We start from the raw sequence: 56,725 nt of genomic DNA, 5'->3' as shown, positions 1-56,725 counted from the left end.
CGGTCCAGAGGACGACCTCGCGCGCCCCGGCGGCGTCGGCGACCGTGGCGGTCAGGCCGTCGAGCAGGCCGCCGGCCGGGGCGGTGAGATGGGCCGACAGGCGGGCCAGGGCCTCGTACGGGGTGGCCCGCCGGCCGTACACGATCCGGTCGGCCAGCCGTTGCACGCGGCGGCGCAGCGGCTCGAAGGCGACCGCGACGATGCCGGTGGCCACCAGCGACAGCACCGTGCCGTGACCGTCGACGAGCCGGCCGACGGCGACCACCAGCACGGCGTACCCGAGGGTCACGACCGCGGCCATCGCGCCGAACACCAGCGACTTGTTGATCACCGGGTCGATGTCGTAGAGCCGGTACTTGAGGATCGCCGCCCCGGCCGCCACGGCCACCAGCGGCATGGCCAGCGTGCCCGGAACCGGCGAACCCCCGATCGCCAGCCCGGCCACCATCACCACGGCCGACAGCGCCACGGCGGCGACGAACCAGCGGAGCTGGCGAGCCTCGTCACCGCGGGCCCGCCGGATGCGCACCACGACGCAGGCCGCCCAGGTCAGCTGGAAAAGCAGGTAAGCCACCGGGCGGGCGGCCCGGTAGAAGGCGTCGGCCGCCGCGAAGCCCGGCAGATCGAGCGGGTGGGCGGCGACCAGGCCGATGCGGGCGTATTCGACCGGCCACAGGGCCGAGACCGCGGACAGCGCCAGGCCGGCGACGGCCAGCGCGACGACGACCGGCCGCCACCCGGGCGACGGCAGCCGGCCGGACGGGAAGCTCATCACCGCGACACCCACGAGCACGAGGGCGAGCGGCAGCGGCCAGACGCCGAGCCAGCCGATCCACGAGGCGCCCGGCAGCGGCCCGGGGTGCAGGCCGTACTGCCGCCCGGCGAACATCACCGCGTGGACGACGCCCACCGCGACGAACAGCCGGGCCTCGCGATTGCCGGGCCGCCGGCGCACCACATACAGGCCGACGGTCGTGAACGTGATCGCGATGAGGCCGTTGTGCAGGTTGCCGACGTGCGGGCCGAGCGCGAGGCCACCGGCGACCGAGGCGACGGTCACCGCGCCCGCCGCCCCGCCCAGCGTCCCGGCACGGCTCACGCCTGTATCGTGCCAGCGCGGACGCCGGATGTGACCAGGGATAACCCTGCGATGTGGCCAGGGCCGGCCCGGATGTGCGCGGCGGTGCCCGGGACGACTGTGGCGGCATGACTCGTACGCCTCTGGACCGGGTGCTCGACACCTCACTGATCGTCGCGCCGGTGATCTATCTGATCGCCGACGTCCTCTATGCCACCCGCGGCTGGGACGACCCGGCCGCCGCCGTCTGCCACGTTCTCGGAGCGATCGGGTACACGGTCGTTCTGCTGCGGCTCGTGACCCTGGGCAGCGGTTATCTTGCCGCCGTCCTGCTCGTGGCCGGCGCCGTGGGCGCGGCGGGCAATGTGGCGTACGGCTTCAACACGATCCACGTGTCCCTCGGCGACACCGATCTGGTCGACGCCACCGGCGTGGCGTCGCTGATCAAGCCACTCGGCCTGTTCTTCCCGCTCACCCTGCTGCTGGGCGCCGTCGTGCTGCGCGGGATCGGACCGTCCTGGGTCGCGCCGGTGGTGGCCGTCGCGGGGCTCGTCTGGCCGGTCGCCCACATCGCGAACCTGGGCTGGCTCGCCGTGGTGGTCAACGTGGCCCTCGTGGCCGGGTTCGGCGCCGTGGCCGTCGCCCGGCAACCAGTGACGACCGGCACCGGGTGGCTGCTGACGGGCCGCCCTCGGCGAGGGCGACCCGTGCCCGGCGGGAGGTGAACCTAGCGCTCGGGCTGGTCTTCCGGGGCCGCGTGGCGGCCGGAGGCCTGACGCTCGAGCGCCTCGTCCTTCTCCAGGTACTTCTTGATGTTGACAGTGGAGCGGGCGCCCAGATCGTCCTGCTTGGCCGCGTGACGGCCGGCTGGCTGGTCGGTGTCGGTCATGGCCGGAAACTGTACCTGCTTCGGGTTTCCGTGCGAATAGGACACGCGACGGTTCCGGAACCGTCGCGGCTGTTCGGCTCGCCACCTGGGAGAACGTCTGAGAAAGCGCTTCCCGGCCCTCTACCAGGCATTGACAGGGGTTGGAGCGCCGGTTAACAGTGTCGTCACAAAGAGCGCTTTCACACGCCGTTCCCCAGGCCGAAATCGCTCGGACACATCCCCATCCCCAGGAGTGCTCCATGACATCCCCGGTCCTGGACGGTTTCGGGACACCTCGCAGGAGGCTGTCCCCGGCCCGGTTCCTCACTCTCGGCGCGGCCGTCTTCGGCCTTCTCGCCGCCTATTTCGTCGCCACCACCGATGCCGCGAGCGCGGCCGAGGCCGTCGTCTCGCAGGGCAGGACCGCCACCGCCTCGTCGACCGAGGCGGCCGGCGGCTATCAGCCCGGCGAGGCGGTCGACGGCAACAACGGCACCCGGTGGGCCAGCGCCTTCTCGGCCGCCCAGTGGTGGCAGGTCGACCTCGGCTCGCCGACCGCGGTCAGCCGGATCGCGATCAACTGGGAGGGCGCCTACGCCAAGGCGTTCACCATCCAGTTCTCGGCCAACGGCAGCACCTACACCCAGGCGTACGCCACCACGACCGGCGCCGGTGGCCAGCAGAGCATCGCCGTCAGCGGCACCGCGCGCTACGTGCGGATCAACCTGACCCAGCGGGCGCTCGAGACCTACGGCTACTCGTTCTGGGAGTTCCAGGTCTTCTCAGGCGGCACCACCCCGACCGACCCGCCGCCCACGACGACCCCGCCGACGACCCCGCCGCCGACGACCACCCCGCCGCCGTCCGGCAGCGCCCGGCTGCTGTCGTACAACAAGCCGGCTCAGGCCTCGACCTCGCAGAACGACGTCAACTGCAACCCGTGCACCCCGGACAAGGCCTTCGACAACGACCCGGCCAGCCGTTGGGCCACGAGCTCGACGAACGGCTGGGTGGACCCGGGCTGGGTCTCGGTCGACCTGGGCGCCACAGCGACCATCAGCCAGGTCGTGCTGCAGTGGGACCCGGCGTACGCCCGGGCGTATCAGATCCAGGTGTCCAACGACAACGCCAACTGGACGTCGATCTACTCGACGACCGCCGGTGACGGCCTCAAGGACGTCATCAACGCGACCGGCACCGGCCGCTACGTGCGGATGTACGGCACCGCGCGCAGCAGCGCCTACGGCTACTCGCTGTGGGAGTTCAGCGTCTACGGCACCGGCGGCGCGCCGGTGACCCCGCCGAACACGCCGGCCGACCCGTCCTTCCCGGCCACCCGCCTGGTCTTCGAGGACAACTTCAACGAGGGCGCCGGCACCAAGCCGAGCACGGCGAAGTGGACGTACGACCCGGGCGTCCCGCAGAACGGCGAGATCCAGTACTACACGCCGAACAGCGAGAACGCGCAGACCGACGGTCAGGGCAACCTGATCATGGAGGCCCGCCGGCAGGACTACCAGGGCCGGCAGTACACCTCGGCCCGGATGAACACCGGCGGCAAGTTCAGCGCCCAGTACGGCCGGTTCGAGGCCCGCATCAAGGTGCCGAAGGGCAACGGCTTGTGGCCCGCCTTCTGGATGATGGGCGAGGACTTCCTCAGCGGACGCCCGTGGCCGTACAACGGCGAGATCGACATCATGGAGGTCCTCGGCCGCAACACCAACGAGATGTACACGACGCTGCACGCCCCGGCCTACAACGGCGCCGGCGGCTACGGCCAGAAGAACGCGGCCGGCGTGGACCTGTCGCAGGACTTCCACGTGTACGCGGCCGAGTGGGACAGCAAGGGCATCCGGTTCTTCCTGGACGGCCGGCTGGTCTACGACGCCAAGAAGGACACCGTGGAGAACACCCGCGGCCCGTGGATCTTCGACCACAAGTTCTACCTGATCCTCAACCTGGCCGTCGGTGGCGACTTCCCCGGTCCGATCGACGCCACCACCCCGTTCCCGGCCCGCATGCTCGTCGACTACGTGCGCGTCTACCAGTGATCGTCCGGCCGGGGGCGCGAGCCCCCGGCCTTTCCCCGAGGACGGCATCCCCATGAGAAAACGTCCCCTGCTGGCCGTGGCCGCCGCGGCCCTGCTCGCCACCTATCTAGTAGTCAACGCCTCGACCGCGAGCGCCGCCGACGCCCTGATCTCCCAGGGCAGGACGGCCACCGCGAGCTCCACCGAGTCGGCCGCGTTCCCCGCCTCCAACGCCGTCGACGGCAACCTCGGCACCCGCTGGTCCAGCGCGTTCAGCGACCCGCAGTGGCTGCAGGTCGACCTGGGCGCGAGCGCCACCATCTCGTCGGTGGTGATCAACTGGGAATCCGCGTACGCCCGCGCCTTCAGCGTGAAGGTCTCGGCCAACGGGTCGTCGTGGAGCACGCTGCACAGCACCACGAACGGCACGGGCGGCCGCCAGACGATCACCGCCACCGGCACCGGCCGCTACGTCCGGCTCGAGACCACCGCCCGCGCGACGCAGTGGGGTGTCTCGCTGACCGAGTTCCAGGTGTACGGCAGCGGTGGCGGCACGACCACGCCGACCATCCCGCCGGGCGCCGTCCGGGTCTCCGAGTTCCTGGCCGACTGCCCGTTCAGCCACCGGCTGCCGGACGACCCGATCATCTTCCCCGGCCTGCCCGGCGCCTCGCACATGCACAGCTTCTTCGGCAGCGAGGTGACCAACGCGTTCTCCACCACGCAGGACCTGCTCAACGCGAACAGCAACTGCAACCCGTCGATTGACAAGTCGTCGTACTGGATCCCGACCCTGTACAACGGCAACACCCCGGTCGAGCCGACCACCGGCATCTTCTATTACCTGGGTGAGGGCGTGCGCGACGACCTGATCGCGCAGACCCAGCCGTTCCCGCTCGGCCTGCGGATCGTGGCCGGCAACGCCCGGGCCACGGGGCCGAACGACAACACCCTGTCGCGCTGGTCGTGCCTGCACGCCGGTCAGGTGGGCTCGTCGCACGACTTCGTGAACTGCCCGGCGGGCACGATGCTCGAGTCCTACCTGGACTTCCCGCACTGCTGGGATGGGGTGAACCTGGACTCGCCGGATCACAAGAGCCACATGGCGTACCCGGTCAACAACGCCTGCCCGCCCGCCCACCCGGTCGTGGTGCCCAAGCTGCGTCAGGTCATGCGGTACCCGGTCAACGGCAACCCGGCGAACTTCCGGCTGGCCTCGGGCCCGGGCTACACGATGCACGGCGACTTCTTCAACGCCTGGCCGGTGGAGGAGCTGGCCCGGCGGGTCAACGACTGCATCCGCCCGATCGTCAAGTGCGGCACCGACGGGCGTCCCTGATGACCACGGGTGTCGCCGGCGGAGGAACTGACGGCGGCGGCACCCGTCCCCACCCCCGGGGCCGAGAGAGCGCACTTTCCCGCATTTCACCCGGTGCTATAACGGACCGCATGACAACCCGGCCCGCGCGCGGTGGGCAGCATCCGACGATGGACCAGGTGGCCGAGGCGGCCGGGGTGTCCCGTGCGACCGTCTCCCGGGTGATCAACGGCGCCCCGAGCGTGGACGCCAAGATCCGCGAGATGGTGCAGCGGGCGATCGCCGACACCGGCTACGTGCCCAACGTGGCGGCCCGGAGCCTGGTCACCCGGCGCTCCAACTCGGTCGCCCTGGTGATCAGCGAGCCCGACCGGCCCGACAACCACTCCTTCCTGAACCGGATCTTCACCGACCCCTACTTCGGCCGGATCACGGCGGGCGCCACCGGGGCCCTGCGGCCGCACGACATCCACCTGGTGATCATCCCGACCGACTCCACCGACCATCACCAGGTCATCCGCTACCTGCGCCAGGGGCACGTCGACGGCGTCCTGCTGATCAGCAGCCACGAACAGGACACGCTGCCCCGTCAGGTGCACGAGCTGGGCATCCCCGCGGTGGTGTCGGCCCGGCCGACCTCGCCCATCGCGGTCAGCTTCGTCGACGTCGACCAGCGGCTGGGGGCCCGGCTGGCGGCCGAGCGCCTGCTGATGCGCGGCTGCCGCCGGCTGGCCACGATCAGCGGGCCGCTCGACATCCCGTCCGGTTTCGACCGCCTTGACGGCTTCCGGTCGTTCCTGGCCAACCGGGGCTTCGCCGGCGTCCCGGCGGTCGAGGGCGACTTCACCCGGGCGGGCGGTGAGGCCGCGGCCCGGCGGCTGCTGGCCGAGCATCCCGACCTCGACGGGCTCTTCGTGGCCAGCGACCTGATGGCCGAGGGTGCGCTGCAAGCCGTGCAGGATCTGGGCCGGCGGGTGCCCGACGACCTGGCCGTGGTCGGTTTCGACGACAGCAGTGCCGCGCTCGACTGCCGTCCGCTGCTGACCACCGTCCGCCAGCCGGTCGAGGAGATGGCGGCCGAGATGGCCGCCGTGCTGATGGCCCACATCGCGACCCCGGGGCGGTTGCCCCGGTCGGTGACCTTCCAGCCCACGCTGGTCGTGCGCGACTCGGCATAGGTTGGCGGTATGGACATTCTCGTTGCCGGCGGCCACGGCCAGATCGCCCTCCGCCTGCTCAAGCTCCTCGCCGACTCCGGGCACACCGCCCGTGGACTGATCCGCAAGCCCGATCAGGCTGCCGACCTGCAGGCCGTGGGCGCGGTCCCGGTGATCGGCGACCTCGAGAACGACGAGTCGCTCGCCCCGTACGTCAAGGGCGCCGACGCGGTCGTCTTCGCGGCGGGCGCCGGACCGGGCAGCGGACCAGCGCGCAAGCGCACCGTGGACCTCGGCGGCGCCGTCAAGCTCGCCGACGCCGCGGTCGGCCAGGGCGTCCGCCGCTACGTCATGATCTCGTCGATCGGCGCCCACGACCCCGCGGCCGGCGGGGACGCCATGCGCGGCTATCTGGAGGCGAAGGGCGAGGCCGACGCGTACGTGACCGGGCGCGGCGACCTCGACTGGACGATCGTGCGACCGGGCCATCTCGTCGACGACCCCGGCACCGGCCTGGTCACCATCACCCGTGAGATGGGGGGCAGCGGCGCGATCCCGCGCGACGACGTGGCCGCCGTGGTGGCCGCCTGCCTCACCACGCCGTCGACCGCCGGGGTGACGTTCGAGCTCTTCGGCGGGTCGACGCCCATCGATGAAGCTCTGGGACGCATCGGAGGGTGATGAGGCGCTAACGTAGCGTCCATGGAGACCGCGGCGACTCTGCTGGCGGCGGGCACGGAGGCCATGCTCGAGGCAGCGTTCCGCACGGGCGACTTCCTGCCCGCCTGGCAGATGATCGAGGGCGCCCGCCGGCTGGCCTGCGACGTCGGCCAGCCGGTCGAGGAGGCGGCTGCCCTGACCAGACTGGGCCTGCTGGCGCACTTCGCCGCGATCGGCGGCGACCTGACCCGGGCCGACTGGGCCACCGAGGAGCAGTTGTTCACCGCGGCCCTGCGCATCCAGCGCGAGGTCGGCGACGCGTCGGGCGCCGCCGAGTCGTTGTTCGGCCTGGGATTGGTGCACCAGGTGCTGCGCGGCGACTGGGCGACCGCGATGCCGTTCTACACCGAGGCGCTGGCGCTGGCCGAGAGCTACGCCGACGAGATGGTGCGCTCCGAGGTTCACCGGCACATCGGCTTCTTCCATGTCTTCGTGGCCGGCGACGCCGAGCGCGGGCTGCGCCACCTGCGCCGGTCGCAGGTGCTGCGCGAGCGCCACGGCGACCCGCGGCGGATAGCCACCGGCACGCTGGCGCTGGGCGAGGCCGAGCTGGCCACCGGGAACGTGCCCGAGGCCCGGCGCCTGCTCCGCGAGGCGGTGCACCAGGCCCGTCAGGCCGGCCTGACCCCGCAGCGGATCGGCTGGGCCGAGCACGCGCTGGCCGACGCCGAACGCGCCGCCGCGTGACCCGTCCGGGGCTTCGTCCCAGGGATCATGCATAGCTGCTCAAAATCGGGGGATGCCGCGGCGGTGATCCGCTTACGATGCCTCACTGCGGCGTTCCTCGTGTGGGCAGTCGCGGGATGTTCCTCGGTCGGCGACCGGGAGGCCGCCGCTTCCGAAGTTGCCACCCGGCTGCACGCCGCGGTCGACGCCGGCGACGGTGCGGCGGCCTGTGCGATCCTCGCGCCCGGCACGGTCGAGTCCGTCGCCGAGGACGAGCCGTGTCCCGAGGCGATCCTCGACAAGGACCTGCCCCGGCCCGGCACCGTGGTCGAGACGTCGGTCTACGGGCAATGGGCGCAGGTGAAGCTGAGCGACGACACCGTCTTCCTGGGCGCCTTCCCGGGTGGCTGGCGGGTAGTGGCGGCCGGCTGCACGCCGCAGGCGAGCCGGCCGTACGACTGCACGGTCCAGGGGGAGTGAGATGCGCGCGCTGTTCGTCCTGCTGCTGATCGTCGTCGCCGCCGGCCTGGTGTACTTCACGGCGCTGGGGGTGCTGCACCGGTGAAGCGCTTCGTGCGGGACAACGCCATCGGGCTGGTCTTCGGTCTGCTCTTCCTGATCGTGCTGATCGGGCAGGCGTTCGCCGGTCTGGCCGTGTTCAACGAGATGCAGCGGGGCACCGGGCTGCCCGACGTCTCCTTCTGGCGCTACGTCACCTCGGCCAGTTTCGGCGCCGACGTGGCCGAGAACTGGCAATCGGAGTACCTGCAGTTCTTCCTCTTCATCATGCTGACCGTGTGGCTGCTGCAGAAGGGGTCGCCGGAGTCCAAGGCGCTCGACAAACCGGGCCGGGAGACCGACGAGGAGCAGAAGATCGGCCGGTTCGCCGACGACGACTCGCCGAAGTGGGCCCGGACCGGTGGCTGGCGCACCCGGATCTTCTCCAGCTCGCTGGGCCTGGTGATGGGTCTGATCTTCCTGGGCTCCTGGTTCGCGCAGTCGGTCGCCGGGGTGGCCGCCTTCAACGAGGAACAGCTCAGCGAGTTGCAGGACCCCGTCTCGTGGGGGCAGTACCTGCTCGCGGCCGACTTCTGGGACCGCACCCTGCAGAACTGGCAGTCCGAGTTGCTGGCGGTCGCCTCGATGGCGATCCTGGCGATCTATCTGAGACAGCGCGGGTCGTCGCAGTCCAAGCCGGTCGGCGCGCCGCACGACGCGACCGGCGTCGAGGGTTGAGGGACCTGTCCAGCGTCAGTCGGATGTCCGACGGATCGATCGCGCTCGTTTCGGCCGGGTCGTTGCCGTGACGCTCAGCACCCGGAACTGCTGGTCACAGGGGGTGGGCTTGACCGAGCTTCCCGACGCGTACTCCTCTTTCCATCGTGTGGTCGGGATCGACCTCGGCACCAGCTCGTGCGCGATCTCGGTGTGGGACGGCGCCAAGTTGCAGGTCGTCCGGTGCCCGACCGGCGCGCCCACCATGCCGGCTTCGGTGGGCCAGGACAGGTCCGGTCACGTGGTCGCCGGGGTGCCGCCGGCCGGCGACCCGGAAAATGTGATCGCCGGCATCAAGCGCCGGCTGGGCAGCGGCGACCGGGTCCGGTTCCGCGGCCGCACCTATCTGCCCCGCGACCTCTGCGCCTTTCTCCTGATCGAGCTCAAACGGCAGGCCGAGGCCTTCGTCGGCGAGCTGATCCACGACGCCGTGATCACTGTCTCGGCCGCGGCCGGCGAGGCGCAGCGGCGGGCGCTGCGCGAGGCGGCCGGGCTGGCCCAGCTCAACGTGCGCCGGCTGGTGGAGGATCCGGTGGCCGCCGCGATGGTGCTCGGCGTGGACGCCCCGCCCGGCACCTACGCGATCTACGACCTCGGCGGCGGCACCTTCGACGCCTCCGTCGTGCGGGTCGCCGACGGCACGGTCGAGGTCCTCGGCACCGCCGGCGACCAGCTGCTCGGCGGCGACGACTTCGACGAGCTGATCGTCGGCCACGTGCTGCGCCAGATCCGCGAGCGGCACCACGTCGACCTCAGCCAGGACAGGGCCATCCGGCAGCGGGTGCGGTGGGAGGCCGAGATCCGCAAACGTGAGCTGTCGACGGCCGACACCACGACCCTCGAGCTGCCCGTGCTGACCGCCACGGTCAGCGCCAGTGTGCCGCTGAGCCGGCGGGCCTTCGAGGCGATGATCGAGCCGGACGTGCAGCGCTCGCTCGACCTGCTCAGCGAGGCGATCGCGGCCGCGCGCGCGGCGCACGGCGTGGGCTGGGGCGACATCGACCAGGTCGTGCTGGCCGGCGGGTCGACCCGGATCCCGGCGATCCGTGAGCGGCTGGCCGCCTACCTGGGCTGGGGCGCGGCCCGCATCCGCACCGACCTCGACCCGGATGAGATGGTCGCGCGCGGCGCCGGGCTGGTGGCCCGTGACTACGAACCGGCGTCGCTGTTCGAGGGCTCACCGGTCGGTCTGTTCAGCGCCAGCCTGCGGTTGCGGGCCGAGATGGCGGTGCCCGAGACCGGTCCCGCGGCCGACGAGCCGGCCGAGACCCCGGACCAGCCCGGCCCGGCCGGCCCACCCGCCGAGACCCCGGCCGACTTCCGCCGCGTCGCCGAGGCGGCCTACATGCTGCTGTTGCAGGACGGGGAGCTGACCGAGCTCGAGGCGGCGTACGACGTCTTCATCGCGGCCGTCCAGGCGGCGGCGCCGGACTCCCGCCTGGCCGAACTCGGCCGGGCACTGAGCGCCGAGTACGACCGCGTCGCCCGTTAGCCTGGCCTGATGCTGATCAGTTGCGGGGCTCCGGTGGCGGGGGCGTGGGCCGATCCGGAGTCGTTGAGCCGGTTCGCCGAACGGGCCGAGCGGCTCGGTTATCACGGACTGTGGTCGTTCCAGCGCCTCCTGGTGGGGGCCGAGCAGCGCCTGGCCCCGGTCTATCAGAGCGTGCTCGATCCGCTGATCGCGCTGACCTGGGCGGCCGCCCGCACCAGCACCATCCGGCTCGGCGTCGCCGTCATCAACATCCCGTACGTCTCCCCGGCTTACCTGGCCAAGCAGGCCGCCACCCTCGACCGCCTCTCCGGCGGCCGCCTCGATCTCGGGCTGGGCACCGGCTGGTCCGAGCCCGAGTTCACCGCCACCGGCTCCGCCCCCAGCCCGCGGGGCCGGCGCATGAGCGAGTACCTCGAGGTGCTGCGCACGTTGTGGAACGACCCGGTGGCGTCGTTCGAGGGCGAGCTCTATCGCGTCCCACCGAGCACGATGGCGCCGCCGCCGGCGCAGCCGGGCGGTCCGCCGGTGCTGCTCGGGGGCACGGCCGACGTCGCGCTGCGCCGGGCCGGCCGCCTGGCCGCGGGCTGGGTGAGCAGCAGCCGGCTGACGTTCGAGGAGATCGGCCGCGGCACTCAGATCGTGCGGCGGGCCGCCGAAGAAGCCGGGCGTGATCCCGATTCCGTCCGGATCGTCGTGCGCGCCGTCGTGCGGGCCGGCCGGCGTGACGACGCCGTGCCGCTGTCCGGCGACTGGGCCCAGATCCGGGGCGGCGCCGAGCTGTACGCCGAGGCCGGCGTCACGGAGCTGTTCTACGACCTCAACTGGGACCCGCTGATCGGGGCGCCGGACGCCGACCCGGGCGTGGCCCGCGAGCGGGCCGAGGAGATCCTCACCGCGCTGGCTCCGGCCGGCTAAGACGGGCTTCGAAGTGTGCAATGGGCCCGAATGGAGACCCGATTCGTTATCGGAATGGCCGCTGTCGTCGTATGGCGGCCTTTCCCGGCCCTACGCCGCGTAGTCCGGGGGACACATCCGAGCGCGGGAGATCACCGTCGAAGCGCGCTCTGCCGGGCGGGATCGCCGTCGATACGGCCCCGTAATCGCGTATGTGCCGAAGATCTTGCGTCGCCGGGCGATCCCCGCCGTAGAAACCGACGGTGCCGTCAGCCAAGATCGACACCCTCGGGAAACGGGGACGAAACAGCGGGCGGCCGGGCGGTGGGGCCGACTTTGATAACTTTGCGCAACAGTACGATTGCCCACGGGTATTTCATTCCGGACATTGGAGGCGAAGGTGATCGTCGTTATGGGCGATTCACGGGTTAAACTCCCGCTTCGCACCCGGCGGGGGAGGGGCCGGCTGTGACATCAGCCATCCACGACTTTCAGCGGGCTGTTATTCATTCGATGCGTCAACTCATTTCCTACGCCCGAGATCCGGGCTACCTTTCCCAGCGCAGCATCCGAATACCTCTCACGCACGGCGTATGCGAGGTGTGTCGTCCGATGGAGGTGACCGACGCTTGGAACCGCTGATCGAAGAGGCCGAGCTCGCCCGCAAGGGTGCGCCGACCGACGCGATTGCAGCGCCGACCGGCGAGGCTGTGAAGGTGGAGACCCGCCGGAAGTCGCCGACCCAGATCGCCCTGGCGCGCCTGCGCAAGGACAAGGTCGCGGTCATCTGCGCGTGCATCTTCGTCTTCTTCGTCCTGATCGCCATCTTCGCGCCGCTGCTCGCGAAGCTCGAGGGTCAGGACCCGACGACGCTCAACCAGGACCTGATCGACCAGTACGGCTACCCGACCATCGCGCCCAACGGCGAGCACTGGTTCGGTGTCGAGCCGCGCCTGGGCCGCGACCTGTTCGCGCGCTGGGTCTACGGCGCCCGCCCGTCGCTGATCGTCGCCGGCTCGGTCACCGTGGTCACCACGATCGTCGGGGTGACCGTCGGCCTGGTCGCCGGTTTCCTCGGCGGCTGGATCGACCGGATCCTGTCCTGGGTCATCGACTTCGTCCTGAGCCTGCCCTACCTGCTCTTCGCGATCGCTGTCCCGGCCGCGCTGCTGGCGGTGTTCGTCGGCAACAGCGAGGCCGCCGGCAACGACGAGGTCGCCAATGTGCGCTTCTACTCGCTCATCCTCGTGCTGTCCTTCTTCGGCTGGGCCAGCCTGGCGCGCCTGATCCGCGGCGAGGTGCTCACCCTGCGTGAGCGGGAGTTCATCTCCGCGGCCAAGGTGCTGGGCGTGCCGACCCGCAAGGTGCTCTTCAAGGAACTGCTGCCCAACCTGGTCGCGCCGATCGTCATCTCGGTCTCGATGGCCCTGCCGACCTACATCGTGACCGAGGCCGGTCTGACCTACCTCGGCGTCGGGCTCACCGAGCCGACGCCGTCCTGGGGCCTGACCATCTACGCCGCCCAGAACTGGTACCGGGCCGATCCGCTCTACCTGTGGATCCCGGTGGCCGCCATCACGATCCTGGTGCTCGCGCTGAGCCTGCTCGGCGACTCGATCCGTGACGCATTCGATCCCCGCACCCGACGGTGACGTGGTGACGTCCAGTATGAGAAGAGGAGAAATGGCAAGGCGATTCAACGTTGCCATTGCGGCCACCGCCGCTGTGGCGCTAGGTGTGGCCGGCTGCAGCAGCCCGTCGTCGAACAGCGACTCGCAGGGCGGCGGCGACAATAACAAGATCACGGCGCAGGTCAACGCGACCGACCCCAACGCCAAGGGGCCGGCCAAGGAGATCGAGGGAGCCCGCAAGGGCGGTGTCCTCAACGTCGTGGCTCAGACGACGCCGAACACCTTCGACCCGACGGACATCTACTACGTCGACTCGAACGAGATCGGCAAGACGATGTTCCGTACGCCGACCCAGTTCGACATCCGTGACGGCAAGGCTGTCCTCGTCCCGGACCTCACCGACCTGGGCACCCCGTCGGCCGACAAGCTGACGTGGACCTTCAAGATGCAGCCGAACATCAAGTACGAGGACGGCACCCCCGTCAAGGTCGAAGACCTCGCGTACTCGATCAAGCGGTCGTTCGCCCACGACATCTACGTCAACGGCCCGACCTACCAGCTGCAGTACTTCAAGGACGGCGACAAGTACAAGGGTCCCTACAAGGACGGCGACAACTACTCGGGCGTGGAGACCCAGGGCACCGACACCCTGATCATCCACTTGGCCCGTCAGTTCTCCGACCTGCCGTTCTACCTGACCTTCCCGGCGTTCACGCCGATCCCGAAGGCCAAGGACACCCGCCAGGACTACAAGAACAAGCCGCTGGCGACCGGCCCGTACAAGTTCAAGAGCTACCAGGCCGGCACCTCGCTGGTGCTGGAGAAGAACACCAACTGGGACCCCAACACCGACCCGGTGCGGCACCAGTACCTGGACGGTTACAACTTCCAGTGGGGCGCCGACGCGATCAAGTCGCAGCAGGCGGTGCTCAACAGCAACGGCCAGGACGCCAACTCGATCAACTACGACGAGCTGGACGCCTCGCTGATCCCGCAGCTGACCGGCGACAAGCGCGAGCAGCTGGTCCAGGGTCAGAGCTCCTGCACGATCGTGTGGCAGCTCGACACCCGGAAGATCCCGGCGGATGTCCGCAAGGCCGTCGCCAAGGCCTACCCGTACGACGCGCTCTACAAGGCCGCCGGCCTGAACGACTACGTCGCCGAGCCGGCCAGCACGGTCATGCCCCCCTCGGTTCAGGGCTACGAGAAGTACACCCCGGTCGCCGACCTGGCCGGCGCGGGCGCCGGTGACCCGGCCGCCGCCAAGGCGATGCTCGACGCGGCCGGCAAGGCCGGCTTCGAGCTCAGCTACTACTTCGACAACACCAAGCCGCTCACGCAGCAGGTCAGCCAGATCCGCAGCGACGCGCTCACCAAGGCCGGCTTCAAGGTCAAGGCGATCGGTGTCTCCACCGCCGATCTGCGCACCAAGAAGGGCGACTACGACGCCCCGGTCAACATGGGCCAGAGCCCGGCCGGCTGGTGCTCCGACTGGCCGACCGGTGGCTCCTGGTTCCCGGTGCTGTTCCAGACGCACAGCATCTCGGACGGCCAGAGCTGGGGCATGCTGAGCGACAAGGCCCTGGACAAGGAGATCGACGACATCGCCAACCTGCCGGCGGAGGAGTCGACCTCGAAGTGGGCCGCGCTCGACAAGAAGATCATGGAGCAGTACGTCGCCCTGCCGACGTACTACGACAAGCTGGCCGTCGTGAAGGGCACCAACGTCGGCACCACGGCCGGTGACCCGACCATGGGTATGCCGCTCTTCGTGAACATGTACCTGAAGAGCTGACGCACCAACAGCTGTAAATCGGGGTGGTCCGGCCTGCCGTCGAGCGGGCCGGGCCACCCCGCCGCAAGAATGAGAACTCCGGCGGCGCGGCTATCGACGCGTGTCCGATCGAATCCCCGGGAACCACCCCGGCGCCGTGATGAAAGAGGAGCAAGCGGTGCTGCTGTACATCCTGCGACGCGTCCTGAGCGCGATCTCCGTCGTGATCGTGACGCTGGTGGCCAGCTTCGCGCTGTTCTTCTTCGCGCCGACCGACCCGGCCGGCGTCATCTGCGGCCCCCGCTGCACGCCCGAGCGGGTCGCCGACATCGAGCAGAGCCTCGGACTCGACCAGCCCAAGGTCGAGCAGATCGCCCTCTACATGAAGGGCATCGTCGTCGGGCGGGAGTACTCCACCGGCGGCGTCGTCCGGCACTGCTCCGCGCCCTGCCTCGGCTACTCGTACACGCTGGGCCAGCCGGTGACCAAGCTGATCGCCGCGGCCCTGCCCGTGACCGTCTCCATCGTCATCGGCGGCGCGGTCGTCTATCTCCTCGTCGGCATCCTGAGCGGCACGATCGCGGCACAGGTACGCGGAACGTCGCTCGACCGGTTCATGGTCGGCACGACGCTGGTCGTCCAGGCCGTCCCGTACTTCGTCTTCGCCCTGCTGGTCGCCCTCTACGCCACGTTCCTGCCCGAATCGGGCTATCACCCGTTCCTGGACAACCCCTTGACCTGGGCCAGCGGTCTGCTCGCGGCCTGGCTGACGATCGGCGTCACCAACGCCGCCTCCTACACCCGATATTCGCGCGCCTCCATGATCGAGGCGCTCGGGCAGGACTTCGTCCGCACCGCGACCTCCAAGGGCATCAGCCGGCGACGCGTCGTCTACCGGCACGGCCTGCGCGCCGGGCTCACCCCGGTCGTCACCATCTTCGGCATCGACCTGGCCTTCCAGCTCACCGGCGCGATCTTCACCGAGAGCATCTTCGGCCTGCCCGGCCTCGGCCTGCTGACCCTGCGGGCGTTCGGGCAGTACGACCTCCCCGTGCTGATGGGCGGCGTTCTCATCGGCTCGGTGGTACTTGTTGTGATGAACCTCGTCGTGGACATCGTCTACACGTTCCTCGACCCGCGGGTGCGGCTCGGATGATCCCGGCCCCCACTCCGCAGTCCACCCCCCGCAGCACGAAGGCGGCAGCATGAGCGACCAGACCACCGGGGTCCCGCACACGGTGACCCGCGTCCCCCGCGAGGCGGCGGCCAACGAGGAGGCGTACCTCGAGGTCACCGACCTGCAGGTGCAGTTCCCCACGGCCGACGGCCTGGTGCGGGCCGTGCAGGGCCTGAGCTACTCGGTCCCGCTGCGCCGCACCCTGGCGATCGTCGGCGAGTCCGGGTCGGGCAAGAGCGTCTCCAGCATGGCGGTCCTCGGCCTGCACGATCGCAAGGTCGCCCGGATCAGCGGCTCGATCAAGGTCGGCGGCCGCGAGGTCGTCGGCATGAGCGACAAGGACCTCGAGGGTTACCGCGGTGGCGACGCCGCGATGATCTTCCAGGACCCGCAGTCGTCCCTGCACCCGTACTTCACGATCGGCAACCAGATCATGGAGTCGTACCGGACGCACAACAACGTCAGCAAGAAGGTCGCCAAGGAGCGGGCGATCGACATGCTGGGCCGGGTCGGCATCCCCAACCCGCGCCGGCGCGTCGACCAGTACCCGCACGAGTTCTCCGGCGGCATGCGGCAGCGCGCGATGATCGCGATGGCGCTGGTCAACGACCCGAAACTGCTGATCGCCGACGAGCCGACCACCGCGCTCGACGTGACCGTGCAGGCCCAGATCCTCGACCTGATCTCCGACCTGCAGCGCGACTTCGGCTCGGCGGTCGTCTTCATCACCCACGACCTCGGGGTGGTCGCCGAGATCGCCGACGACATCCTGGTGATGTACGCGGGCACCGCCATCGAGCACGGCCCGGTCAACAAGATCCTCGGTGAGCCCCTGCACCCGTACGCCTGGGGTCTGCTCGAAAGCATCCCGGCGCTCACCGGCGAGCCGCAGCCGCTGCACCCGATCCCCGGCTCGCCGCCCAGCCTGCTGGCCGTGCCCTCGGGGTGCCCGTTCCACCCGCGCTGCGAGTTCAAGGACCGCGTGCCCGACGACTGGTGCACCACGCTGCGGCCCGACCTGATCCCCCGGACGGCAGATCTGGGTCGCACCTCGCGGTGCCACCTCAAGGAACCCGACAAGGTCTTCGAGACCGAAGTCCTGCCCCGGCTGCCGTAAGGAACCAAGACGATGACAGCTGATACCACCACCGCCAAGTCCGGCATCCGCTCGGTGCCCGGGGCTCCGCTGCTCGAGCTCGACAACGTCAAGATGCACTTCAAGACCAAGGGTGAGGGCTTCCTGGCCCGCCGCACCCAGTGGGTGCAGGCCGTCGACGGGGTCGACCTGACCGTGCGGCCGGGCGAGACGATCGGCCTGGTCGGCGAGTCCGGCTGTGGCAAGTCGACGACCGCGCGCCTGATCACGCGGCTGCTCGAGCCCACCGCCGGCGAGATCCGCTACCAGGGTGTCGACATCGCGCACATGTCCGAGCGTCAGCTGCGCCCGTACCGCCGGGAGATCCAGCTGATCTTCCAGGACCCGTACTCGTCGCTGAACCCGCGGCACACGGTCGGCACGATCGTGGGCACCGCCCTGCGGACGCACGGCCTGGTCGCCAAGAGCGGCGAGCTGTCCCGGGTGCAGGAGCTGCTCGAGGTCGTCGGCCTCAACCCGGAGCACTACAACCGCTACCCGCACGAGTTCTCCGGCGGTCAGCGGCAGCGCATCGGCATCGCCCGCGCGCTGGCCGCCCGACCCAAGATCATCGTGGCCGACGAGCCCGTCTCCGCCCTCGACGTGTCGATCCAGGCGCAGGTGATGAACCTGCTGGAGAACCTGCGGGCCGAGCTCGGCATCGCGTTCGTCTTCATCGCGCACGACCTCGGTGTGGTGCGCCACTTCTGCGACCGGGTCGCGGTCATGTACCTCGGCCGCGTCGTCGAGGAGGGGCCGCGCGACGCGCTCTACGAGAAGCCCCAGCACCCGTACACGCAGGCGCTGCTCTCGGCCGTGCCGGACATCGGGGTGGTCCGCGGTGTCCCGCCGAAGAACCGGATCCGCCTGGTCGGCGACGTGCCGAGCCCGGTCGACCCGCCGTCGGGCTGCCGTTTCCGCACCCGCTGCTGGAAGGCTCAGGACATCTGCGCGACCGAGGACCCGGCCCTGATCGAGCGGGCCCCGGCCCAGCGGGTGGCGTGCCACTTCGCCGAGCCGCCCACCGAGTCGATTCTCGCGGAGACGGCCTGACCTTGGTGCCGCCACCCCGTCAATCCGTCTATCGCACCAAGGCCTACCGGGTCCGGCAGCGCTCGCTCTTCGCGCTCGCCGGGCTCGGCCTGCTGCTGGCCGGGTACGGCCTCGGCCGCTGGCAGGACAGCCCGGCCCCGGCCGTCGCTCTGCCGCCTGCCGCCGCGGTGACGCCGTCCACGCCCTCGGCCGAGTCGCCGCCCCCGACCGAGGCGCCCGAGCCGACGGTCTACCCGACGCTGCAGGCCGAGGCGGCCGACGACAACGTGGGCGCCCAGCCGCAGGACACCGAGGACGAGGGCGGCGGGCAGAACCTCGGCTGGATCTCCGACGGCGACCAGTTGCGCTTCGACGACGTCGACTTCGGGCCGGTCGCGGCGACCAAGCTCGACGTGCGAGTCGCGTCGGACCTCGAGGGCGGCCGCATGGAGATCCGGCTCGACCAGCCTGATCAGCCGCCGATCGGGACGATGAAGGTCACCCGCACCGGCGGCTGGCAGAGCTGGCGTACCGACCAGGTCGACCTCACGCCGACCACCGGCCGGCACACGGTCTACCTGACCTTCGTCCGCGAGGACGACGCCGAGTTCGTCAACCTCAACTGGCTGCAGTTCGTGCACTGACGACCGGCCCACGAAAAAGCCGCGCGGAGTCCGCGCGGCTTTTTTCGTTCGGCGGTTCTCACCGCTTCTCGGTCAGGCGGCGGCGGCCGCCAGTTCGCTCGTACGGGGCTCGACGACGACCGGAATGTTCAAGGTGACCACTCCGTTGTCGCACCGGGCCTCGAGACGATCGGTGTCCAGCGACTCGGACTCGCTCAGATCAACCTCGCGAGTCACCGGGCCCGCGGCCGGCGTACCGGTCGGGTCCGCGTCCGCACGGCGCTCCGCGCGAACGGTCAGGATGCCGTCGTCGACCGAGATGTCGATACCGGCCTTGTCGATTCCCGGCAGGTCGATGTCGACGTAGAAGGTCCCGTCGATCCGGTACGCGGCGAGCCGCGTCCCGGAGCGGGTGCTGTCGAACACGCGGCAGGTGAGCTGGTCGAGCTCCCGTACCGTCGCGCCGTGAGGCGACATGGTGGTTCCTCCAGGCGGAGTTCTTCTCTGCTTGGCCCGGGCGGGGTGGGCCCAGGTCTGGTGTGACCAACGGAGATTCTTGCCGCCGAATTCCCCGAGGAACATGACCGGCGTCACGATCCGGACGAATACTTCGTTACGATCCGTTGTCGTCGAGACGAAAGTCGTCGAAGTCGAAGCCCGGCGCCACGACGCAGCTGACCAGGACGTACTCCGTGCTCGCGGGCTCTGCGGCCTGCCACACCCCGGCCGGGATCCGGACCTGCGGATGCTGGCCCTCCCCGACACCGAGCGTGACGGTCCTCTCCTCCTTCGGGTGCTCACCGTCACCCCCGAAGCGCAGCGTCAGCGGGCCGCCCGAGTGCCAGAACCACAGCTCGTCCGAGCGCACCACATGCCAGGCCGACTGCTCGCCCGGGTGCAACAGGAAGTAGATGGCGGTCGCGGCGGCGCGCGGACCGGCGTACCCGTCCGGTTCGAAGGTCTGCTCGGAGCGGAACGTCTCGCGGAACCAGCCGCCCTCGGGGTGGGGTTGCAGGTCGAACCGCTCGGCCAGATGAGGTCGTGTCATGCGGCCATTCTGGGTTTCGAACAAGTGTTCTATAGTGGCGCTGTGGCCATTCTGCATGCCGACCTCGACGCCTTCTACGCGTCGGTCGAGCAGCGTGACGACCCGGCCCTGCGCGGGCGACCGGTGCTCGTCGGCGGCGGGGTGGTGCTCGCGGCGAGCTACGAGGCCAAGGCCCGAGGCGTACGCACCCCGATGGGCATCGCCCAGGCCCGAGCGCTGTGCCCGTCGGCGATCCTCGTGCCACCGCGCATGACGGCCTACTCGACGGCCAGCAAGGCGGTGTTCGAGATCTTCCGCGACACGACTCCGCTGGTCGAGGGCATCTCCATCGACGAGGCGTTCCTCGACGTCAGCGGCCTGCTCCGGGTCAGCGGCAGCCCGCGCGAGATCGCGGCCCGCCTGCGCGCCGAGGTCCGCGCCCGGGTCGGCCTGCCCATCACGGTGGGCATCGCCGGCACGAAGTTCCTGGCCAAGGTGGCGAGCGCGGTCGGCAAACCGGACGGTCTGCTCGAGGTGCCGGCCGGCGCGGAACTGGCCTTCCTGCACCCACTGCCGGTCGAACGGCTCTGGGGCGTGGGCCCGATCACCTCGGCCAAGCTGCGCGAGCACCGCATCACCACGGTCGCCGACGTGGCCCGCGTCGGCGAGGCCGCGCTGGTGTCGATGCTGGGCCCGGGCGCCGGCCACCATCTGCACGCGCTGGCCCACAACCGAGACCCCCGCCGCGTCCGGGTCGGCCACCGCCGCGGCTCGATCGGCGCCCAGTGCGCGCTGGGCCGGCGGCCGCGCCCGTTCACCGAGATCGAGGCCACCCTGGACGCGCTGGTCGACCGCGTGAGCCGCCGTCTGCGTGGCGCCCACCGGGCCGGCCGCACGGTCACGATCCGCCTGCGCTTCGACGACTTCGGCCGGGCCACCCGCTCCCGCTCCCTGCTCAAGGCCACCATGCAGACCCGCGCGATCCAGGCGACCGCCCGCGCCCTGCTGCACGAGGCCCGGCCACTGATCGCCACCCGCGGCCTGACCCTGGTCGGCGTGGCCGTCAGCAACCTGGACGGCGACGGCCACGTCCAGCCGTCCCTGTTCGACGAGGCCGACGACGACCGCCTCGACGTGGCCGTGGACGCGGTGCGCGACCGGTTCGGGTCGTCGTCGCTCTCCCGGGCCGCCACCATCGGCCGCGAGCTGGGCCCCTCGGTCCCGATCCTGCCGGACTGACAACCCGACCCCTCGCCTGCCGTCGCGCCGCGGGGGTCGGGCAGACTGGTGCGGGTGCGGAAGATCAGTCTGATCGGGATCGGCGCGGGCGACCCGGACCACCTCACCCTGCAAGCGGCCAAGGCGATCGGGCGTACCGACGTCTTCTTCCTGCTCGACAAGGGCGAGACCAAGCAGAGCATGATCGATCTGCGGGAGAGGATCATTCGCGGCTACTCGAAGCCCACCCGGCGCATGATCTCGGGCCGCGATCCCGACCGTGACCGCGCCCCGGCCGACTACGAGGGCACGGTCGAGGACTGGCGGCACCGCCGGGCGCTGGTGATCGAGGAGATGCTCGTCGAGCACCTGCGCGAGGGCGAGACCGGCTCCTTCCTGGTGTGGGGCGACCCGTCGCTGTACGACTCGTCGATGGCGATCCTCGACGAGGTGCTCGCCCGGGGGACCATCGAATTCGAGTACGAGGTGATTCCCGGCATCAGCAGCGTCTCGGCGCTCGCCGCGAAGCACCGGGTGCCGCTCAACCGGGTCGGCCGGCCGTTCCAGGTGACGACCGGCCGCCGCCTCGCCGAGGGCTGGCCCGACGGCGTCGACGACGTGGTCGTGATGCTCGACGCCCAGCAGGCCTTCACCGCCCACCCCGAGGCCGACATCTTCTGGGGCGCCTACGTGAGCACGCCCGACGAGATCCTGCGTTCCGGCCGCGTCGCCGACGTAGCCGACGACATCGTCAAGACCCGTTCCGAGGCCCGCGAACAGCACGGCTGGATCATGGACACCTACCTGCTGCGCCGACCGAGCTCGTAACGGGGGCCGACTTTGGCCCGGCCCCGGCCCCGGCCCCGGCCTGGCCTGGTCGGATCGGTCGGGCGTCGGTGGTGGCCGTTCGGCCGGGTCGGGCTCGGCTCGGTGGCGCGGGGCTTGACGAGGCGCACGAGGTCGACGACGAGGAGGCGGGGTCATGAGTGATAGCGGCGGTTGGGCCGCGATGCGGGAGCGGCGGATGGGTGAGCCGGGTGCCGCGGAGGCGTACGACGCTGCACGTCTGGCGTTCGAGCTCGGTCGTTCTGCTCGGGAACTTCGGGAGCGCCGGGGTTGGAGTCAAACCGAGCTGGCGAAGGCTTCGGGAATGACGCAGTCCGCCGTCGCCCGGTTCGAAGCCGGCGGAACCGTTCCTACCTTGCCGGTGCTGGAACGGCTGGCGACGGCGTTGGACGTACGTCTCAAGGTCGGTTTCGAGCAGGGCGGCGAGGCTGCTTGAGCGGCGGCGAACTGCCGAAGCGGCTACGGGCGGACTCAACGCGGACCGCGGCGAAAATGCCTGGGCATTCGGCGATCCGATGAGCGTGGCAGTGCTGGAGCATCCGGAGCCGTGGAGCGAGGACGAGTTCTTCGCACTGGGTGACACGTCGAGCCGCGTCGAGCTGGTCGATGGCAGCCTGTGGATCGGTCCTGCACCGAGCAAGCGTCACCAGCACACTGCTTTCTTGTTGGCGATGGGCCTCTACGACGCTGCCGAGCAAGCCGGGCTCCTGGTGCTGCAGGACGTCAATCTGCGGCTGGCCGACGGGCGCATCCTGCAGCCGGATCTGCTCGTGGCCGATACCGACGACGTCGGTACGACGGTCGAGGCCGCCGAAGCCAAGCTGGTCATCGAAGTGATCTCACCGAGCAACGCTGGAACGGATCGGTTGCTCAAGCCTCAGTTGTACGCGGCGGCGCGGATCGGCTGGTATCTGCGGGTGGAGCAGCCCCAAGACTCCGTGGAGCTGCACCTCCAGCGGCTGGACGGCGACCACTACGCCTCGGTTGATGTCGCCGGTCCTGGCCAGGTGCTGGCAACCGAGGAGCCGTTCCCGTTCCAGCTCGAAGTCGCGTCTCTGCTGCGCCGCCGCCGCATCGGTTGACCCGGCCGGTCGCATGTTCATCGCCACGTACAGCTGCCTCGGTGGAGCTCCCGTCGGGTTCGGCCGGTGCGGCGGACGCTGAGGGAAAGCGCCGCCGCACCCCTGATGGTTACGACATGGTGGCCGGCTCGGCGGGTGTCGTGGGTTGCGGGTCCGGGGACCGTTTGGCGGCCAGGGCGAGCAAGGCCACCGCGGGCAGCACGAACAGGCCGGCCACCGAGAGGCCGGCGCCGATCGCGCGGCGCTGGGCCACGAAGCCGGCCGGTGGGCCGCCCGCGACCTGGCCGAGCGCGTCGGCCTGGGCCACGATCGAGAAGACCGTGGCCCGGGACTCCGGCGCGGTCGCCGACACGAGCCAGACGTTGAGGATCGGGCCGGTCGAGTCGCGCAGCAGGCGTACGGCCAGATAGAGGGCGACCGCCGCCCACCAGTGACCGGCCCAGCCGAGGCCGATCAGGCCGGCCGCCGTGAGGGCCTGGAGCGCCGCCAGGACGCGGCCGACGCGCTGGGGGCGTACGACGTCGATCCATCGGCCGGCCAGGCCGGTGACCACGATGGAGCCGAGCGCGGCGATCATCGAGAGGGCGCCGAAGACCAGCTCGACCGGGTGGTCGCCCACGAACGGCAGCAGGAACGGCTGGCTCAGCCGGTCGAAGCCCTCGCTGCTCATGCCCGCGAAGAGCGTCGCGCCCAGGATGCCGGCCAGCACCGTGCTGTGCCGCACGGCTCGCGCGCCGTCGGCGACCTGGCGGCGCATCGAGCGCCATGACTCGGTCGGTGCCGAGCGCCCCGAGTCGGGCGGGGCCGAGCGCCCCGAGTCGCGCGGGGCCGAGCGCCAGGAGCCGGTCGGGGCCGGGCGCCAGGTCTCGGGCATGACCACCGTCAGCAGGACGCCGAGGGCCAGCGTGAGGACGCCGCCGGCGACGATGGGCAGGGCCGGTTCGACGGCGGTCAGCCCGACCGCGGCGACGATGCCCAGCAGCGCGCCGGCCTGGGTGAGCTGACCACCGCGTACGAAGGCCCTGGTCACCCGGTCGGGGGCGATCTCGTCGGCCGCCCAGGCCTCCTCGGCGCCGTCGACGCAGACTGCGCCGATCGCCCAGATGACGTTGGCGACGAGGATCGCCGCGTACGTGGGAAGCAGGCCCCAGACGAGCAGGCCGGCGCCCATCAGCAGGTAGCCGGCGATGACGCTGAGGCGGCGGCTGTAGCGGTCGGCGATCACGCCGGTGGGGACCTGGGCGACGAAGCACACGGCTTCCATGAGCGTGCCGACGAGGACGAGCTGAAGCGGCGACAGTCCGACGACGGTCGCCTGATAGATCAGGTTGAGGGTGAAGGCCATCTTGGCCGCGAACGAGCCGGCGCCGCAGATGAGCAGATAGAGACGGTACGAGGACATGCGCGAACGCTCCGGGATAACGAGGTCGTCCCGGTGCCGGGGAAGTGTGCGCTGCTGTTAGAGGGTCATCGGCCCGCAGTCGTCACAGGGCACCGGAGAAGCGAAGCGATGCCACGCGCAGTTGTCATGCGGTCATGGTCGTGATCGCACCGCCGCGCCGTCAAGCGGTTTACGACTCCTGGCCTGCCCACCCGCCCGGGAGATGGGGTGACCTTAGAACGATGTCAAGGACGGCGGGCTGGTTGTCCACAGGGCAGGCCGGTTCAGGAGGGAACCGGGCGGCGGAGCAGGCGGGGGGCTGTGGACAAGCCGGCCCACAGAACGAGGGTGACGGTGCCGAGGATCAGGGCGGATGCGCTCGCTGCCACGCCGATGGCCGAGGTGGCGACGACCATGGGGAGCAGGCGCACGGAGAGCGCGCCGCCCATCGCCCGGACCGAGGCGCTGTAGGCCAGATCCCGGGTGAGGGACTCCGGCTTGGCCTCGGCGGCCACCCGGGCGTCCATGTCGCCCTCGAACGCTGTCTGGCTCAGGCCGGCGGCGAACTGGGCCACCAGCACCATGGGCGCGTAGACGGGCGCCAGGATCCAGCCGGCCAGCATGCCGAGACCCCACAGGCACCAGCGCAGGACGGCGGGGAGCCGCAGGCGGCTCAGGAGGGCGACGGCCCGGGTGGCCAGCAGGGTGCCGAGGCAGAACGCGATCGCCGAGAGGGCGACCCATTCGTGGCCGTGCAGTTCCGCGACCACGGGTACGGCCAGGAGCGTCGGACCGGAGGCCAGCAGCATGACGCCGGCACCGGCCAGGAGCATGCGGGGCTGGGGGAGCTGCCAACCGGCCGAAGTCGCGGGCGACCCGGCCGCGTGCCGCCAGCGCGCCGGCACTGACGTGTGAGCCGCGCCGGCGGGCGCCGACCCGGGAGCCGGATCTGCCGACGGGGAGCCGGGGAGCCCGGGAGCCGGTGCGGAGAAGTCGGCGGCCGGGCCGGGGAGAGCGGCGCGAGCTCCGGCCGACACCGCGCCCGCGTGGGCGGGGCACGGCGCGGCGGCCGGTTCCGCGGAGGAGCCGGACGTGGAGGCGGTGGTGGCCCTGGCGAAGCGGGGCGGCGGCGAAGGGGTGATCCGGGCGCGCCGGGCGACCAGCACCGTCGGCAGCAGCGAGCCCAGATAGACGACGAAGACGGCGATCAGCAGCCACCCCGTCGGATAGCCGAACGTGCCCGTCGGCAGCAGCGCCGCGAGCGCCGTGCCCGCGGCCTCGACCCCGGCGATCGCCACGGCGTAGCGGGTCATGGACCGGGGCGAAGCGTCCACCGCGGACACCTCGGCCCGCATGCCGGCGAAACCGGCCCAGGCGGCCACGTGTTGCAGGGTGACGAGCAGCGCGACCAGCCAGGACGGCCAGCCGGCGATCAGGCCGTACAGCGTGGCGAAGCGCAGCAGCACCTCGATGCCCGCGGCCCCGCGCAGCAGGGTCCGGCCGTTCAGGCGGCGGGCCAGCCAGCCGGTGACCGGCGCCGACAGCACGACGCCGACGAGCATGGCGGCGTTGTAGAGGGCCGCCTCGGCCAGCCCGCCCCGGGCGGTGGCGATGAGCACGACGAACGTCCAGCCCAGGGCCATGCCGAACGAGTCGACGATGCCCGAGAGGACCAGTTCGCGCAGGCGGCCGGCACGACGCATGCCGCCGGGACCGGCCCGGCGGCGCCCGCGCCGGGCCACCGGCAGATCAGCCACGTGGACGTACCGCGTCGACCAGGGAGCCGACGAACAGGGGGGTCGGCTGGTCGAAACCGTTGAAGTTCGAGGCGTACGCCAGGGTGTAGGCGCCGGTCGAGCCGATGTAGAGCACGTCGCCCGTCTTGAGCCCGGCCGGCAGCATGATGCCGTACCCGATGGTGTCGCTGCTGTCGCAGGTCGGTCCGGTGACCGTGTACGGGATCAGCTCACCCGGGGAGGACAGCGACGTCCGGATCGGGAAGTCCCAGCCGCCCGGGGTCTGCAGCACCTCCATGAGGCCGTTGAACGCGCCCACCTCGAGGTAGAGCCAGTTCTCCTCGTCCCGGCGCTCGTGCCCGATGACGGTCGAGGCCAGCACGCCCGACTCGGCCACCAGGTGCCGGCCGGGCTCGGCCACGATCAGGCCCGGGCGGTACGGCAGCGCGTCCAGCGCCTCGGTCGTGGCCGCGCCGATCTCGTCGATCGCCGGCACGCCGGAGGTGTAGCGGGCCGGGAAACCGCCGCCCAGGTCGAGCATCTCGAGGTGGATGCCGTCGTGGCGCAGCCGGTCCATGAGCTTGCCGGCGGTGTCGATCGCCTCGGCCCACGCTTCCGGCCGCCCGCACTGCGATCCTACGTGGAACGTGACCCCGTACGGTCGCAGGCCGAGCCGGTCGGCCAGCAGAAGGAGGTCGTACGCGTCCTCGACGTCGGTGCCGAACTTGCGGGACAGCGGGAAGACGCTGGCCTCGTCGTCGACCCGCAGCCGGACGTAGACGGCCGAGCCGGGGGCGTGCTCGGCGATCTTCGCGAGTTCGTTGGGGGAGTCGAAGCTGAACCGCCAGAGGCCGGCCGCGTGCGCCGCGGCGATGTGCGCGGGCGGCTTGACCGGGTTGCTGTAGAGCACGTCGGCCGGGTCGACCCCGATCGCCTGCAGCATCCGTAGCTCGCCGATGGAGGCCACCTCGAAACCGGAGCCCTCGGCGTGCAGGGTGCGCAGGATCTCCTCGGCCGGGTTGCACTTCATCGCGTAGTGCACGTGTACGCCGGGCAGGGCCGCGCGGAACGCCGCGTACCGGTCGGCGATCGTGTCGAGGTCGGTCACGAGGTACGGCGTCGGCATGTCGACGATCCCGCCGAGCGTCGCGGGGGCGAGCGGGGTGGGCCACGCGGTCATGCGGGGATCTCCAAACGGGGGTCGGCGCCTTCGAGGAACAGCCGTCCGGCCTGGGCGGCCGGCACGGGGCGGGAGAAGTAGTAGCCCTGGGCGAAGTGGCAGCCCATGTCGCGGAGCGCGGCGAGCTGCCCGAACTCCTCGATGCCTTCGGCGACCGTGGCCATGCCGAGGCTCTTGCCGAGCTGGACGATGGTGTCGGCCAGCGCGGTGTCGTCGGTCAGGGCGCCGAGCCGCTCGACGAACGAGCGGTCGATCTTGAGGGTGTCGACCGGGAAGCGCCGCAGGTAGGCCAGCGACGAGTAGCCGGTGCCGAAGTCGTCGATGGCCAGCGTCACGCCGAGCGCCTTGAGCCGCACCAGCTGCTCGAGGTTGTCGTCGGTGTCGGTCATCAGCACGCTCTCGGTCATCTCGAGGCAGAGCTGGTCGGCCGGCATGCCGGTCTCGGCCAGGATCTCGGCGACCACGTCGACCAGGTCGGCCCGGTCGAACTGGCGGACCGAGACGTTGACGGCCATCTTGACCGGGCGGCCGTTGCCGGCGTTGCTCCACTCGACGGCCTGGCGGCACGCCTCGCGCAGCACCCAGCGGCCGAGCGGCACGATGAGCCCGGTGGCCTCGGCGATGGGGATGAACTCGGCCGGCGGGATCAGCCCGCGCTCGGGGTGGAACCAGCGGGCCAGCGCCTCGAAGCCGATGACCTCGCTGCTGCCCAGGTCGACGGTCGGCTGGTAGTGCAGGCGGATCTGGTCGCGTTCGAGCGCCACGCGCAGGTCGGCCTCGAGCTCGAGCCGGGCGACCAGGCCCGAGAGCATCTCCGGGTCGTAGCTGGCGTAGCCGCTGCCGCCGGCCGACTTGGCCTTGTACATGGCCAGGTCGGCGTTGCGCATGAGCTGCTCGGCGCCGTCGGCCTCGTCGTCGGCCAGCAGCCCGGCCGCGGCCAGGCCGATGCTGGCCTGCACGTGGATGTCGCGGCTGTCGCTGGCGAACGGCTCCTCGAGCACGTCGATGATGCGCTGCGCGACCTGCTCGGCGTCGTCGCCGCCGAACTCCGACTCGATGAGCACGGCGAACTCGTCGCCGCCGAACCGGGCCACGATGTCGACGTCGCGCACCGAGGCCCGCAGCCGGTCGGCCACCTGCACGAGCAGCTGGTCACCGGCGAGGTGGCCGAGGCTGTCGTTGACTTCCTTGAACCCGTCGAGGTCGAGGAACAGCACGGTGACCTCGCCGCCGGCGGGACGGCCGCGCAGGGCCTCACTGACCCGCTCGCGGAACAGGGCGCGGTTGGCCAGCTGGGTCAGGGCGTCGTGATAGGCCTCGTGGACGAGCTGGTCCTGCAGCTCCTTGCGCTCGCTGATGTCGCGGGTGTTGAGCACCAGACCGGCGACACTGGGGTCGCTGAGCAGGTTGGTGATGGTCATCTCGGCCTGCCGGAGCCGCCCGTCGCGGTGCTGGACGGTCAGCTCGAGCACGGTCGTCGCGTACGGCCGGCCGGCGACCTGCCGCAGCGCCTGGGCCAGCCGGATGCCGGACTCGGGGTCGAGCAGCTTGGCCAGGCGGCGGCCGTGCAGGAAACGCGCCGGGTAGCCGAAGACGCGGTGCACCGACTCGCTCTGGTACAGGACGTCGGCCTCGGGGCTGACCACGGTGACCACGTCGGAGCTGTGCTGCACCAGGGCCTTGAACCGCTGCTCGCTGGCGAACAGCTCGGCGGTGCGGGCGGCGACGCGGGCTTCGAGCGTACGGGTGAGGTTGCGGTTCTCGCGCAGGGTGAGCAGCTGGCGGCCGACGATCAGCAGGATCAGGACCGAGCGGGTGTAGGCGACGAACCCGTTGCTGTGGCCCGTGGCGGCGTACCAGACGACCGAGGTGAACAGGGCGGCGAGGACCGCGACGTACGGCAGCAGGATGCCCACCGGCTGGCCGCTCCCGTCCTCGACGACGTCGTCCGTGCGCCGGGCCGGCTTGAAGGCGGCCAGCAGGATGAGCGAGAACCCGGTGAACCAGCCGATGTCGGTGACGCCGCCGGGGCTGTAGCTGCCGAGCAGGTTGAGGTAGGCGTAGCCGATGTCGGAGACCGCGAAGGCCGCGATGCCCACGCCGACCAGCGCGAGCTGGTTGAAGGTCCGGCCGCTGCGGCGCTGCTGCGCCAGCATGTAGAGCACCATGGTGACGATCACCACGTCGCCCAGCGGGTAGGCCAGGCTGACGTAGAGGGCGAGCGGGCTGCTCTGGCCGGCGTCGAGCAGCGGCTGGACCACGAAGATCCAGGCCATCAGCACGAGCGAGGCGGCGACCATGAGGCCGTCCAGGACGCTGCGGACCCGCCCGGCCAGCGCCTCGGCCCGGCTCGGCAGCACCAGCAGGCCGATCGGGGTCAGCACGACCATGCCGAGGTAGCCGAGGTCGGCCTCCGACGGCAGGTGCACCTCGTGGCCGAGGACGGTCTGGATGTAGCACGCCGCGCCCTGTCCCAGGCCCCAGCTCAGCACGCCCAGGCCGATCAGGGCCCAGCCCCAGCGCAGCCGGCCGGTGAACAGCCGGGCGCGGCCCAGACAGGCCACGGCCGCGGCGATCGCGGCGAAACACAGGCCGAAGTTGGAGACGACGAGGCCGAGGTCGGGCCCGCCCGCACCGGTGCTCAGGACGAACGCGAAGGCCACGACGAAGGCGCCGACCAGGAGGCAGAGCCGATACCACCCGGTCGGGCGGTGGCTTTCGGCCCGCGGTTCGGTGCTCGCTGCCATCAGACGTGTCTCCGGTCGGCCAGGAACTGCCCCGAGGTGGGCGGTCGTAGGGCCTAGATCGGGCCGGGCCGGGCGGCCTTGAGGGCTTCGGCCGTGCAATTGGGGAGCAGAGGCATTGACGAACGTCACTACAAGGTGACAACGTTGTCACGGCCTGATCACACCGGTCACGGGAGGTTCATCCATGCACTTCTTGCTCAGCGCCGTCCTGGCCCTGACTCCCGCGGTGGCCGCGCCCGCGGCGAGCGCCGCCGACCCGGTCGATCTGGTGCGGCCCTTCGTGGGCACCGAGAACTTCGGCAACACGTTCCCCGGCGCGAGCGCCCCCTTCGGGATGGTGCAGGTCAGCCCGGACACCGGCGGGCAGGGTGGATACGACCACCGGCAGTCCACGATTTACGGCTTCAGCCAGACGCACCTCTCCGGCGTGGGCTGCGGCGTGGCCGGTGAGCTGCCGATCATGCCCACCACCGGGGCGATCACCAGCGTCGACCCGAACGCCTACCGGTCGGCGTACAGCCACGACGACGAGGAGGCCTCGCCGGGCTACTACCGGGTCGGGCTCCGGACGTACGACGTGAAGGCCGAGCTCACCGCGACCGAGCGCACCGGGTGGCAGCGCTACACGTTCCCGTCCACCGCGGCGGCGAACGTCCTGTTCAACACCGGCAAGGCCAACCAGTCCGTGTTCGACTCCGAGATCCACGTCGTGGGGGACCGGACGATCGAGGGCCGGGTCGAGGCCGGCAACTTCTGCGCCGGCAAGGACGACCACACCGTCTACTTCACCGCCTCGTTCGACCGGCCGTTCGCTGCCTTCGGCACGTGGCGGGGCTCGGCCCGTACAGCGGGGAGCCGGGACGCGGCCGGGTCGGGTTCGAACGGCGCCTACGTCACGTTCGACGCCTCGGCCGATCGGGACGTCGTGGTCAAGGTCGGGCTCTCGTACACCGGCGTGGCCGGGGCCCGGGCCAACCTCGCGGCCGAGACGGCGGGCTTCGACTTCGACGCGACCCGGGCGGCGCTGCGGGCCAAGTGGGCGGCTGCCCTGGGCAAGGTCACGATCGGCGGCGGTACGGAGGACAGGCGCGCGGCGTTCTACACGGCGCTCTACCACTCGCTGCTGCACCCGAACCTGGCCGGGGACGTCGACGGCTCGTACGTCGGCTTCGACCGGGCCGTGCACAAGGCGGTGGGCTACACGCCGTACCAGAACTTCTCGTTGTGGGACACCTATCGCCCGCAGAACCAGTTGCTGGAGCTGCTGACGCCCGACGTGGCACGGGATGTGGCGCTGAGCGTGCTGGCGATCGGCCGGGACGGCGGCTGGCTGCCCCGGTGGGCCCTGGTCAACAGCGAGACCAACATCATGACCGGCGACCCGGTGACCCCGTTCCTCGTCGAGGCCTGGTCCAAGGGGCTGCTGAAGGGTCACGAGGCCGCGGCGTACGACCTGTTGCGCGCGAACGCCCTGAGCGAACCACCGGCGGGCTCGCCCTACAACGGGCGCACCGGGGTCCGGTACTACAGCGACCGCGGCTACATCCCGTCCGGGCTCGAGCTCGGCAAGGACTGCGTGCACAAGGGCGGCGACAACGACTGCGTGCACCCGGCTTCGGCGACGCTCGAATACGCGGCCGCCGACGCCTCGCTCGCGCTGATGGCGGCCGGGCTGGGCCGGACGGCCGACGCGCAGCTCTTCGCCGGGCGGGGGCAGTGGTACCGCAACCTGTGGGACTCCTCGATCCAGCAGTTCCGGCCGCGCACGGTCGACGGCACCTGGCTGACCCCGTACGACCCGGTGGCCGCGGCCCAGCAGTTCCACGAGGGCGGGGCCCACCAGTACCAGTGGCTGGTGCCGCAGGACCCGGCCGGGCTCGTCCGGTTGATGGGCGGACGGGCGGCGACCGAGCGGCGGCTGGACGACTTCTTCGCGTACCCGAAGCTGCTCACCGACCCGGCCGGAACCGCGCGCACCGACTGGATCGCCAGCCCGTACGACTACTACGCCAAGGCCACCTACAACCCGAACAACGAGCCCGACCTGCTGGCGCCGTACATGTATCACTGGGCCGGGGCGCCGGCGAAGACGGCCACGGTCGTGCGGGCCGCGATGACCCTGTTCACCACCGGCCCCGACGGCATGACCGGCAACGACGACCTGGGCACGATGAGCGCCTGGTACGTCTTCTCGTCGCTCGGCCTCTACCCGACCATGAGCGGGGCGAACTTCCTGGCCGTGTCGAGCCCGCAGTTCCCGTCGGCGGTGCTGGCGCTCAAGGGCGGCACCCTGACCATCACCGCGCCGGGCGCCTCGGACCAGAGCCGTTACATCCAGGGCGTCCAGGTCAACGGCTCGGCCCTGACCCGCAACTGGGTGCCGTGGTCGGCGATCGGAACGGGCGGCACGGTCGCGCACACGCTCGGCACCTCCCCGTCGGCCTGGGGCACGTCGACGGCCGCCGAACCGCCGTCGGTCAACCAGGCCCCGCTCGACAACCGCACCCGCCTCGACGCCGCCGTCCGTCCCACGACCGCGGCCCTCCCACCCGGCGGATCCGCGACGCTCACGGTCGACCTGGTGGGTCAGGCGCCCGGGACAGTGCAGCCCCGGGTGGCGGCCACGGCGCCGGCGGGCTGGTCGGCGACCGTACGCCAGCCGGGCCCGCTGGTGTCCCGGAACCAGCCGGTCTCGGGCACGGCGGCGGTGACCGTGACCGCGCCGGCGGGCACGGCCCTCGGGACCTACCCGCTGACCGTCACGGTGACCGGGGCCGGCCCGGCCCTGACGAAGAAGGCGAACCTGGTCGTGACGGCGCCGGTGACGTGCGCCGCGTCGTCGGCCGCGGGACAGTGCGCGGTGAACCTCTCGTCGTTGCGCTCGCGGGACGGGACAGCCACGGTCGCCGCGACGGCCGAGGGCAACTTCGACGGCAGCGGCTGGAGCTACGACGCCGCCCTGATGCCCGCGGCCGGCCCGGTCACCTGGGGCGGCGTGACCTACGACGCGCCCAACCCGGGTGGAGCGGCGGCCAACCTGGTGCCCGCCACCGGCCAGACGCTGTTGCTGCCGGCCGGTTCGCGAACGTCGGCCAACCTGGTGCTGACCAGCCACAACGGCCCGGTGGGCACCTCGGTCACCATCGGGTACACCGACGGCACCTCGGCCTCGTCGTCGGTGACCGTGGCCGACTGGTGCGGCACGGCGGCCGCCGGAACCACCGCCGTCCTCTCCATGCCCCACCGCATCAAGGCGGGCCAGGGCGTCGACGGCCCACCGGTCGCCCTGTTCGGCGCGAGCCTGCCGCTGACGCCGGGCAAACAGATCCGCTCGATCACCCTCCCCTCCGACCCGCGGGTCTACGTCTACGCCGTGACCCTGAAATAGGAGAACCGAAACCGCCGAGCCGCGTCCGGAAGCCGAGCCCCGTTTGGAAGCCGAGCCCCGTTTGGAAGCGGAGCCCCGTTTGGAAGCGGAGCCCCGTCGGGAAGCGGAGCCCCGTCGGGAAGCCGAGCCCCGTTGGGAAGCGGAGCCCGGCCGTGGCCGGAGCAGTCATTGCCGCCCATGGGCCCGGCTCCGCTTCCGGGGCCAGGCCCCGAGCATCGGGGCCCGGGACGCCATCCGGAACCGGCCTCAGCCGTCACGGCCCTGCCACGTGGTCACGCAGGCCTCGTTGCCCTCGGCATCGGCCAGCACCCAGAACGCCGGCGCCCGGGTGTCGGACAGGACCCGGCCGCCCGCGGCGACGGCGGCCTCGATGCGCCGGGCGGCCTCGTCGTGGGGGACCGAGATGTCGAGGTGCAGCCGGTTGCGTTGCGGGCGCGGCCGGTCCATCTGCTGGAACCAGATCGCCGGGCCCTGACCGAGCGGGTCGACGAGCGGGCCGTCGGCCGCGGCCCCGGGCTCGTCGGCATAGGCCAGCACCGCCCGCCAGAACGGCCGGACCGACGCGATGTCGAGCGCGTCGACCGCGATCTCGAGCAACTGAACCGACCGCCGGCCGGCGCCGGGCTCGGTCGTCAGCCCGCTCGCCGTGATCGCGCGGGCCAGCTGCGCGTCGAGACCGGTCACGGCCCCGATCGCGAGCGTCTGCACGGTCAGCACGACCCGATCGGCCCGTACGTCGACGCGCAGATGCCCATCGGCCTCGGCCCCGCAGGCCGCCACCGCCCGCGAGGCGACCTCGACCGCCCCGGCCAGCGACGTCACCGCCACCGAACTGCACAACGCGCCCAGCACCAGCCGCCACCCCTGGTCACCGACCGCTTCCGACGCCGCCCGGCGGCTCAGTCTCTCGTCCATGCCGGGCATCCTCGCAGGGCCCTACGACACTTTCCGGCCGCGCGGCTGCCCGCTCGCGGCCCAGCCGGCGGCGGATCACGGCGATCACGAACAAGGGGGTCCTGCGACTCCCCGGGGGCGAGAGGACTCTGGCCGGCCATCGGCGGGCGGCCTACGTTTCGAGCAGCCCCACAAAAGGCATGGCCCTGACCCGGGGCGCCGGAAAGGTACGAGATCATGTCGGACATCAATCTGCGGGACTTCTACGAGCGATACATCGAGGCCCTCAACGCTCACCAGTTCGACCGCATGCCCGAGTTCATCCACGAGACCATCACGCTGCAGAGCGAGCCGGGCACCCGGGACGCCGTCGTGGCTCAGCTGAACGGCATCGTCGACGCGGTTCCCGACTTCCACTGGGACACCCAGGAACTCGTCATCGACGGCAACCGGCTCGGCGCGCGCCTGGTCAACACCGGCACGCCGGCCAAGGAGTTCCTCGGTGTCCCGCCCACCGGCAAGCCGATCAAGATCGTCGAGTTCGCCATCTACACGCTGCGCGACGGCAAGTTCCTGCACATGTCGGCCCTGCACGACGCCGTGGCCCTGCGCGAGCAGCTCGAGGCCTGATCCGCGGTACGCCTCTCCTGCCGACCCCGGCCCGCCGTGACCGTACGGGCGAGCCGGGGTCGAGGGCAGCCGGCGCCAACGATCACGCCATCCCGACTCCGTCCCGGCGCCGGGGTCCGGGTTGGGCGAAGGCAGCCAGCAGGAGCACACCGAAGATCACCAGGTTGAGGATCCAGCGCGGGTCGTCGAGGTGCAGGCCGGCTTCGAAGTGGCTGCGTTCCGCGGTGGTCAGCGGGGCGCTGGAGCCCTCCGCCGCCGCGAAGTCCAGGCGATCCCGGGCGAAGACGGCGTAGGTCCAGATGCGCAGGACGAAATAGAGGGCGGCGGCGAGCACGATGAGGAACCGGCGGCGGCCCGGACGCCAGCCGATGATCAGCAGCGCGGGGATGATCACGAGTTCGGTGGGGACGTTCGCCGCGATCGCGATCGGGATGCTGGGCAGAAACAGCTTGACCATGGTCTCGCCGGTTATCGAGGGGCTCGTCAGCGCGGCGTTCCACAGCAGGATGCCGATGGCGCCGCCGAAGCCGAAGAGCGCCATCGTGGTGACGCCCAGACCGATGAGCGTGCTCTCCACCCGCGCGCTGACGCCGGGCCGCCGCCGGACCGCGTGAGCCCCGGAGCCGATGACGACCGCCCAGGCGGCGCCCAGGAGAACGGCCACCGGCACGGGCAGGAACTCCGCGAGCGAAAGGCCTTGGACAACGACGACGAAGACCGTTGCGAGAGCGTAGGGAAGATGGGGTCTCATGGCGGCCGACGCTAGGCAGCGGGCCGCCGCCGGACATCTGCCGAAGGGCCTATGCCGGGTTTAATCCGCCGGCTGATCGTCCTCTCGGCGCGCCGGCCCGGCCGGTTGAGGTGCCGGGTCGAGCAGGCCGGACCGGCGGGCGTGGGCGACCGCCTGAAGCCGGCTCTCGGCCCTCAGCTTGCGGAAGATGTGGCTGAGATGAGCTTTCACGGTGCCCGGCGCGACGAAGAGGGTCTCGGCGATCTCCCGGTTGGAACGTCCGGCGGCCAGCTGACCCAACACCTCCATCTCCCGAGGACTGAGCGGCTCGGCCGGGCCGACCGCCGCCACCGGCGCCGGGGGAGCGGCCACGGCAGCCGGGTCGGCGGCCACGGCAGCCGGCGGAGCAGAGGCGTCGCTCATCTGCGCCAGTGTCCCGAGGTCGAGGACCGCAACCGGGTGACTGGTCGCGGGCAGCCGGCGTACGGCCAGGACGGCGATCAGCAACACGAGCGCCCCGAAGAGCGGGATCACCCACCATTGCCGAGCGCCGTGATCGACCATCGCGAACGACAACCCGACGACCACCATCGCCCAGACGAAACAGCCGCTCAGGATCGCGGCGGTCAGGAGGGCCCGGCGGGCTCGGTCAGTCATCGGTGGTCTTGTCCCAGGCGCCGGCCTTGTCCCAGCGTTCCAGGTCGCGCAGCCAGGCGTTGGCGTTGCCGTCGGACGGGGCCCGCCAGTCGCCGCGGGGGGAGAGGGAGCCGCCGGCCGAGACCTTGGGGCCGTTGGGCATCGCCGAGCGCTTGAACTGGGCGAAGGCGAAGAAGCGGCGGCAGAACTTCTCGAGCCAGTGGCGGATCTCGGGCAGGTCGTAGGCGATGCGCTTGGGGTCGGGGAAGTTCGGCGGCCAGTCCCCGGCGCCCGCGTCGCGCCAGGCGTGCCAGGCCAGGAAGCCGATCTTCGACGGGCGCAGGCCGTAGCGGAGCACGTGGAACAGCGCGAAGTCGTGCAGGGCGTACGGGCCGATGGTGCTCTCGGTGGACTGCAGCTCGGCGCCGGGCACCAGCTCGGGGCTGATCTCGGTGTCGAGCACCGCGGTGAGCACGTCCCCGACCTCGTCGTCGAAGATCTTCTCGCTCACCACCCAGCGGATGAGGTGCTGCATCAGCGTCTTGGGCACGCCGCCGTTGACGTTGTAGTGGCTCATCTGGTCGCCGACGCCGTACGTGCACCAGCCCAGGGCCAGCTCGGACAGGTCACCGGTGCCGAGCACGATGCCGTTGCGCTGGTTGGCCAGCCGGAACAGGTAATCGGTGCGCAGCCCGGCCTGTACGTTCTCGAACGTGACGTCGTAGACCGGCTCGCCCGACGCGAACGGGTGTCCCATCTCGGTCAGCATGAGCTTGGCCGTCGACGTGATGTCGAGCTCGGCCGCGGTGACGCCGAGCGCCCGCATCAACCGGTGCGCGTTGTCCTTCGTACCCGCGCTGGTCGCGAAGCCCGGCATGGTGAAGCCCAGGATGTCGCTGCGCGGCCGGCCGGCCCGGTCCATCGCCCGCGCGGCCACGATCAGCGCGTGGGTCGAGTCGAGACCGCCCGAGACACCGATGACCACCTTGGGGTTGCCGATCGCCCCGAGCCGCTGCTGCAGACCGGCGACTTGGATGTTGTACGCCTCGTAGCAGTCCAGAGCGAGCCGTTGCTTGTCGGCCGGCACGAACGGGAAGCGCTCGACACGCCGCCGCAGGCCGAGGTCGGTGGTCGGCGGGTCGAGCCGGAACCGGACGGGCCGGAAGTGGTTCGTCCGGTCGGCGTGCGTGCGGCGGTTGTCGTCGAAGCTGCCCATCCGCAGCCGCTCCTGCCGCAGCAGGTCGAGATCCACGTCGGCGACCGAGGCCAGGTCGTCGAGCGGGAACCGTTCCGACTCGGCCAGCAGCACCCCGTTCTCGTAGATCATCGTCTGCCCGTCCCAGGACAGGTCGGTGCTCGACTCACCGAGCCCCGCGGCGGCATAGACGTACGCGGCCAGGCACCGTGACGACGCCGACTTGCACAGCAGCCTGCGGTCCTCGGCGCGGCCCACGGTGATCGGGCTGCCCGACAGGTTGAGCAGCACCGTCGCCCCGGCCAGCGCGGCCTCGGCGCTCGGTGGGATCGGGACCCACATGTCCTCGCAGATCTCGACGTGCACGACGAGACCGGGCACGTCCTCGGCCTGGAACAGCAGATCCGTACCGAAGGGCACGTCCTCGCCGTCGAAGGTGTAGACGCCACCGCGCTCGTCGTCGCCCGCCGCGATCTGCCGCTTCTCGTAGAACTCGCGGTAGTTGGGCAGGTACGACTTCGGCGCGATGCCCAGGATCCGGCCGCGGTGCACGACGACCGCGCAGTTGTAGACGCGGTTGCGGTGCCGCAGCGGCGCCCCGACGACCAGGACGGGCAGCAGGTCGGCCGACCCGGCCACCACCGTCCGCAGGCCGTCGACCACGTCGTCGAGCACCGCGTCCTGCAGCAGCAGGTCCTCGATCGAGTAGCCGCACAGCCCCAGCTCGGGGAAGAGCGCGACGGCGACACCCTGCTCCGAGCACGCGCGGGCCGTCCGGAGGATGCCCTCGGCGTTCGCGGCGGGGTCGGCGATGACGGCGTGGTTGGTGCACGCGGCGACCCGCGCGAACCCGTGCTGATAGATCGAGCGGAAGTTCACGATCCCATTCTCCGTAAGAGTGGTCAGGCGGCGTAGCGGTTCACGACGTCGGGGTGCAGGACGATGCGTACCACGTTCCCGTCCCGCCACTCGTCGACCTGGGGCTGGTGGCGCGGCTCGTCGAAGGTCCAGTACCGTCCGGCCAGCCGGGCCGCGAGCTCGCCGCCGGCCCCGTCGCTGTCGTCGTGGAGGGTGACCGTGCCCTCCACCGCCACCCAGTGCTCGGGCTCGCCGGCGGGCGCGGAGACGACGACGGAGGCTCGCGGGTTCTCCCGCAACCGGTCGAGCTTCGGCGCGCCGGCCACGGTGAACATCTGCAGGTCGCCGTCGTCGGTCACCTCGAACCACACCGGGCGCGGCGAGGGCCAGCGCTCCCCGCGGGCTGCGACGGTGAGAAAGGCGTAGAGCGGCCGGTTGAGCAGGGCGAGGTCCTGATCACGCAACATGGAACCACCCTATGTCTCAGCCGCGCCGGGGACCGACGGTGGTGAGGTCGGCCGTCGCGGGCAGGGGCACCGCGTCACCCTATCGGCCGGGATACTGCGGATGGTGCAGGGCGTAGTCGGGAGGCGTCGGTGGAAGTGTCCGTCGAGGGACGACGTGCCACCCCGCTGGCCGGCCCTAGCGTCCGGGGCATGAACAGACTCCTTGCTCCCGCGGTCACCCTCGTCGGCGTTCCCGCCGGTCTTGCGGTCACCGGCGGCAACGTGCAGACCGTCATGACTCTCACGCTGGCCTTCTGGCTGGCCGCCGCCGCCTTCTTCGCCCAGCGCTTCCCCCGTACGGTGCTGGTCTTCTCGCTCTCGGTGGTCGCGGCCATGCGCGGCGCCGACCTGGTCGGGTCGGGCTGGGTGTGGCCGGCCAGTGCCGCCTTCGTCGCCGCCGTGCTGGCCGGGAGGCTGCGGTTCGCGCTGGTCGCGGGGGTCACGGCGCTGCTCTACGGGGCCGGCTGGGACGCCTTCGTCCAGTCCGGCGAGCACGGTGCCGAGTGGACGTTCGCGCACGTCGGCGGGGACGCGCTGTGGCTGGCCGCGTTGCTCGCCGCGACGACCGCCTATCTGAACACCCGCCGCTGGCAGCGCGAGATGGCACTGCGCCTCGAGCAGGACCAGCACGAGCGCGAGCTGGACGCCCGGCGCCGGCGGGCCGAGGAACGGGTCGGGATCGCCCGCGACCTGCACGACGTCGTGTCGCACACGCTCGCCGTGGTGGGGGTGCACCTCAACGTCGCGCTGGACGCCTTCGACACCGATCCCGAGGAGGCCCGCTCGTCGCTGCGGCTGGCTCAGGACGTACGGGGTCGGGCCATGACCGATCTGAAGTCGCTCGTGGACGTGTTGCGCGACGGCGGGGCGCCGGGGATCGCCGAGCCGGCCGACGGGCTGGACGGGTTGGAACGGCTGGCCGATCAGGTGCGGGCTGCCGGGCCGGCGGTGTCGGTCAACGAGTTCGGCGAGCGGTCGGACGTGCCCGCGGCGGTCGCCACCGCGATCTACCGCGTGGTGCAGGAATCGCTGACCAACGCGGTGCGGCACGCGGGCGCGACCCGGGTCGTGGTGACGCTGCGCTATTCACCGACGAGCGCGGTGGTCGACGTGCAGGACGACGGCACGGCGCCCGAGCAGGTCGTCGACGGCAACGGCATCGCCGGCATGCGCGAGCGGGTGGCCGCGCTGGGCGGGGCGCTCACCACCGGCGCCGGCCGGACCGGTTTCACCGTACGGGCGACCATCCCCTACCTGGAGCGCGAATGATCAACGTCTTGCTCGCCGACGACCAGCACCTGGTACGCGCGGGATTCCGCAGCCTGCTGCGCCGCGACAAGCAGATCCAGGTCGTCGGCGAGGCGTCCACCGGCGACGAGGCCGTGCGCACCGCCCGCGCGCTGCGGCCCGACGTCATCCTCATGGACATCCGGATGCCCGGCCTGGACGGCATCGCGGCGACCCGCGAGATCCTGGCGTTCGCGCCGGACACCCGGGTGATCATCCTGACGACGTTCGAGACCGACGAGTACGTCTTCGCGGCGCTCGCGGCCGGGGCCAGCGGCTTCCTGACCAAGGAGATCGGGCCGGACGGCCTGCGCCAGGCGGTGCGGGTGGTGGCCGCCGGCGACGCACTGCTCTCGCCCAGCGTCACCCGGCGGGTGGTGGGCCAGTTCGCGCACCGGCCGGTCGCCTCGCCGCGGGGTGACCGGCTGGCCGCGCTGACCGAGCGGGAACGCGAGGTGGTGCGGCTCGTCGCGACCGGTCTGTCCAATGACGACATCGCCCGGGAGCTGGTGATCAGCCCGCTGACCGCCAAGACCCACATCACCCGGGCGATCGCCAAGCTGGGCGTCCGCGACCGGGTCCAGCTGGTGATCGTCGCGTTCGAGGAGGGCCTGGCCGGGCCGTTATCGTGACGGCCATGCGGCGGATCCTGATCTACGGGGTGGCCGGCTCCGGCAAGTCGACGCTGGCCGCGCGGGTCGGCGAGCGGCTGGGCCTGCCCTACCACTCGATCGACGACCTCACCTGGAAGCCCGGCTGGGTCGCCCGGTCCGAGCCCGAGCAGCGTGACCTCGTACGCGACCTGCTGGCCGGCGACACCTGGGTGATCGACAACGGTTACGCGATGTGGGTCGATCTGGTGCTCGAGCGGGCCGACCTGGTCGTCGGCCTCGACCTGCCGCGCCGGGTGTCCTGGCTGCGGCTGCTGCGCCGCTCGCTCAGCCGGATCGTCCACCGCACACCCATCTGCAACGGCAACTACGAGACCTGGCGCAACACCTTCTTCGCCCGCGACGCCCTCCTGTATCTCCACGTGAAGTCGTTCTCCCGCAAACGCGCGCGGCTGCGGCGGTGGCACGCCGACCCGGCTCTCCCGGAGACCGTGCTGCTGCGCTCGCCGGCCGAGGTCGAACGCTGGTTCGCCGCCCTCCCGGAAACCGGCCGCTCCTGATGTGTTTACAGTCGTTTGCTTAGTGTGTAAGTTAACGGCTGTACACATAAAGAGCGGAGAGCGTGCCATGGAAGCCACCGAAGTTGTCCTGCCCGGCATCGTCGAGCCGGGCGGCCTGCTGATCCGCACCCGGGAGCTGCCCCCGGCCGCCCCGGGGCAGGCCCTGGTCGTCGTCGAGGCCAGCGGGGTCTCGTTCGCCGAGCAGGCCATGCGCCGCGGCCGCTACCCCGGCCAGCCGAAGTTCCCCTTCGTGCCCGGCTACGACGTGGTCGGAGTCGTCCACAGCGTCGGCGACGGCGTGGACAACGCTCTGGTCGGCCGGCGCGTCGCGGCGATGACCAAGACCGGTGGCTGGGCCACCCACATCCTGCTGCCCGCCGGCGACCTCGTCGCCGTCCCGGACGGCCTCGACCCGGGTGACGCCGAGACCCTGGTCGTCAACGGGGTCACCGCCTGGCAGATGCTGCACCGCACGGCCCGCGTCCGCCCCGGGCAGACGATCCTCCTGCACGGCGCCAACGGCGGGGTCGGGATCACCCTGGCCCAGCTCGCTCGGCTCGACGGCATCCGGGTCATCGGCACCGCCAACCCGCGCCACCACGACGCCCTGCGCGCGCTCGGCGTCCTCCCGCTCGACCACGCCGATCCCCATCTCGCCGAGCGGATCCGCGAGCTCGCCCCGAACGGCGTGGACGCGGCCTTCGACAACCTCGGCGGCGAGCACCTGCGCCGCGCCTGGCGCCTGCTGGCTCCCGGTGGCGCCCTGGTCAGCTATTCGATCGCGGCGCACCAGTCCGGCCCGATGGTGCCCGAGTTCGTGCTGACCCTGGCCCGCCTCGGTCTGTGGAACATCCTGCCCAATGGCAAGCGGGCGTCGTTCTACGACCTGTGGTCGGGCCGGCGTGACCTCGCGGCCTTCCAGCAGCGTACGCGGGAAGACCTGACCACCGTGCTGTCGCTGCTGGCCGAGGGCCGGATCACCGCACACGTGGCCGCCCGGGTGCCTCTGGCCCGGATAGCCGAGGCGATGACCCTGGCCGAGACCCGCAGCGTGCCCGGCAAGGTCGTCGTGGTCCCGGCGTAGCGCCGGCCGATCACTGGGATGGGCCTGCCGCGTACGGGGATCACTACGTACCGTGGACCGGTGACGAAAGTTGACTTCTACTTCGATCCGGCCTGCCCGTTCGCCTGGATCACCTCCCGCTGGATCCTCGAGGTCGAGAAGCAGCGCGACCTCGATCTGCGCTTCCACGTGATGAGCCTCTATGTCCTGAACGAGAACCGTGAGCTCGACGACTGGTATCGCGATCGGGTGAACCGTTCGCTCGGCACGGTCCGCGTGGTCACCGCCGCCGCTCAGCAGCACGGCGACGGTGTCCTCCGCGACCTCTACACCGCGCTGGGCACCCGCATCCACAACCAGGCCAACAGCGACTTCCCGGCCGTCGTCGCCGAGGCCCTGGCCGAGGTCGGCCTGCCCGCCGAGCTGGCCGAGGCGGCCACGAGCACCGCGTACGACGAGGCTCTGCGCAAGAGTCACCACGAGGGCATGGACCCGGTCGGCGACGACGTCGGCACCCCGACGATCCACATCGACGGCGTCGCCTTCTTCGGACCGGTGCTCACCAGCATCCCGCGCGGCGAGCAGGCCCTGAAGGTCTTCGACGGCGCCGTGGCGATGGCCGGCTACCCCGACTTCTTCGAGCTGAAGCGAACCCGTACGAGCGAACCTAGGTTCGACTGAGGCTGCGCCCGTACTGGGCGCTGCGGTGCGTCGGCCGGTAGCCGAGGGAGTCGTTGATCCGCCGCATCGCCGTGTTGTCGTCGGCGGTGTCGGCGAGCAGCCCGGCGAGGCGGGGGAAACGGTCACGGATGCGGCCGATCTGCTCGGCCTTCATCCAGCAGGCCAGATCGCGGCCGCGGTGGGCGGGCAGCACGCCGGTGCCGTAGTGCTGTCCCTCGCCCAGGCCGTCGCTGGGCAGCACCAGTTCGGTGAAGCCGGCGATCTCCCCGTCGGGGGCGACCACGGCGGTGGTGCACAGGAGCTCGCCGCGCTCGGCGACGGCCGCGGCGATCGCGTGCAGCCGTTCGACGTCCCACGACTGCGGGGCGGGGGCCGCCTCCCCCATGGGCATGTCGTCCATCGCCCGCCGCGACCGGGCGAAGGTCTCGGCCCACGCGTCCGGGACCGTGCCGTCCCAGTGGATCAATCGATAGCCGGGCACGGGCCGATGACCCGGCCGCTCGCCGGTCAACGCCAGCCGCGTATAGGTCAGGGCCAGGACCGGTCGCAACCCGCGCGCCACGCAGAAGCGCTCGCCGTCCGAGGCTTGCGCGACCGCTTCGGTACGCAGGCTCCGCAGGCCCTGCTCGGCGGCGGCGTCGGTGGCCGCCTGGAGCAGCTGGCTCCCGACCCCGGCGCGGCGCTCGGCCGGGTGCACGTGGAGTTCGAGCTCCGCCGCATCCCCGGCGACCGGGATCCACAGGTAGGCGGTGCCGAGCGGACGCCAGTCCAGGCCGGCCGCGACCCACGCCAGCCGGCGGCCGGACGACCGGTGGGCCGGGTCGATCAGCGGCGTGATGTTCATGATCATGCCGGCGTCCGCAGGATCGTCTCCTCGATCTCGGCCCGCCGCCCGTTGGCGAACCCCACGTCGGTGCCGATGATCTCGAATCCGGCCCGGCGCAGCACCGCGATCGACCGCGCGTTGTCACTCGCGGCCCGCGCGAACAACGGCCGCGCCGGGACCGCCTCGAGCAGCAGGGCGAGCGCCCGGCTCGCGATGCCGCGGCCCCAGAACGGCCGGTCGATCCAGTACGTGACCTCGGTGTCGCCGTCGACGACGAAGGCGGCCACCGTGCCGACCAGGCGCCCGTCGAGCGTGACCGCGCGGTGGAACACGCCGGGCGACGCGAGGTTCCTGGTCAGGTGCGCCTCGAACGCGGCACGGTCGTCCGGGTCCTCGGCGACGAAGGCCGCCATCCGGAGCGACTCGGGGTCACGCATCTGCTCGAACAGGGCGTTGAAGTCGGATTCCTCCACCGGCCGCAGCGCCACCTCAGCCACGGGAGCCCCCATTCGCGTCCGTCTCTGCCGATTCCGCACCGAGCGTACGGGGTAAGGCGGCATCGCGGTTGTCCGTCATCACCGGAGGGAGGCACCGACGTGCCCTGGCTCGAGGTGAGCCGCGCCGAGGACGTGGGCGGTGTCCTGAGCCGCATGACATTCCTGGTCGACGGTAGTCCCGCGGCCGCCCTGAAGCGCGGCACGACCGCCCGCCTCGAGGTGGCGGCCGGCCCGCACGTGGTGCAGGCGCGCATGGACCGGCAGCGCAGCCGGCCCCTGGAAGTCGAGGTGACCGACGATCTGCCGGTGTCGGTGACGGGCGCTTTCACCGAACACTCCATCACCTTCACGGGCACCTTCCTCAAGCCCCGGACCGCCCTCGAGCTCCGAGCCTCCGGCACGCCCTGAGCCTTTTTGTCCGTCGGATCGTCGTAGCCCCTCAGTAGGGTCCGAGCCGTGCTGAGTGAGAACGAGTTCTGGCGGTTGGTGGCGACCCCGGGCCGGCGGGCCGACGACGGGTATTTCGACCGGTTGACGGCCGCCCTGGCCGAGCGTCCCGAGGCCGACATCACCGGCTTCGCCGACCGGCTGGCCGCGGCGCTGTGGGCGCTCGACACGCCCGCGCACTTCGCCGCCGTGGGCTCGGTCGGCGACGACTCGTTCCTCTACATCCGGTGCGTGGTCGTGACCGCCGGGCGAAAGGCTTACGAGCGCGTGCTGGGCAAACCGGCCGCACTGCGCGGATATGCCGGCGACGAGGCCGAGCTGCTGCTCACCGTGGCCGAACGCGCCTATGAGCAGGCAACCGGCCTGCTGTGGGAGCACGAGACGCCGGTGAGCTACGAGACGGGCAGCAACACCGCGGCGTGGGGCGAGCCGGCGCCGGAGTCCGAGCACGACCCGGTCGCCGTCACGCCGTCCTGGCTCGAGCTGGAGTTCGGCTCGTCCGGGCCGGACGGGCCGCCGCACGCGTATGTCGTCTTGCTGCACGCGGTCGTCGACGCGGTCGCCGCCGACGACGCCTGGCGACAGTGGTGGGAGCCCGCCGGGGTGCCGGTGTGCGAGCTGTCGTTGCTGCTCGACCCGGACAGCGCACCGGAGGCGACGGTCAAGCGCGGCCGCAAGCGGATCCGGGTGCAGGTCGCCCGTGACCCCGGCCCGTTCTCCGCCATCGCACGGGACGCCCTGCCCGCCCGGGCCGCCGGCGAGATCCGAGACCTGCTCGGCCTGGCCCGCGAACGCCTCGGCCTGGGCCCGATGCCCCCGCTCGAGTCGCCGCCGATGCCGGCCGACCTGCCGGCCGAGTCGTTCGAGCCCGACCCCGGCCCGGTGTTCGTGCCCGGCCTCCCGGACGAGCTGCTCCAGGCCGCGATGCGCGACGGCGGCCTCAGCCCCGACCAGGTCGTCGCGTACTTCCGCGCCCACCCCGACGCCGACGGCGCCGACATCTGGCTGGGGATAGGCCTGGACGGGCGTTGAGGGGTCAGGCGGGGAGGTCCAGGCCCAGGTGCAGCCAGCGGGCCAGGTCGTGGATCTCGGCGTGCACCGCGGTGGACGTCGCGGCGTCGAACGGGGTGTCCTCGTGGATCGCGTCGACCCGCAGGACGCCTTGCTTGCGGTCGGCGGTGGCGTCGAGCTTGCCGATCAGGCGGTCGCCGCTGAGGATCGGCAGCGCGTAATAGCCCCAGCGCCGTTTGGCCGCCGGCTTGTACATCTCCAGGTTGTAGTCGAACGCGAAGAGGTCGGCCATCCGCTTGCGGTCGAAGATCAGCCGGTCGAGCGGGGAGAGCAACGCCGTACGCCCCTCGAACGGCCCGTCGAGAAAGGACGGATCGACCCGCCAGGTGCCGCGGACACCCTCGATGACGGCCGGTTCGCCGACCGCGGGGCTGACCTTGCGGACCAGGCCGAGCGACCGCAGCAGCCGTTCGGCGCGGATCCGCAGCGCCTCCTCGTGGGGCACCACCTCGTCGGGATAGACCCGCCGGCCCAGGTCGAACAGGCGCTCGCGGCCGTCCCGGTCGGCCACGGCCACCTCGCCCCGCACGATCAGGCACTCCAGCATCATGCCGACGTTGCGGTTGTTGTTCCAGCCGGACGAGTCCCACGGCACCTGTGCGGTGTCCGGGATCGACGACTGCGGCACCGGCCCGTCGACGTCGAGCAGGGCCAGCACGTCGCGCCGGAACCGGTCGTTCGCCTCGACCCAGTGCTGGGCCGCCGGCATGCCGAACTGCGAGTCGGGCGCCGACCAGGCCGCCATGTCGGCGCGGAACAGCGGGATGTCGTCCATCGGCCGGATCAGCCCGCGCAGCTCCACGTACGTCCGGTCGGCGAGACCCTCGGCCAGCTCGGCCGGACGGTACGACGAACCCAGCCGGCTCCACGCCACGAGGTCCGCGTTGGGCGCCACGGCGGCCGTCTGGTCGTACTGCAGGAACGTCAACCGGCTGACCGTCTCGTACAGATCGGCGGGCCGGTGGCGGTCGAGCAACTGGGCCCGCACGGCGATGCGGCGGGCCTCCGTACGGCTCAGCTCGACGGTCACACCCCGACCCTAGGGCACGTCACAGCTGCGTTCACCGGGCCGGTCGGCCGAGCAGTTCGACCTCGGCCAGCCCCACCGGGCCGCCGAACGAGACCGAGTAGAACCGGTACCGCCCCGGGGACGCGACCTTGAACGGCCGGGTCTGCAGACGCCAGTCGAACTTCTCCTCCGTCCGCGAGTCGATCGTCGTCCACGTGGCGCCGTCGGAGGAGCCGCGCACGGTCCACGACGACGGGTCCGCCCCGGCGGTGTAGGCCGAGGTCAGCGTGTAGTGCGTGACCTCCTCGCCGGATGCCGAGCCGGACGCCGAGCCGGATGCCGGGCCGAACTCGTAGGTGAACGTGCCGTCGACCGTGGCCCGGGTGGCCGTCGTGTCGTCGACCAGCGCCGGCGCCGAGGCTGTTCCGCCCGGCCCGGTGAGGTCGCGCAGCGGCTCGGCCGGTGCGGTGCCCTCGGTCAGCGAGGGCGGCGGCGAGTCCGCGCCCCACGACGACGGGTCCGGCCCCATCGCGAAGTCCAGCGTCGCCCCGTCGGCCAGCACCGAGTGCGGGATGGACGTGGATCCGTACGCCTGGCCATTGATCTCGAGGCTCTGGACGTAGACGTTCGCGGCCGAGTTCGACGGCGCGTTGACGACGATCTGCTTGCCGTTCTCGAGGTTGACCGTGGCCTTGGTGAACAGCGGCGACCCGACCGCGTAGGCCGGGCTGCCCATCTGCAACGGATAGAAGCCCAGCGCCGAGAAGATCTGCCACGCCGACATCTCGCCGTTGTCCTCGTCGCCGGGGTAGCCCTGGCCGATCTCGCTGCCCAGGTACAGCCGCGACAGCGCCTCCCGGGCCAGCTTCTGCGCCTTGTGCGGCTGACCGGCGTAGTCGTACATGTAGATGATGTGGTGCGAGGGCTGGTTGCTGTGGCCGTACTGGCCCATCCGCACGTCCCGCGCCTCGAGCATCTCGTGGATCGTCCCGCCGTAGGAGCCGGGGAACGTCGCCGTCTCGGGCGTCGCGAAGAACTCGTCGAGCTTCTGGCCCAGCCCGGCCCGGCCGCCGTACAGGTTGGCCAGGCCCTGCCCGTCCTGCGGCACGTGGAAGGCCATGTTCCAGCCGTTGGTCTCGGTGTAGTCGAAGCCCCACACCCGCGGGTCGTAGTTTGCGGGCGTCTGACGCCACGCGCCGGCCGCGTTCTTGCCCTGGAAGAAACCGACGGACTTGTCGAACATGTTCACGTAGTTGAGAGCCCGGTTGCGGAAGTACTCGGCCTCCTCGGCGTACCGCTTCTCACCGGTCTCCTCGGCCAGGGCCGCCGCCATCTCGCCGATGCCGAAGTCGTTGATGTAGCCGTCCATCGCCCAGCTCATCGCCTCGCCGGTGGCGTCGCTGGGCGTGTAACCCTTGAAGATCGAACTGGCCAGGCCCTTGCGGCCGACGTTCTGGTTGGGCGGGGTGACCGTCGCGTTCTTCACGGCGGCGGCATAAGCCTCCTCGGCGTCGAAACCCTTCACCCCCTTGCGGTACGCGTCGGCGAACGCGACATCCGAGCTGGTGCCCACCATCAGGTTGGCGTAGCCCGGCGACGACCAGCGCGAGATCCAGCCGCCGTCGCGGTACTGCTGGACGAACCCGTCGACCATCTCGCCCGCGGTCTTCGGCGTCAGCAGCGAGTACGCCGGCCAGGTCGTGCGGTACGTGTCCCAGAAGCCGTTGTTGACGTACACCTTGCCGTCCTTGACCGGCGCCCCGGTCTCGGTGGGCGTGCTGGCCGGGCTGGTCACGGCCGACTGCACGGTGTGCTTGTAGACCGGCGCGTCGGTGGTGCCCGTGTTCTCGTACGCCGAGTTGGGGTAGAGGAACAGGCGGTAGAGGTTCGAGTAGAGCGTGGTGAGCTGGTCCTCGGACGCGCCCTCGACCTCGACGGTGTGCATCCTGTCGTCCCAGAGCCGCTGCGCCTTGTCCCGCACCGTTTCGAGCGAGGCGTCGGCGGCGATCTCGAGGTCGAGGTTGTGCTCGGCCTGCGCGACGCTGATCAGCGAGGTGGCGATCCGCATCGTCACGGTCTTCTCGCCGAAGCTCACATAGCCGGTGGACGGCCGGTTGCCCGAGGCCAGCGAGCCGCTCGCGGTCACCGCGCTGTCGAACGTGGCGTAGACGAACATGCGGGTCCAGCCGGCCGAGAGTCCGCCACTGTTCACATCGGACCAGCCGCTGACGGACCGGTTCGCCGCGTCGATGGTCAGGCCCGCGTTGTCGTTGACGTTGTCGAGGATCAGGTTGCCGCCGTCGCCCGGGAAGGTGAACCGGTAGAGGGCGGCGTGGTCGGTCGGCGCGAGCTCGGTCTTGAGCCCGTTGTCGAACGTGACACCGTAGTAGTACGGCTTGGCCACCTCGTTGTCGTGCGAGAAGGCCAACGCCCGGGCCGTACGCGACGGGTCGAGGCCGGTCGAGGGCATCACCTGGAACGTCTGGCGGTCACCCATCCACGGACTGGGCTGGTGGCTGGTGGAGAACGCCTGGATCGTCGGCTTGTTGCCGGCGTTGTTCTGCCGCGACCACTGGTAGAGCCAGCTCGTCGAGCCGGCGTCGGTCACCGGCGTCCAGAAGTTGAAGCCGTGCGGGACGGCGGTCGCGGGGAAGTTGTTGCCCCGCGAGAACTCGCTGGACGACTGCGTGCCGCGGCGCGTGTCCACGTACTCGGCCAGAGTGGCCCGCGGCTGGGCCGGCGCGACCCGGCTGATCGTGATGTCGTCGAACCAGGCCCGGAACGTCGCGGGCCCCTGCGGCTTGTCATAGCCGACCAGGATGCGGTCGATGGTCTTGCCCTCGGCCACCGCGCCGATGCGGGCCTTCTTGAGGTTCCACTGTCCGGTGTAGAGCGTCTTGGACGCGCCCTGCGCCGCCGGGCTGACGACGACGCCGTGCTGATCCGTGGCCTTCAGGTCGGACAGATAGGTCCCGTCGGTGAAGGCCAGATCGACCGCTGTGTACGTGGCCGGATCGCTCGGATCGGTGCGGTTGAACTCGGGGAAAACCAGGTAGGAGAGCTCGGTGTCGTCGGCCACCTCGAGATCGACGTCGAAGACCTTGTTGTACGCGTACCCGCGCCCCTCACCCGGGTGGCGCCCGGCGATCTGGAACGCCTTGAGGCCCGTGTAGCCCACGTTGGCCTTGGCGGTCGGCGAGCCGGCCGGACCGGCGCCCACCCGGCTCTGCATCGGCCCGGACGACGGCGGGGTGGTGTTCGCGTCGGCGAGCTCGAGATCGGCCAGCTGGGTGAGGTTGCCGCTGCCGTGCGCCGAGATGTTCAGGCGGTAGATCGGGAAGCTGCCCGGGTCGGCCACCTCGTACGTCTTCGTCTGGAACCGTTCGTCGAAGGTCTCCCCGCCGCGGGTGTCGACGGTGGTCCAGGCAGCGCCGTCAGCCGAGCCCTCCAGCGTCCAGTCGCGCGGGTCACGCTCGGGCGCGTCGTTCGCGCTGGTCAGGGCATACGTGACGACCTCGGCCGGGGCGTCGAGCGTGTACCGGGCCCAGCTGGTGGGCGTGTCGACCAGCCACTTGGTCGCGGCGTCGCCGTCGTTGAGGTTGGCGCCGCCCTCGTTGCCGTTGGGCTCGGCGTTGACCGCGATCGCGGTGACCCGGCCACGGAGGCTGCCCGGCAGGCCGGCCGTCACCGTGCCGTCCACGCCGTCGGCCCGCTCGCTGGTGTCGGTCCACCCAGGCTGCGGCTGACCGGTCTCGAACGAGGACGCGAAGTCGGCCTCGGCCGCGTGCGCCGGCGTCCCCATCAGCATTGCCCCCAAGACTGCGAAAGGCACTGCCGCGACGAGCCATCGTGGTCGGCGCATCCGCCCTCCTTCGATCATCCCCGAAACGTGCGCAACACATCGTTACCGGTAAATCTCTGAAGGGGCAAGGGTCGATCGAGCCTCCAGCACTCAGCCTGTGACATCGATGTCAGGGGACTGGCTGTGGCCGGCGACCCCGCCTAGCGTCGAGCGAGCTCACGCGACAGCACCCGCCGCAGCGCCGACACCACCGCGCCGGGTGCGAACCGCTCACCCGCCTGACGCTCGGCCCGCGCCACCGCACCGAAAATCTCGTCCGGGGCCGCCGTCCGCAGCACCGCGACCAACCAGCCTTCCAGGTCGTCCAGGTGCTCCGGCAGCTCCAGGGCCTCCGCCGTGGGCGCCGGAAGCGTCCAGGTCGTTGTCGACGGCACCGGCGTCCCGGCGGAGGCATAGCGTCCCGGCGGCATCCCCACCCGGTACGGGTGCACACACACCGCCGTACCGTCCGGCCCGACCCGCCACCCCACCTCAGGCCGATACGCCAGCTCCCGCCCCGGCCGAGCCACCACATCGAAGCGGCCCGGCCCGAGCTCCTGCGCCGGGCACACCGAGCACGTGTCATCACACCATCGCGGCAACGGGCCACCCACGAGGCCATCGTAGGAGAGGAAGCCGCACCCAGATGCCGTCCTGGCACCACCTCGTCACCCGATGCACCCTTGCGAGACCGCGAGGAGGTCTTGTCCCCGCCTCCGTGGTCGACGCGGTCACCGGCAAGGCATCTCCCACCCCGGGGGCTGAGCCGTTCCCACAGCCGGGGGAGCGATCTCCCCCGCGTGGGGGATCGATTCCGCCGCCCCGGCGTCGAGTGTGGACAGCACAGGGCCGCGGCACCGCGGCCCGGCGAGGGGAGAAGCCATGCGCAAGACCTTCGGATGGGGCATCGCCGCGGCGGCCGTGCTCGTCACCGCGACGGCGGCGCCCGCCGTGGCCGGCGACCACGGACCGGCGCGGGTGACCGGATCGGCCGAGTTCGTCCTCCCGTACGGGCAGGACGACGACGTACGCTCGTTCGCCTTCGACGCCCGGGCCGCGCCCTACAGCCGTCCGATCCCGGTCCAGGGCGGGGAGAACGGGGGACCCGCGGACGCGACCGGGACGGTCCGGATCACCCACCGGGTGGCGTCGGAGAACCTGACCGTGCGTTTCGAGGCGGCGGTCGACTGCCTGATCACCAGCCCCGGGCACGCGACGCTGACCGCCGTCGTCACCCGGGCCGACCCCTCGGCCGCCCACTTCATGGGCAAGCGGGTCGGCTTCAGCGTGCAGGACGACGGCCGCGGGCGTGACCGGGTCGGCTTCTCCTGGTCGGCCAGCGCCGACCAGAACGAGGCGGGCCAGTGGGGCCCGTCGCGGATCGGCACCTGCCTGGCGCCGGCCGCGTTCGCCACGGTGACGCGCGGCGACTACCGGGTGCGGCACGCGGAGCTCACGGCGCCACCGGCGTCGTGACGGGGGAACACGGCGGGGCGGGTAACCGCTCCGCCGTGCTGTGCGCCGATAGTCCCGGATCAGCGCAACGGGAACTCCTGGCCGCGTTCTGACTCGGGACGCGGACCGAAGATGCGGCGCTCGCTCTCGTCGATGGCCACGTCGTTGATGCTGGCCTCGCGCCGGCGCATCAGGCCGTTGCCGGCGAACTCCCACAGCTCGTTGCCGTAGCTGCGCCACCAACGGCCGGCGGCGTCGCGCGACTCGTACTGGAAACGCACGGCGATGCGGTCCGCCGTGAACGACCACAGATTCTTACGCAGGGCGTAGTCGAGTTCGCGCTCCCACTTGCCGGCCAGGAACTTCACGATCTCGCTGCGCCCGGTGACGAAGGCGTCCCGATTGCGCCACACCGAGTCCTCGGTGTAGGCCAGCGACACCCGCTCGGGGTCGCGCGTGTTCCACGCGTCCTCGGCGGCCTGGACCTTCTGGCGGGCGGTCTCCGGCGTGAACGGCGGGAACGGCGGTTTTCCAGACATGCCGCGGACGCTAGTCCCTGACGGCGCCCGGGAACATCGCGTAGGTCACTCGGCGGCCTCGCGGCGGGCCTTGGCCCGGCGCTTGCCCTCGTGCATGGCCTGGACGCGGGCGACCGGGATCGTCCGGCCCTCGTCGATCAGCCCCCGGTCGAGCGCCTGCGGCGCCGGCATCTCGGTTGTCCACGGGTCGCCGTCACCCAGCAGGCCCGGTGCGGTGTGCACGGTGAAGTCGGCCGGCGTGACGTTGTCGAGCTCGTCCCAGGGCACCGGGAACGACACGGGCAGGCCGGGCCGTACGCGCGGGCTGAACGCCGCCACCACCGTCGCCCCGCCCGAGCGGGTCGCGTCGAGGAAGACCTTGCCGTGCCGGTCGTCACGGATGAACGCGGTCGTCGCCAGATCCGGGTCGAGGCGCTCGGCCCGGGCGGCCACCGCCCGGGTGGCCGCAGCCACCTCCTCGGCGTCCGCGTTGCCGTCGAGCGGGACGAAGACGTGCACGCCCTTGGAGCCACTGGTCTTGACCGCCCCCGCCATGCCGGCGCTCGCCAGGGCCTCGCGAACCAGCCGGGCGGCCTGCACGGCCAGCCGGAAGTGCTCGCCCTCGGGCGGGTCCAGATCCATGATCAGATGGGTCGGCCGGGTCGAACCGGCGACCATCAGCGCGGGGTGGTACTCGATGGCGCGCTGGTTGCCGAACCACAGCAACGTCCGGCGGTCGTTGCAGAGGCCGTAGGTGACCTCGCGGTGCGAGGCCTCGGCCCACACCGTCGTCCGCGGCACCCAGTCGGGCGTGTACTTGGGCAGGTTCTTCTGCATGAACTTGTCCTGGCCGCGCAGCAGGCGGATCACCGACAGCGGCCGGTCGTGCAGCACCGGCAGCATCCGATCGCGCACCGCGTCCAGATAGTCGACCAGGTCGCGCTTGGTGGCGCCCGCGTCCTCGTACAACTCCTGGTCGAGGTTCGTCAGCGCGACCCCGTCCCGCTCCTCGCCCGTGCCCTTGCCCTTGCCCGCCATCGCCCCATCGTGCCCTAAGAGCTTCTGATTTTCTGGATGGTGGAGGCGGCGCCGGCAGATCAGGGCACAGCCGAAGTCAGGAACTTTGGTGCGACGATGAAGGCCCTTTGGTTCAAGAACGATTGTCCGGCTAGCGCGGTGGGCGACGGGATCGCTACTTTGCGTGTCGATAACCGTGATGATCGCCGATGTCGCGGTGCTCCACTGCTCTGGAGAGCACATGCTGCGCATGCCGCGCGCTGTACAACGCTGGTCCCTGCCTCTGACGGTTGCGGTCACCGCCGCAACCGTCACCATCTCTCGGTGCCCGCATCGGCCGAACCATCGGCTGATCCTTCGGGCACCGGCCGCCTCGACGCCGTCGGGGAAGGTGCCGGTCGCGCCACCGCCGACCTCGTCTACGGCCGCCTCCGCGACCGCCTCGGCACCGTCCGGGCCATCATCGACACCACCGCCACGGTCGTCGCGAACTACACCTACGACCCCTACGGAGCCGTGCTGTCATCCACCGGGGTCCGCGCCGAACACAACCCGTTCCGCTACACCGGCGCCTACCAGGACACCTTCTACGACCTCGGCACCAACTTCACCAAACTCGGCCGCCGCTGGTACCACGCCGAACACGGCCGCTTCACCCAACAGGACAACCTCACCTTCCTCGCAAGCCCTGCCCGCGGAAACCGATACGCCTACGCCGGCGCCAACCTGATCAACTACGTCGACCCGACTGGGTTTGTTCCGGAAGAAAATGACTTCGAGTATGTTCTCGGAACCGCCGGCAACGGCGCTGGAGCCGGCGCCGGTCTTGGGGGCGGTATCGGATGCTTGGCGACCATTGCGGTTGGTTGCGTCGGCGGCGCTGCCATCGGTGGACTTTTGGGCGTAGTCGGAGGCGCTGGATACGCAACTGGTCGAGTCATTAAAGACTGACCTGTTGACCGGTACAAAGGAGTCAGAACTTTATGTCACCCACTAAAATGCGCCTCATCGTTGTGGTGGGTGCATTACTCACCTTCGCCCTGACCTTGGGGCTTGGCTTGATGGGAGCGCCTCCCATCGCAGCATATATTGTTGGCGGTATTATTACCACGGTGGTCGTTCTCTGGATCGTTCCGCACGTGAAAAAGCGATAGAAACTCTGATGCCGCTTGCCCGCTGCGACGGGCAAGCGGCATCAGGCAGTTCCGGTTCCATCACCATCCGGGCACCGACGATGACCGCCTACGACCGGCCAAAGCCCCGCCTTCAACCCCCTGCATTTTCGAAACCGATGCTACCCCCGGTTGGGCAGGCGCTGTTGGCAGCCAGAAATGGCGTCCGTATGCGAGATGGCGGTCATCGAGCGCGTTGCAGAAAGGCCAAGCCGCGACGTGTCCTGGAGCAGGTCCATGCCCTCGCCGCCGACATCGGCCAGCTCGTCGAAATCACCACGGACCTTGCCGCCGGCTCGCGCGCAATCAAGGCCGCCGTCGCCGTCGGCCTGGAGTAGCCGAGCCCTGAACTGCAGGCCGCGCTCGGCGACGCTAGCGTGGCGCTCGCATCGGCCACTGACCGGCTCAAGGCGGTTGCCGCAACACCCACAAAGGAGCACTCAATGAGACAGCGGATGCAATCATGGGCAGGTAATCCTACCCTTGCGGAATCTGGTATCGCGGTCGGTGTCGTACTTGTCTTCGTTGTTGTGGCACTAGTCGTGAGCCCTGACACAATGGCACTCAATCCGCTCCAGCTGATCGGCGTGATGGTCGCGGTCGCGCTGTTGGTCGTGGTGGTCCTCAAGGTACTTACCTCGTTGAGAAGCCGGCGCAGTCGACGTTGACGATGAGTGCGTCCGCTCTTCAGGTGAGTAAGATATGGGCATGAATCGACGGCGTACCAGATTTGCCTTGAGTGTGGTTTTGCTGGTCTGTCTTGCTCTGCTTTCGAGCAGGTACATCCTTGACTCCAGCTGGCCCGCGTCGATCCTGGGCACATTGATCGTCGTTGTGCTGTACGTCGGCGGACTTTGGCTGCTGAACCGAGGTGCAGTAGCGGGCTCGGAAGGTGCCAGTTCGGCCAGCCATCAAGGGGCTGAGGGCATATCCGGTGATGGCCAAACGGAGAATCAGTAGCACTTAGCTTCTCGGAGTGCTTCAGACAGGCGAGCCTGGTGGCGGATCGCACGCCACGAGGCTCGTTGCGCAGAGGGGCCGCCGCTAATTCAGTGGGTGTCTTGAAGTTGGCAATGGAACTGCGATCGGGGTCGCTTTCATCGGCGGTACGTCTGCTTTGGTCAGGGGCGGCACTACCCTCCCGATCGCCATCACGGCGATTCCCATCAGTTACATGGGAGGCTGCATCGCCAAAGTGGTTGAGGTCGGTATGAGCGATGAAGGGACTGGGAAGATGCCCGTAATCCGGGTGGTCCGAGCGCTGGACGTTGGCGCCCTGCTTGCGCGAATGAAGTTTCTTGTCGATGGAAGATTGGTTACTCGACTTAAAAGGGGGAAGTCCGAGGATATCGAGGTGCCATCGGGATCCCACGTCATCCAGGCTCGGATGAACTGGCTGCGCAGCGCGCCATTGGAAGTAGACCTGGAGGATGGGGTCACGGTGTCCGCGACCGCCTCTCTGACCGAGCATTCCTGGACTTTCACGGGAACGTTTCTGAAGCCGACTACAGCCATTGAGCTAATTTTGGAGCGACCGGTTCACGATTCGGCGAACTCCTAATGTCGTCCGGCCCCTTACGCACCTTCGGTGCCGAACTACTCCACCGATCCGACAACACTGACGTGATCTCAGCAAGGAGAGGTGTCTGATTCGGTACGACACGGGCAAAAGTATGAGTACCGGACGGTGCTGGATATAGGCGTGGAGCCATCGATAGACCAGTTCTTGCGAAGGAAACAGGTCTG

The 56,725-nt window shown here is 70.7% G+C and carries 52 protein-coding genes and 1 pseudogene (1 of these 53 cut by a window edge); 33 read left to right on the top strand and 20 right to left on the bottom strand.

Annotated features, from left to right (window positions below):
- Positions 1–1,099 carry the 5' portion of a histidine kinase gene (locus tag HJC40_RS46285; RefSeq protein ID WP_250005827.1) on the bottom strand. The gene continues 821 nt to the left of window position 1, outside the view, so the window shows 1,099 of its 1,920 coding nt (coding positions 1–1,099); it begins with the start codon at positions 1,097–1,099; the stop codon falls past the left edge of the window.
- 107 nt (positions 1,100–1,206) lie between these two features.
- Here HJC40_RS46285 and HJC40_RS28915 point away from each other — a divergent pair, with 107 nt between their 5' ends.
- Positions 1,207–1,803: a hypothetical protein gene (locus HJC40_RS28915; protein WP_250005825.1), complete on the top strand. Its 597-nt coding sequence runs from the start codon at positions 1,207–1,209 to the stop codon at positions 1,801–1,803.
- Between the two features lie 2 nt (positions 1,804–1,805).
- Here the strand turns inward: HJC40_RS28915 and HJC40_RS28910 are convergent, their stop codons facing one another.
- Entirely contained in the window at positions 1,806–1,967 is a 162-nt protein-coding gene (locus tag HJC40_RS28910) for a hypothetical protein (protein WP_250005823.1), read from the bottom strand.
- Positions 1,968–2,206: 239 nt separating this feature from the next.
- On the opposite strand from HJC40_RS28910, the gene HJC40_RS28905 reads away from it, so the two are divergent.
- The 15 genes from HJC40_RS28905 to HJC40_RS28835 all read left to right on the top strand — a co-directional run bounded on the left by HJC40_RS28905 (position 2,207) and on the right by HJC40_RS28835 (position 18,891).
- Complete coding sequence (locus HJC40_RS28905) at positions 2,207–3,997, top strand: discoidin domain-containing protein (RefSeq protein WP_250005821.1); 1,791 nt, start codon at positions 2,207–2,209, stop codon at positions 3,995–3,997.
- A 52-nt stretch (positions 3,998–4,049) separates the two neighbouring features.
- The gene (locus HJC40_RS28900) at positions 4,050–5,315 is read left to right on the top strand and encodes a DUF1996 domain-containing protein (RefSeq protein ID WP_250005819.1); all 1,266 of its coding nucleotides are present in this window, start codon (positions 4,050–4,052) and stop codon (positions 5,313–5,315) included.
- Positions 5,316–5,425: 110 nt separating this feature from the next.
- Entirely contained in the window at positions 5,426–6,472 is a 1,047-nt protein-coding gene (locus HJC40_RS28895) for a LacI family DNA-binding transcriptional regulator (RefSeq protein ID WP_250005817.1), read from the top strand.
- Between the two features lie 9 nt (positions 6,473–6,481).
- Entirely contained in the window at positions 6,482–7,132 is a 651-nt protein-coding gene (locus HJC40_RS28890; protein ID WP_250005815.1) for an SDR family oxidoreductase, read from the top strand.
- Between the two features lie 21 nt (positions 7,133–7,153).
- Complete coding sequence (locus HJC40_RS28885) at positions 7,154–7,858, top strand: tetratricopeptide repeat protein (RefSeq protein ID WP_250005813.1); 705 nt, start codon at positions 7,154–7,156, stop codon at positions 7,856–7,858.
- 63 nt (positions 7,859–7,921) lie between these two features.
- The gene (locus HJC40_RS28880) at positions 7,922–8,317 is read left to right on the top strand and encodes a hypothetical protein (RefSeq protein WP_250005811.1); all 396 of its coding nucleotides are present in this window, start codon (positions 7,922–7,924) and stop codon (positions 8,315–8,317) included.
- A gap of 81 nt (positions 8,318–8,398) precedes the next feature.
- Positions 8,399–9,073 carry a DUF6766 family protein gene (locus HJC40_RS28875; RefSeq protein ID WP_250005809.1) on the top strand — a complete coding sequence of 225 codons (675 nt, stop codon included), beginning with the start codon at positions 8,399–8,401 and terminating at the stop codon, positions 9,071–9,073.
- Between the two features lie 109 nt (positions 9,074–9,182).
- Positions 9,183–10,604 carry an Hsp70 family protein gene (locus HJC40_RS28870; RefSeq protein ID WP_250005807.1) on the top strand — a complete coding sequence of 474 codons (1,422 nt, stop codon included), beginning with the start codon at positions 9,183–9,185 and terminating at the stop codon, positions 10,602–10,604.
- 9 nt (positions 10,605–10,613) lie between these two features.
- Complete coding sequence (locus tag HJC40_RS28865; RefSeq protein WP_250005805.1) at positions 10,614–11,519, top strand: TIGR03619 family F420-dependent LLM class oxidoreductase; 906 nt, start codon at positions 10,614–10,616, stop codon at positions 11,517–11,519.
- 608 nt (positions 11,520–12,127) lie between these two features.
- Positions 12,128–13,150, top strand: coding sequence for an ABC transporter permease (locus tag HJC40_RS28860; RefSeq protein ID WP_250005803.1), 1,023 nt, complete (start codon positions 12,128–12,130; stop codon positions 13,148–13,150).
- A gap of 31 nt (positions 13,151–13,181) precedes the next feature.
- Positions 13,182–14,924, top strand: a complete 1,743-nt coding sequence (locus tag HJC40_RS28855) for an ABC transporter substrate-binding protein (RefSeq protein ID WP_250005801.1) — start codon at positions 13,182–13,184, stop codon at positions 14,922–14,924.
- A gap of 157 nt (positions 14,925–15,081) precedes the next feature.
- Positions 15,082–16,059: an ABC transporter permease gene (locus HJC40_RS28850; protein WP_250005799.1), complete on the top strand. Its 978-nt coding sequence runs from the start codon at positions 15,082–15,084 to the stop codon at positions 16,057–16,059.
- Positions 16,060–16,108: 49 nt separating this feature from the next.
- Positions 16,109–17,197 carry an ABC transporter ATP-binding protein gene (locus HJC40_RS28845; protein ID WP_250005797.1) on the top strand — a complete coding sequence of 363 codons (1,089 nt, stop codon included), beginning with the start codon at positions 16,109–16,111 and terminating at the stop codon, positions 17,195–17,197.
- Between the two features lie 12 nt (positions 17,198–17,209).
- Positions 17,210–18,268: an ABC transporter ATP-binding protein gene (locus HJC40_RS28840; RefSeq protein ID WP_250005795.1), complete on the top strand. Its 1,059-nt coding sequence runs from the start codon at positions 17,210–17,212 to the stop codon at positions 18,266–18,268.
- A gap of 5 nt (positions 18,269–18,273) precedes the next feature.
- Positions 18,274–18,891 (top strand): carbohydrate-binding protein, encoded by a 618-nt coding sequence (locus HJC40_RS28835; protein WP_250005793.1) that lies wholly within the window; start codon positions 18,274–18,276, stop codon positions 18,889–18,891.
- Between the two features lie 72 nt (positions 18,892–18,963).
- Here the strand turns inward: HJC40_RS28835 and HJC40_RS28830 are convergent, their stop codons facing one another.
- Together HJC40_RS28830 and HJC40_RS28825 are read right to left on the bottom strand one after the other, a co-directional pair.
- A complete protein-coding gene (locus tag HJC40_RS28830; protein WP_250005791.1) occupies positions 18,964–19,347 on the bottom strand; it encodes an Hsp20/alpha crystallin family protein in 384 nt (127 codons plus the stop codon).
- 136 nt (positions 19,348–19,483) lie between these two features.
- A complete protein-coding gene (locus tag HJC40_RS28825; RefSeq protein WP_250005790.1) occupies positions 19,484–19,918 on the bottom strand; it encodes a cupin domain-containing protein in 435 nt (144 codons plus the stop codon).
- On the opposite strand from HJC40_RS28825, the gene dinB reads away from it, so the two are divergent.
- The 4 genes from dinB to HJC40_RS28805 all read left to right on the top strand — a co-directional run bounded on the left by dinB (position 19,904) and on the right by HJC40_RS28805 (position 23,043).
- The gene (gene dinB, locus HJC40_RS28820; protein WP_374273061.1) at positions 19,904–21,136 is read left to right on the top strand and encodes a DNA polymerase IV; all 1,233 of its coding nucleotides are present in this window, start codon (positions 19,904–19,906) and stop codon (positions 21,134–21,136) included. The two genes, HJC40_RS28825 and dinB, sit on opposite strands and share 15 nt — an antisense overlap.
- A 54-nt stretch (positions 21,137–21,190) precedes the next feature.
- Positions 21,191–21,943: a precorrin-6A synthase (deacetylating) gene (gene cobF / locus HJC40_RS28815; protein ID WP_250005785.1), complete on the top strand. Its 753-nt coding sequence runs from the start codon at positions 21,191–21,193 to the stop codon at positions 21,941–21,943.
- Positions 21,944–22,097: 154 nt separating this feature from the next.
- Positions 22,098–22,397: a helix-turn-helix transcriptional regulator gene (locus HJC40_RS28810; RefSeq protein WP_250005783.1), complete on the top strand. Its 300-nt coding sequence runs from the start codon at positions 22,098–22,100 to the stop codon at positions 22,395–22,397.
- Positions 22,398–22,476: 79 nt separating this feature from the next.
- A complete protein-coding gene (locus tag HJC40_RS28805) occupies positions 22,477–23,043 on the top strand; it encodes a Uma2 family endonuclease (protein WP_250005781.1) in 567 nt (188 codons plus the stop codon).
- A gap of 109 nt (positions 23,044–23,152) precedes the next feature.
- On the opposite strand, the gene HJC40_RS28800 is transcribed toward HJC40_RS28805, so the two are convergent.
- The 4 genes from HJC40_RS28800 to HJC40_RS28785 all read right to left on the bottom strand — a co-directional run bounded on the left by HJC40_RS28800 (position 23,153) and on the right by HJC40_RS28785 (position 30,087).
- Entirely contained in the window at positions 23,153–24,445 is a 1,293-nt protein-coding gene (locus HJC40_RS28800) for an MFS transporter (RefSeq protein ID WP_250005780.1), read from the bottom strand.
- 263 nt (positions 24,446–24,708) lie between these two features.
- Positions 24,709–26,181, bottom strand: coding sequence for a hypothetical protein (locus HJC40_RS28795; protein ID WP_250005778.1), 1,473 nt, complete (start codon positions 26,179–26,181; stop codon positions 24,709–24,711).
- Positions 26,174–27,340: a type III PLP-dependent enzyme gene (locus HJC40_RS28790; RefSeq protein ID WP_250005776.1), complete on the bottom strand. Its 1,167-nt coding sequence runs from the start codon at positions 27,338–27,340 to the stop codon at positions 26,174–26,176. The genes HJC40_RS28795 and HJC40_RS28790 overlap by 8 nt, the downstream gene beginning before the upstream one ends.
- The gene (locus HJC40_RS28785; RefSeq protein WP_250005774.1) at positions 27,337–30,087 is read right to left on the bottom strand and encodes a bifunctional diguanylate cyclase/phosphodiesterase; all 2,751 of its coding nucleotides are present in this window, start codon (positions 30,085–30,087) and stop codon (positions 27,337–27,339) included. The genes HJC40_RS28790 and HJC40_RS28785 overlap by 4 nt, the downstream gene beginning before the upstream one ends.
- A gap of 184 nt (positions 30,088–30,271) precedes the next feature.
- On the opposite strand from HJC40_RS28785, the gene HJC40_RS28780 reads away from it, so the two are divergent.
- A complete protein-coding gene (locus HJC40_RS28780) occupies positions 30,272–33,475 on the top strand; it encodes a GH92 family glycosyl hydrolase (protein WP_250005772.1) in 3,204 nt (1,067 codons plus the stop codon).
- A 246-nt stretch (positions 33,476–33,721) separates the two neighbouring features.
- On the opposite strand, the gene HJC40_RS28775 is transcribed toward HJC40_RS28780, so the two are convergent.
- Positions 33,722–34,390 carry a VOC family protein gene (locus HJC40_RS28775; protein WP_250005770.1) on the bottom strand — a complete coding sequence of 223 codons (669 nt, stop codon included), beginning with the start codon at positions 34,388–34,390 and terminating at the stop codon, positions 33,722–33,724.
- A 216-nt stretch (positions 34,391–34,606) separates the two neighbouring features.
- Between HJC40_RS28775 and HJC40_RS28770 the strand changes: the two genes are divergently transcribed.
- Positions 34,607–34,999: an ester cyclase gene (locus HJC40_RS28770; protein ID WP_250005768.1), complete on the top strand. Its 393-nt coding sequence runs from the start codon at positions 34,607–34,609 to the stop codon at positions 34,997–34,999.
- An 82-nt stretch (positions 35,000–35,081) separates the two neighbouring features.
- Here HJC40_RS28770 and HJC40_RS28765 read toward each other — a convergent pair whose 3' ends face one another.
- The 4 genes from HJC40_RS28765 to HJC40_RS28750 are packed head-to-tail and all read right to left on the bottom strand — an operon-like array spanning position 35,082 to position 38,885.
- Entirely contained in the window at positions 35,082–35,750 is a 669-nt protein-coding gene (locus HJC40_RS28765; protein WP_250005766.1) for a hypothetical protein, read from the bottom strand.
- A gap of 60 nt (positions 35,751–35,810) precedes the next feature.
- Positions 35,811–36,386: a helix-turn-helix transcriptional regulator gene (locus tag HJC40_RS28760; RefSeq protein WP_250005764.1), complete on the bottom strand. Its 576-nt coding sequence runs from the start codon at positions 36,384–36,386 to the stop codon at positions 35,811–35,813.
- Complete coding sequence (locus HJC40_RS28755; RefSeq protein WP_250005762.1) at positions 36,379–38,439, bottom strand: NAD(+) synthase; 2,061 nt, start codon at positions 38,437–38,439, stop codon at positions 36,379–36,381. The genes HJC40_RS28760 and HJC40_RS28755 overlap by 8 nt, the downstream gene beginning before the upstream one ends.
- A 23-nt stretch (positions 38,440–38,462) precedes the next feature.
- A complete protein-coding gene (locus HJC40_RS28750) occupies positions 38,463–38,885 on the bottom strand; it encodes a pyridoxamine 5'-phosphate oxidase family protein (protein ID WP_250005760.1) in 423 nt (140 codons plus the stop codon).
- 189 nt (positions 38,886–39,074) lie between these two features.
- Between HJC40_RS28750 and HJC40_RS28745 the strand changes: the two genes are divergently transcribed.
- The 5 genes from HJC40_RS28745 to HJC40_RS28725 all read left to right on the top strand — a co-directional run bounded on the left by HJC40_RS28745 (position 39,075) and on the right by HJC40_RS28725 (position 43,126).
- Complete coding sequence (locus HJC40_RS28745; protein WP_250005758.1) at positions 39,075–40,193, top strand: sensor histidine kinase; 1,119 nt, start codon at positions 39,075–39,077, stop codon at positions 40,191–40,193.
- On the top strand, positions 40,190–40,843 hold the full coding sequence (locus HJC40_RS28740; RefSeq protein ID WP_250005756.1) for a response regulator transcription factor: 654 nt from the start codon (positions 40,190–40,192) through the stop codon (positions 40,841–40,843). The genes HJC40_RS28745 and HJC40_RS28740 overlap by 4 nt, the downstream gene beginning before the upstream one ends.
- Before the next feature lie 5 nt (positions 40,844–40,848).
- The gene (locus tag HJC40_RS28735) at positions 40,849–41,382 is read left to right on the top strand and encodes an adenylate kinase (protein WP_250005754.1); all 534 of its coding nucleotides are present in this window, start codon (positions 40,849–40,851) and stop codon (positions 41,380–41,382) included.
- Between the two features lie 67 nt (positions 41,383–41,449).
- Entirely contained in the window at positions 41,450–42,466 is a 1,017-nt protein-coding gene (locus HJC40_RS28730; protein ID WP_250005752.1) for a medium chain dehydrogenase/reductase family protein, read from the top strand.
- A gap of 18 nt (positions 42,467–42,484) precedes the next feature.
- Complete coding sequence (locus HJC40_RS28725) at positions 42,485–43,126, top strand: DsbA family protein (RefSeq protein ID WP_374272973.1); 642 nt, start codon at positions 42,485–42,487, stop codon at positions 43,124–43,126.
- On the opposite strand, the gene HJC40_RS28720 is transcribed toward HJC40_RS28725, so the two are convergent.
- Both HJC40_RS28720 and HJC40_RS28715 read right to left on the bottom strand, forming a co-directional pair.
- Complete coding sequence (locus tag HJC40_RS28720) at positions 43,113–43,976, bottom strand: GNAT family N-acetyltransferase (RefSeq protein ID WP_250005748.1); 864 nt, start codon at positions 43,974–43,976, stop codon at positions 43,113–43,115. The two genes, HJC40_RS28725 and HJC40_RS28720, sit on opposite strands and share 14 nt — an antisense overlap.
- Complete coding sequence (locus HJC40_RS28715; protein ID WP_250005746.1) at positions 43,973–44,449, bottom strand: GNAT family N-acetyltransferase; 477 nt, start codon at positions 44,447–44,449, stop codon at positions 43,973–43,975. The genes HJC40_RS28720 and HJC40_RS28715 overlap by 4 nt, the downstream gene beginning before the upstream one ends.
- A 99-nt stretch (positions 44,450–44,548) precedes the next feature.
- Here HJC40_RS28715 and HJC40_RS28710 point away from each other — a divergent pair, with 99 nt between their 5' ends.
- Complete coding sequence (locus tag HJC40_RS28710) at positions 44,549–44,857, top strand: hypothetical protein (protein WP_250005744.1); 309 nt, start codon at positions 44,549–44,551, stop codon at positions 44,855–44,857.
- A 48-nt stretch (positions 44,858–44,905) separates the two neighbouring features.
- Positions 44,906–45,928 carry a DUF4240 domain-containing protein gene (locus HJC40_RS28705; protein ID WP_250005742.1) on the top strand — a complete coding sequence of 341 codons (1,023 nt, stop codon included), beginning with the start codon at positions 44,906–44,908 and terminating at the stop codon, positions 45,926–45,928.
- 4 nt (positions 45,929–45,932) lie between these two features.
- Here HJC40_RS28705 and HJC40_RS28700 read toward each other — a convergent pair whose 3' ends face one another.
- From HJC40_RS28700 to HJC40_RS46280, 3 genes and pseudogenes are all read right to left on the bottom strand, one after another.
- On the bottom strand, positions 45,933–46,997 hold the full coding sequence (locus tag HJC40_RS28700) for a DNA glycosylase AlkZ-like family protein (protein WP_250005741.1): 1,065 nt from the start codon (positions 46,995–46,997) through the stop codon (positions 45,933–45,935).
- A gap of 49 nt (positions 46,998–47,046) precedes the next feature.
- Positions 47,047–50,838, bottom strand: a pseudogene (locus HJC40_RS28695) (GH92 family glycosyl hydrolase); the annotation flags it as partial.
- Between the two features lie 140 nt (positions 50,839–50,978).
- The gene (locus HJC40_RS46280; protein ID WP_308200956.1) at positions 50,979–51,431 is read right to left on the bottom strand and encodes a hypothetical protein; all 453 of its coding nucleotides are present in this window, start codon (positions 51,429–51,431) and stop codon (positions 50,979–50,981) included.
- A gap of 268 nt (positions 51,432–51,699) precedes the next feature.
- On the opposite strand from HJC40_RS46280, the gene HJC40_RS28685 reads away from it, so the two are divergent.
- Entirely contained in the window at positions 51,700–52,293 is a 594-nt protein-coding gene (locus HJC40_RS28685) for a hypothetical protein (protein ID WP_250005738.1), read from the top strand.
- Positions 52,294–52,352: 59 nt separating this feature from the next.
- On the opposite strand, the gene HJC40_RS28680 is transcribed toward HJC40_RS28685, so the two are convergent.
- Together HJC40_RS28680 and ligD are read right to left on the bottom strand one after the other, a co-directional pair.
- A complete protein-coding gene (locus HJC40_RS28680; protein WP_250005737.1) occupies positions 52,353–52,811 on the bottom strand; it encodes a nuclear transport factor 2 family protein in 459 nt (152 codons plus the stop codon).
- Between the two features lie 45 nt (positions 52,812–52,856).
- Positions 52,857–53,828, bottom strand: a complete 972-nt coding sequence (gene ligD / locus HJC40_RS28675; RefSeq protein ID WP_250005736.1) for a non-homologous end-joining DNA ligase — start codon at positions 53,826–53,828, stop codon at positions 52,857–52,859.
- 303 nt (positions 53,829–54,131) lie between these two features.
- Here ligD and HJC40_RS28670 point away from each other — a divergent pair, with 303 nt between their 5' ends.
- The 3 genes from HJC40_RS28670 to HJC40_RS28660 all read left to right on the top strand — a co-directional run bounded on the left by HJC40_RS28670 (position 54,132) and on the right by HJC40_RS28660 (position 55,647).
- Positions 54,132–54,758, top strand: coding sequence for an RHS repeat-associated core domain-containing protein (locus HJC40_RS28670; protein ID WP_250005735.1), 627 nt, complete (start codon positions 54,132–54,134; stop codon positions 54,756–54,758).
- Between the two features lie 283 nt (positions 54,759–55,041).
- Complete coding sequence (locus HJC40_RS28665; protein ID WP_250005733.1) at positions 55,042–55,317, top strand: hypothetical protein; 276 nt, start codon at positions 55,042–55,044, stop codon at positions 55,315–55,317.
- 105 nt (positions 55,318–55,422) lie between these two features.
- Entirely contained in the window at positions 55,423–55,647 is a 225-nt protein-coding gene (locus HJC40_RS28660) for a hypothetical protein (protein WP_250005731.1), read from the top strand.
- The last annotated feature ends 1,078 nt before the right edge of the window (positions 55,648–56,725 follow it).

The organism is Actinoplanes sp. M2I2, assembly GCF_023544445.1.
GTDB lineage: Bacteria > Actinomycetota > Actinomycetes > Mycobacteriales > Micromonosporaceae > Actinoplanes.
This window is presented reverse-complemented; position numbering and strand designations above follow the sequence as displayed.

What these genes read in the sequence shown, in the direction of transcription:
- HJC40_RS28915 (WP_250005825.1), top strand. Translation starts at nt 1,207, where the DNA reads ATGACTCGTACGCCTCTGGACCGGGTGCTCGACACCTCACTGATCGTC.
- HJC40_RS28910 (WP_250005823.1), bottom strand. Translation starts at nt 1,967, where the DNA reads ATGACCGACACCGACCAGCCAGCCGGCCGTCACGCGGCCAAGCAGGAC.
- HJC40_RS28905 (WP_250005821.1), top strand. Translation starts at nt 2,207, where the DNA reads ATGACATCCCCGGTCCTGGACGGTTTCGGGACACCTCGCAGGAGGCTG.
- HJC40_RS28900 (WP_250005819.1), top strand. Translation starts at nt 4,050, where the DNA reads ATGAGAAAACGTCCCCTGCTGGCCGTGGCCGCCGCGGCCCTGCTCGCC.
- HJC40_RS28895 (WP_250005817.1), top strand. Translation starts at nt 5,426, where the DNA reads ATGACAACCCGGCCCGCGCGCGGTGGGCAGCATCCGACGATGGACCAG.
- HJC40_RS28890 (WP_250005815.1), top strand. Translation starts at nt 6,482, where the DNA reads ATGGACATTCTCGTTGCCGGCGGCCACGGCCAGATCGCCCTCCGCCTG.
- HJC40_RS28885 (WP_250005813.1), top strand. Translation starts at nt 7,154, where the DNA reads ATGGAGACCGCGGCGACTCTGCTGGCGGCGGGCACGGAGGCCATGCTC.
- HJC40_RS28865 (WP_250005805.1), top strand. Translation starts at nt 10,614, where the DNA reads ATGCTGATCAGTTGCGGGGCTCCGGTGGCGGGGGCGTGGGCCGATCCG.
- HJC40_RS28855 (WP_250005801.1), top strand. Translation starts at nt 13,182, where the DNA reads ATGGCAAGGCGATTCAACGTTGCCATTGCGGCCACCGCCGCTGTGGCG.
- HJC40_RS28845 (WP_250005797.1), top strand. Translation starts at nt 16,109, where the DNA reads ATGAGCGACCAGACCACCGGGGTCCCGCACACGGTGACCCGCGTCCCC.
- HJC40_RS28840 (WP_250005795.1), top strand. Translation starts at nt 17,210, where the DNA reads ATGACAGCTGATACCACCACCGCCAAGTCCGGCATCCGCTCGGTGCCC.
- HJC40_RS28830 (WP_250005791.1), bottom strand. Translation starts at nt 19,347, where the DNA reads ATGTCGCCTCACGGCGCGACGGTACGGGAGCTCGACCAGCTCACCTGC.
- dinB (WP_374273061.1), top strand. Translation starts at nt 19,904, where the DNA reads ATGAGGTCGTGTCATGCGGCCATTCTGGGTTTCGAACAAGTGTTCTAT.
- HJC40_RS28825 (WP_250005790.1), bottom strand. Translation starts at nt 19,918, where the DNA reads ATGACACGACCTCATCTGGCCGAGCGGTTCGACCTGCAACCCCACCCC.
- HJC40_RS28810 (WP_250005783.1), top strand. Translation starts at nt 22,098, where the DNA reads ATGAGTGATAGCGGCGGTTGGGCCGCGATGCGGGAGCGGCGGATGGGT.
- HJC40_RS28805 (WP_250005781.1), top strand. Translation starts at nt 22,477, where the DNA reads ATGAGCGTGGCAGTGCTGGAGCATCCGGAGCCGTGGAGCGAGGACGAG.
- HJC40_RS28800 (WP_250005780.1), bottom strand. Translation starts at nt 24,445, where the DNA reads ATGTCCTCGTACCGTCTCTATCTGCTCATCTGCGGCGCCGGCTCGTTC.
- HJC40_RS28790 (WP_250005776.1), bottom strand. Translation starts at nt 27,340, where the DNA reads ATGACCGCGTGGCCCACCCCGCTCGCCCCCGCGACGCTCGGCGGGATC.
- HJC40_RS28785 (WP_250005774.1), bottom strand. Translation starts at nt 30,087, where the DNA reads ATGGCAGCGAGCACCGAACCGCGGGCCGAAAGCCACCGCCCGACCGGG.
- HJC40_RS28780 (WP_250005772.1), top strand. Translation starts at nt 30,272, where the DNA reads ATGCACTTCTTGCTCAGCGCCGTCCTGGCCCTGACTCCCGCGGTGGCC.
- HJC40_RS28775 (WP_250005770.1), bottom strand. Translation starts at nt 34,390, where the DNA reads ATGGACGAGAGACTGAGCCGCCGGGCGGCGTCGGAAGCGGTCGGTGAC.
- HJC40_RS28770 (WP_250005768.1), top strand. Translation starts at nt 34,607, where the DNA reads ATGTCGGACATCAATCTGCGGGACTTCTACGAGCGATACATCGAGGCC.
- HJC40_RS28765 (WP_250005766.1), bottom strand. Translation starts at nt 35,750, where the DNA reads ATGAGACCCCATCTTCCCTACGCTCTCGCAACGGTCTTCGTCGTCGTT.
- HJC40_RS28760 (WP_250005764.1), bottom strand. Translation starts at nt 36,386, where the DNA reads ATGACTGACCGAGCCCGCCGGGCCCTCCTGACCGCCGCGATCCTGAGC.
- HJC40_RS28750 (WP_250005760.1), bottom strand. Translation starts at nt 38,885, where the DNA reads ATGTTGCGTGATCAGGACCTCGCCCTGCTCAACCGGCCGCTCTACGCC.
- HJC40_RS28745 (WP_250005758.1), top strand. Translation starts at nt 39,075, where the DNA reads ATGAACAGACTCCTTGCTCCCGCGGTCACCCTCGTCGGCGTTCCCGCC.
- HJC40_RS28740 (WP_250005756.1), top strand. Translation starts at nt 40,190, where the DNA reads ATGATCAACGTCTTGCTCGCCGACGACCAGCACCTGGTACGCGCGGGA.
- HJC40_RS28735 (WP_250005754.1), top strand. Translation starts at nt 40,849, where the DNA reads ATGCGGCGGATCCTGATCTACGGGGTGGCCGGCTCCGGCAAGTCGACG.
- HJC40_RS28730 (WP_250005752.1), top strand. Translation starts at nt 41,450, where the DNA reads ATGGAAGCCACCGAAGTTGTCCTGCCCGGCATCGTCGAGCCGGGCGGC.
- HJC40_RS28725 (WP_374272973.1), top strand. Translation starts at nt 42,485, where the DNA reads ATGGGCCTGCCGCGTACGGGGATCACTACGTACCGTGGACCGGTGACG.
- HJC40_RS28720 (WP_250005748.1), bottom strand. Translation starts at nt 43,976, where the DNA reads ATGATCATGAACATCACGCCGCTGATCGACCCGGCCCACCGGTCGTCC.
- HJC40_RS28685 (WP_250005738.1), top strand. Translation starts at nt 51,700, where the DNA reads ATGCGCAAGACCTTCGGATGGGGCATCGCCGCGGCGGCCGTGCTCGTC.
- HJC40_RS28680 (WP_250005737.1), bottom strand. Translation starts at nt 52,811, where the DNA reads ATGTCTGGAAAACCGCCGTTCCCGCCGTTCACGCCGGAGACCGCCCGC.
- ligD (WP_250005736.1), bottom strand. Translation starts at nt 53,828, where the DNA reads ATGGCGGGCAAGGGCAAGGGCACGGGCGAGGAGCGGGACGGGGTCGCG.
- HJC40_RS28665 (WP_250005733.1), top strand. Translation starts at nt 55,042, where the DNA reads ATGACCGCCTACGACCGGCCAAAGCCCCGCCTTCAACCCCCTGCATTT.
- HJC40_RS28660 (WP_250005731.1), top strand. Translation starts at nt 55,423, where the DNA reads ATGAGACAGCGGATGCAATCATGGGCAGGTAATCCTACCCTTGCGGAA.